Raw genomic sequence first — 52,915 nt, 5'->3', positions numbered from 1 at the left:
CCGGCCAGCGGCGTCTGCCCGGCGTTGTTGCGCAGGTCCGGGTCGGCGCCGTGATCGAGCAGCACGCCAACGGTGTCGTGGTGGCCGTAATAGCTGGCCAGCATCAGCAAGCTGTCGCCCTTGTGGTTGCGCAGGTTGGCCGGCAGGCCCTGCTGCAGCAGTTCGGTCAGGCGCGGGGTATCACCCTGGCGGGCCAGGTCGATCACCTGATTGGCGAATTCCAGGGTCTGTTCGTCCATTTCCGGGCGGTTCGCGGCACTCATCCTGAAGTCTCCTTGGCAAAGTCGGGAATGCACTGAAGGATAAGGACTGGCGCGCCTGGGCGCGCCAACACTGTGCCTATGGTGCCGGTGGAAAATTTCAATCCGTTGCTCCAGGGCAGGCGTGGCGTGATTTATGTCCATGATCTTGCGCAAATGCCGCCCTCGCACGGCGACTTTTCGGCGAAAATTGCAGCATAATCAGCGATCAGCGGTTGCACCTGGGGTGAAACCGCAAACCGCCGGGCGGGCAAAGGTGCCCACCGTCGGTGGGAGTGGCACACTGCCCTGTTGCGGGGATCGCCATCCCGAAGCCTTCGCGCCAGGACGCGGAGCGACGAATATCCAGTGCCGGCCAATGGGCGGGCACCTTGATGCCTAACCTTGCCGCCCGGCCCGGCGGCGCAGATTGAGAAGAGGATTGACCGTGCATAAAGTCGTGATCAGCGGAACCGGCCTGTATACCCCGCCGTTCAGCATCTCCAACGATGAACTGGTGGAATCCTTCAACAGCTACGTCCGCAGTCACAACGAGCAGCATGCCGACGCCATCGCCAAGGGCGAGGTCGAGGCACTGTCCGAGTCCAGTTCGGCGTTCATCGAAAAGGCCTCCGGCATCAAGAGCCGCTTCGTGGTGAACAAGGAAGGCATCCTCGATCCGCAGCGCATGGCGCCGCGCATTCCGGAACGCTCCAACGAAGACTGGGGCATCCTCTGCGAGATGGCGACTGCCGCCGCCAAACAGGCCCTGCAGCGCGCCGGCCGCACTCCCGAAGACATCGATGGCGTGATCGTCGCCTGCTCCAACCTGCAGCGCGCCTACCCCGCCGTGGCCATCGAAGTGCAGGCCGCCCTCGGTATCCAGGGCTTCGGCTATGACATGAACGTCGCCTGCTCGTCGGCTACCTTCGGCATCCAGGCCGCCGTGAACAGCGTGCAACTGGGCCAGGCCCGCGCGATTCTCATGGTCAACCCGGAAATCTGCACCGGCCACCTGAACTTCCGCGACCGCGACAGCCACTTCATCTTCGGCGACGCGGCTACCGCCGTGGTCATCGAACGTGCCGACCAGGCTACCAGCGAGCACCAGTTCGATGTGGTCAGCACCAAGCTGCTGACCCAGTTCTCCAACAACATCCGCAACAACTTCGGCTTCCTCAACCGCGCGGCGGAAGAGGGCATCGGCAGCCGCGACAAGCTGTTCGTGCAGGAAGGCCGCAAGGTGTTCAAGGACGTCTGCCCGATGGTGGCCGAGCTGATCGGCGAGCACCTGGCGCAGAACGACATCCCGGTCAGCGATGTGAAGCGCTACTGGCTGCACCAGGCCAACCTGAACATGAACCTGCTGATCACCCGCAAGCTGATAGGCCGCGACGCCGAGGCCCACGAAGCGCCGGTGATCCTCGATACCTACGCCAACACCAGCTCGGCCGGTTCGGTCATCGCCTTCCACAAGTACCAGGACGACCTGCCCGCCGGCTCCATCGGCGTACTGAGCTCCTTCGGCGCCGGCTACTCCATCGGCAGCGTGATCCTGCGCAAGCGCTGATCGTGCCCGCCGACGACAGCGAGCTGTTGTCGCGCCTGCTGGCCGGTGACCAGCAGGCCTTCCGCACTCTGGTAGCCAACTACCAGGGTGCGATGCGCGCCGTGGCCATCGCCATCGTCGGCGCCGCTCATGCCGATGAAGTGGTGCAGGACGCCTGGCTCGCCGCGGTGCGCAACCTCGATGGCTTCCAGGGTCGCTCCAGCCTCAAGACCTGGCTGCTGACCATCACTGCCAATACCGCCAAATCGCGCCTGCGCAAGGTCCGCCGCGACGTTTCGCTTGACGACCTGCCTGCGCCCCACGGCAGCCTCGACGAAACCCGCTTCGCCGCCGACGGCCACTGGAGCCCGGCGCCGCTGGCCTGGCACGAGGACTCGCCCGAAGCCTTGCTGGCCGAGGATGAACTGCGGCAGTGCCTGGAGAAGACCCTGCTCAGCCTCTCCGAACTGCAGCGCAGCGTATTGCTGCTGCGCGAACGCCAGGGACTGGAGTTGGAGGAGATCTGTAATCTGCTGGAGGTTTCGCTCTCCAATGTCCGGGTGCTGTTGCACCGTGCGCGGCTGAAGGTGTTTGCCACCGTGGAGCACTTCGAGGAGACCGGGGAATGCTGACCTGCAAGGAACTGGTGGCACGCTCCAGCGACCTGCTGGACGAACAGCTGGGCTGGCGCGAGAAGCTGGCGCTGCGCCGGCACCTCCTGCTGTGCCGCAACTGCCGGCGCTATCTGCGACAGATGCGTCTGGCCCAGGCCACCCTGCGCCTGCTGCCGGACCCGCCGCGACCCGACTCGGAACGCCTGGCCGACCACCTCGCCGAACTGCGCCGCGACAGCGCGCGGCGCTGAATCATTCGGACCTGTGCAGTCGGCGCGGGATGAACACCTCGTAGCGCTTGCCGGATACGTCCGTGCGATGACGGTCCTGCAGCCGAATCCTCAGCCCAGACTTTGCGCTCGCCACGCATCCAACCCGCCCGACAGTGCCCACGTCCGCGGGTGTCCGAACGCCTGCAGCCGCTCCGCCAGCATCGCCGCGGAAAGCTCGTGGGGACAGGCGCAATAGATCACCACGTCCTTGTCCTCCAGGCTGCCACGCAGTTCGTCCAGCGCCCCGTCCAGGCGGAAGGCGATGGAGCCGGGAATCGCCTCGTCATCGAACTGTGCACGCACATCGAGAATCAGCGGCGGCTCGCCAGCGTCCAGGCGCGCGCGCAGCTCGTCGACGCTGATGCGCGGAATCCGCGAGGTGCGCTTGAGCAGGCTGAAGCGCTGCCAGAGCTTCCAGACGATGAACAGCGCGAAGGCGCCGAGCAACGCCGCGACGCCGACGCTGGCGTACTCGGTGATCAGGTCGAGGATGCGGTCCACCGCGCTGCTGAAAATACTCCCGAGCAGCAGCGCGGAGCCCGCCCAGAGTGCCGCTCCGGCGCAGTCGTAGGCGAGGAAGCGCGGCAGCGGCGTACGCGTCATGCCGGCCATGGTGGTGGTCAGCGCGCTGGCGCCGGGGAGGAAGCGCGAGATCAGCAGCGCGCGCGGGCCGACGCGCAGATAGAAGCTCTGGCTCTGACGAATGCAGCTGTCCGGCGACAGCGAAACCTTGCACACGCTGCGCAGCATGAAGCCGCCATAGTGCCGCCCGGCGCAGAACCAGATCAGGTCGGCGATCAGGCAGGCGCAGACGGCCACTGCCAGTGCCTGGCCCAGCGGCACGCCGCTGCCTTGCAGCGCCAGGGCGCCGGCGACGATCAGCGCCGGGTAGGCCGGGATCGGCAGGCCCAACTGCTCGAGCAGGACGTTGAAGAACAGCAAGGTGAGGCCGTGCTGCTGGATCAGGGGTTGCAGTTCGTGCATGGGAAAGCCTGGGAGGGAACGGTCTTCCTGGGGAAGGCGACAGCATACCGGTAAAGCGGCCTTCAGAAATGCCTGAAGGCCTAGTGGGACATGGCTTAGGACCTTTATGCCATAAGGAAATCAAAAGTTCCTTTGTAATAAAAGTTTTATCTACGAGCAACTGATCTGAAATAACCCCTCGCCAAGATTCCCAGCAACACAAACGGGGGCCGCCAGAACGGCCTGTGCGAGTCCTTGGGGGGCGCGCAGCAGCCAGGCACTCGGCGTGTTCAACGCAAATACCATTAAGGGGAATCTTCGATGATCCGTAAGCACTTCGCCGGTTACGCCGCCACTGCCCTGGCACTGGCCGTTTCCGCCCAGGCTTTCGCAGGCACAGTCACCACCGATGGCGCCGATATCGTAATCAAGACCAAAGGCGGTCTTGAAGTCGGCACCACCGACAAGGAATTCAGCTTCAAGCTCGGTGGCCGTCTGCAAGCGGATTACAGCCGCTTCGATGGTTTCTACACCAAGAACGGCAACAACGGTGACGGCGCCTACTTCCGCCGCGCCTACCTGGAACTGGGCGGCACTGTCTACAAAGACTGGAAATACCAGATCAACTACGACATGTCCCACAACTCCGGTAACGCTGACAACGGTTACTTCGACGAAGCCTCCTTCAGCTACACCGGCTTCAGCCCGGTCACCCTGAAGTTCGGCCGCTTCGACCCGGACTTCGGTCTGGAAAAAGCCACCAGCTCCAAGTGGGTCACCGCCACCGAGCGAACCTCCGCGTACGAACTGGCTGACTGGATCAACACCCACCAGGACGGCATGGGTGCCCAGGTTGGCGGCGTCGTCGCCAATATGGCTTACCTGGACGCCGGCGTTTACGCCAAGGACGCCGACGACACCGACGGCGACAGCGTCAAGCAGTTCAACTTCCGCGGCGTGTTCGCTCCGCTGAACACCGACGGTAACGTCCTGCACGTTGGCGTGGACTACGCCTACCGTGACCTGGATGACACCGCCTTCGACTCCCGCATCCGTCCGCGTCTGGGCATGCGTGGCATCGCCACCAACGGCGGTAACGACGCTGGCGACAACGGCAACCGCGCTACCTTCGGCGGCGCCACCCTGAGCCCGGCCGGTTCCTACAAGGACGACTCCACCTGGGGTGCTGAATTCGCCTACGCCATCGGCCCGTTCTCCGCTCAGGCCGAATACCTGAAGCGCAAGCTGAAGGCTGATGCCGACGCTTACGAAGACATCAAGGCTGACGGTTACTATGGCCAGCTGGCCTACACCATCACCGGTGAATCCCGCGTGTACAAGCTCGATGGCGCCAAGTTCGACACCATCAAGCCGTCCAACAAGGAAATCGGTGCCTGGGAAGTCTTTTACCGTTACGACCACATCAAGGTTGATGACCCGAACGTGGTCGTGGCTACCGCCACCCGCGACGTGGGCGACACCAAGGCCAGCACCAACACCATCGGTGTGAACTGGTACGCCAACGAAGCCGTGAAAGTCTCCCTGGACTACGTTCACGTCAGCACCGACGGCATCCGCAATGCCAACGGCGACGACGACGGCAACGGTGTCGTGACCCGTCTGCAGTACGTGTTCTAAGAACGACCGCTCTACCGTTTGACTCCTTTGTGTAAACCCCGCCTCGGCGGGGTTTTTTTATGGGAGTTGGACAGTCAATCTGTAGGAGCGAGCTTGCTCCTGCAGGGGTTGCCTCAGCGGAAACCGGGCCCCGCTGACCGTCGGCGGAATTCGAACTCGAGCAGCTCATCGAACGGATTGCCCATTTCCAGTCGCGTCCAGCCCAGCTTGATGAGAAAAGCCAGTGCCGTCGGGTTGTCCGGCCTCACGCTGGCCCGCCACAAGGGGCTGCCCTGCAGTTCCGGCCGGCTCATCACCAGGGTCATCACCGCGCGCCCGACACCCGAGCCGCGTAACTCCGGGCGCACGGCAAGATCGGTGACGAAGTAGTACGGATGCGCCGCAGTGGGCAGGCAAACCCCCACCACCGCGATCAGTTGGCCGCCACGCAGAATGCTGTACTGGACCTTGTCCGCATCCTTCAGCACCTGTTCCAGCCAATAGCGATCCATCGGGCCCAGTTGTGCATCGAGCAGCGGATCCTTGAACCAGCTTTCGTACGGCGGGATGTCACCCAGCTGGAAAGGGCGAATCTGCATGCGGGCGCTCTCCGGTGCAGCTTTGGGAAGTTTCACACTCGCATCTGCTGGGCGATTGCGTCAATCGACCCTGAGCGCTCGCGTCATTGAGGCCGCGCGCAGCCAGCACCTACCCTGCGGGCACTCAACCCACCGGGAGTCGACCATGCTGCGCAATCACTTCGAGACCGAGCACAACCTGTTCCGCGATGCCTTCCGATCCTTCCTCAACAAGGAAGTGGTGCCTCACCAGGAGGAATGGGAGGAAGCCGGCGTGGTGGACCGCAGTGTCTGGCGCAAGGCGGGGGAGATGGGCTTCCTGCTGCCCTGGGCGGAAGAGGAGTACGGCGGAACCGCTCTGAAGGATTTCCGCTACGAACAGATCATGTGTGAGGAACTGGCCGCCATCAACGAGCCGGGTTTCATGATCCCGCTGCACTCGGCGCTGTGCGGCCCCTACATCGCCGAGTACGGCAACGCCGAGCAGAAGGCCCGCTGGCTGCCGGGGATCATCCGTGGCGAGAGTATCCTGGCGGTCGCGATGACCGAGCCGTCCGCCGGCTCCGACCTGGCCGGTATGCGCACCACGGCGGTGGACAAGGGCGACCACTTCGTCCTCAACGGTTCCAAGGTGTTCATCTCCAACGGCCTGCTGGCGGACCTGGTGATAGTCGCGGCCAAGACCGACCCGGCGAACAAGCACGCCATGGGGCTGTTCGTAGTCGAGCGTGGCATGGAAGGCTTCGAGCGAGGGCGCAACCTGAAGAAGCTGGGCATGAAGAGCCAGGACACCGCCGAGCTGTTCTTCAACAACGTGAAAGTGCCGAAGGAGAACCTGCTGGGCGACGCCAAGGGCGGCTTCTTCTACCTGATGAACATGTTGGCCCAGGAGCGCCTGACCAACGCCTGTGGCGCGGTGGCCGGCGCCGAGGCGGCGCTGAACGCGACCGTCGACTACGTGAAGGAGCGCAAGGCCTTCGACCGCCCGGTGGCGCACTTCCAGAACACCCGCTTCAAGCTCGCCGAGATGCGTACGCAGATCGACGTGGCGCAGGTCTTCACCGACCGCTGCGTGATGGACCACAACCAGAAGAAGCTCACCCCCGAAGTGGCCGCCGAGGCCAAGCTGTTCACCACCGAGCTGCTGTGCAAGGTGGTCGATGAAGGCGTGCAACTGCACGGCGGCTGGGGTTACATGTGGGAGTATCCGATCTGCAAGATGTACGCGAACGCGCGCATCCAGCGCATCTTCGCCGGTACTTCGGAGATCATGAAAGAGATCATCAGCCGCGGCATGAAGCTCTGAGGCGCGGCGCCCACGCATCGATTGAGCGAAACAGGAGTGCCCATGAACGGCCCGCTCGCCTCACTGAAGATCCTCGATTTTTCCACCCTGCTGCCGGGGCCGTTCGCCTCGCTGCTGCTGGCCGACATGGGCGCCCAGGTGCTGCGCGTGGAATCCCCCACGCGCATGGACCTGGTGCGCGTACTGCCGCCGCACGTGGACGGTACCTCCGCCAGTCACGCCTACCTCAACCGCAACAAGCGCTGTATCGCGCTGGACCTGAAACAGGCCGAGGCGGTGGAAGTGGTGAAGCAACTGGTGCAGGAGTACGACATCGTGCTGGAGCAGTTCCGCCCCGGCGTGATGGACAAGCTAGGCGTGGGCTACGAGGCGCTCAAGGCGATCAACCCGAAGCTGATCTACGTATCGATCACCGGCTACGGCCAGACCGGGCCGCTGCGCGACCGCGCCGGGCATGACATCAATTACCTGGCCCTGGCCGGCGTTGCCAGCTACACCGGCCGCCGCGAGAGCGGCCCGCTGCCGCTGGGCGTGCAACTGGCGGACATCGGCGGCGGTTCGCTGCACGGCGTGATGGGCCTGCTGGCGGCGGTCATCCACCGGCAGCAGACGGGGGAGGGGCAGCAGGTCGACGTGAGCATGACCGACTGCGCCTTCAGCCTGCATGGCATGGCTGGTGCCGGTTATCTCGCGGCGGGCGTGGAGCCGGAGATGGAAGGCCTGGCGCTCAATGGCGGCAGCTTCTACGACTATTACCGCACCCGCGATGGCCGCTGGTTCTCGGTGGGTAGCCTGGAGCCGCAATTCATGCAGCAGTTCTGTGCCGCCATCGGCCGTCCGGAGCTGGCGGCGCGGGGGTTGTCGCCCAGGCCGGAAGAGCAGCAGGCGCTCAAGCGCGAGATTGCCATCGAGTTCGAAAAACAGGATTTCGCCCAGTGGCAGGAGCGCTTCGCTGCGCTGGACGCCTGCGTCGAGCCGATGCTGTCGCTGGCCGAGGCGGTGGAGCATCCGCAATTGGCAGAGCGCGGCCTGGTAACCCGGGTGCCGAACGGCAAGGGCGGCGAGCAACGGCAGATGGCCTGCCCGATCCGTTTCTCCGCCGGCCTGCCCGAGCCACGGCATATCGGCGCTGCGCTGGGTGCGCATACGGCAGAAGTGATGGCGGAACTGGGTTACACCGACGAGCAGGTTGCGGCGCTCAAGGCAGCCAAGGCTATCGCCTGAGCGGTGTCACTCGCGGCGGGTTTCGCCGGTGAAGATCAGCGTCGCACGGCAGCGCCGGCAGTAGTAGCGGCGGCCCTGGGCAACAAGGTTGTGGCGCTGGGACGAGAAGGGGAATTCATTGCCCTCGCCGCAGTGGCATCGGTACAGGTAGCGGGTGGCACGGCGGCGCTTGATCTCGTAGGTATGGCAGCGATCGGGCGGCAGACCGTAGATGCCGCGCATGATCAGCTGCCACTCCTCACCATGCGGGCGAATGCGCGGACCGAACATCTGGTGGGCAATCAGGTGCGCCACTTCATGGGCCACGGTCTGCTGCAGGAAGTGTTCGTGGTTTTCCCGGTACAGCTGCGGGTTGAAGCGCAGCAGGTTTTCATCCAGGTGGGCGACGCCGGCCTTCTGGCCGCGTAGCCGGAAGCTGACTTCCGGGCGGGGAAAGCGCCGCTGGAAGAAGGCTTCGGCCTGCTGGTAGCAGGCTTCGACGCGAGCGTTGAGCTGTTCAGGCATACAGTGGTTCTCCGACGGGGGCAGATTATGCCGCAGTCGGAGCGCGGGTGGAGGATTTCTCGCGGCCGCTCGTCCGGGGTGCAGGTTCAGGCAAGCCGGGCGAGTTTCAGGCAAGCACGCAAAAGAAAACCGGGCCGCTGGGGCCCGGTTTTCCGTTCGTGTCGTGCAATCAGGTGTATTCCGGGCCGACGCCGCTGCCCCAGAGGATGACTGACAGGGCCATCATCGCCACCAGCACCACCAGTCCTACCGCCAGTACCGAGCTGGAGAACAGGAAACCTTCATCCTTGGGAATGTTCATGAAGGTTGGGATGCCGACATAGAGCAGGTAGACGGTGTAGCAGATCGCGGCGGTGCCGATGATCATGCCCAGCCACAGGTGCGGGTAGAGCGCCGCCAGGCCGCCGATGAACAGCGGAGTAGCGGTGTACGCGGCGAACACTATGCATTGGGTCAGCGATGGCGACGCGTCGTAGGTACGGGCCATCCAGTGGATGAAGGCGCCCATCACGGCGACGCCGGCGAGCATGGCGATGTAAGTCATGATGGTCAGCTGGATCGCACTGGCGGCCGTCAGCTTGACCGGTCCCGCATTGCCCAATACCCAGCCGACCTGTGTGGTGCCGATGTAGGCGGAAATGACCGGGATGGCAGCGAGGATCAGGACGTGCGTCAGATACATGTGGCTGATGGATTCTTCTTCGCCACGGATGTCCTGCCATTCCTGATCGGGATGGGTGAAGAGCCCCCACACATGATGGATCATGTCAGCATTCTCCTCTTCTTATAGAAGGTCGCCCCCCAGCGAGGCGCCGAATACGCGTAGCCAGCGTCATCCGGTGCCCGGCCGACCTATGCGACCTTAAGTCGCAGTATAGGAATGGCTGCAGGCCACGTCGTCCGTGGGGTTAGAGCAAATGGAAGTTTCACGGGCGGCTGTAATAGCGCTCCAGAATTTCCATGGCCTTGTTGATCGACTGCAGGCGCGTCGTACTGCCGCCCCGGTCGGGGTGGTGCTGGCTGACCAACTGGCGGTAGCGCAGCTTGATCAGCGCGTAGTCCACCGGGCCGTCTTCCAGCTCGAACAGGGCCAGCGCCGCGGCCTTTTCCTCGTTGCCCTGCATGCGCGTCCAGAAGCTTTCCAGCAATTTCTCCACGTCGCGCTCGGTGGTTTCCTTCAGGTGTTTCTCATCGAGGTAGTAGGCGCGCAGGGCATCCTGCTCGCCGAGCGCCTGCACGCCGCTCATATAAGGAGAGAGACGAATCTGCAGCGGGCCGATCTCCAGGTGCGCGGCGTTCTCGTCCCAGAGCCGGTCGCGCAGGCGATACAGCGCGTTGAACACCAGGAAATGGGTGCGGAACAGCACCAGCTTGTCGGTCAGCGGCAGGTTCGGCACGTGGGTGGAATGCCGAGCCTTCAAGTGCTGGATCAGCTGGAATTCGGAGATTCCTTCAGGCGCTTCCCGCAACAGCTGCAGGAGCTGGTCCGTCAGGTCGAGGGAAGGTTCGAGATCAGGCGTCATGCGGTCAGATTAGCAGTAGGCCGATAGAGGGGCTGGGGTACGCGTCGCTTTGCGCGTAGAAATGTCAGTCGTGGTTTTGGAGTGGATAGCGTTGGATAGCGCCTGATAGATCAAGGGCCTGGGGCTGTTTGCTGCATCAGAGCTGGATAGCTTCGGATAGCAATGGGTAGCGATATCGACACTTTTTCGACACGTTGCAAGGGCTGCAACCGGCCAGAAGCGGACGCTGAAGTTCAACGCGGCTTGCGCCTTACATATGAATATCCGTATATTCGATTTTCCGTATGTAAGGCGAAGCCATGATCACTCCACCCGAGGTCTTCAAGAGCCTGGCCGACGAGACCCGTGCTCGCGCCACCCTGCTCATCGCCAGCCAGGGCGAGCTCTGCGTGTGCGAGCTGATGTGCGCGCTGGACGATAGCCAGCCGAAGATCAGCCGCCACCTGGCACAACTGCGCAGCAGCGGCCTACTGCTGGATCGCCGCCAGGGTCAGTGGGTGTATTACCGCCTCAACCCCAAACTGCCCACCTGGGTACACGAGATGCTGCAGGTCACCCTGCGAGCCAACGCGCAATGGCTGGCCGACAACACCCTCCGCCTGCAGAACATGGACGGCCGCCCCGTCCGTGACGCCGCCTGCTGCTGATCCCTTCCGAGCGAGTTTCCAATGCTGGTCGCCGTTGCTGTCTTCGTTTTCACCCTCGTTCTGGTCATATGGCAACCAAGGGGCCTTGGCGTCGGCTGGAGTGCAGCTCTGGGTGCAATCATCGCCCTGGCCGCTGGCGCGGTTTCGCTGCACGACATCCCGACCGTCTGGGCCATCGTCTGGAACGCGACCGCTACGTTCATCGCCGTCATCATCATCAGCCTGCTGTTGGATGAGGCCGGCTTCTTCGAATGGGCCGCGCTGCACGTGGCGCGGTGGGCAAATGGCGGCGGTCGCCGCCTGTTCGCCTTCTGCGTGTTGCTCGGTGCTGCCGTTTCGGCGCTGTTCGCCAACGATGGTGCGGCGCTGATCCTCACCCCCATCGTCATGTCGATGCTGCTTGCCCTGCGGTTCTCGCCCGCGGCAACCCTGGCCTTCGTCATGGCTGCGGGTTTCATTGCCGACACAGCGAGCCTGCCGCTGGTGGTCTCCAACCTGGTGAACATTGTCTCGGCCGATTACTTCGGTCTGGGCTTTGCCGAGTACGCCTCGGTGATGGTGCCGGTGAACCTCGCCAGTGTCGCCGCCACCCTGCTGGTGCTGTTCCTGTTCTTCCGTCGCGACATCCCGAGGCAATACGCGCTCGATGCGCTGAAGGAGCCGAAAGCGGCGATCCACGACCGCGCCACTTTCATCGTCGGCTGGTGGACGCTGTTGGTGTTGCTGGTTGGCCTGTTCGCCCTGGAGCCGCTCGGCATTCCGGTCAGCGCCGTCGCTGCCGTCTGTGCGGCAATCCTGTTTGCCATCGCCGCTCGCGGACACCGCATCTCCACCCGCCGTGTACTGCGCGAAGCACCATGGCAGGTGGTGGTCTTCTCCCTCGGCATGTACCTGGTGGTGTATGGGCTGAAGAACGCCGACCTCACGGATTTCCTCACTCACCTGCTCGACCGCCTTGCTGAACAGGGCTTGTGGAGCGCCGCCATCGGCACCGGGCTGCTCTCGGCGCTGCTCTCTTCGGTGATGAATAACATGCCCAGCGTGCTGGTGGGCGCACTGTCGATCCAAGGCAGCAACGCGGAAGGCCTGGTGCGCGAGGCGATGATCTACGCCAACGTGATTGGCTGCGATCTCGGCCCGAAGATCACACCTATCGGCAGTCTCGCCACGCTGCTCTGGCTGCATGTGCTGGAGCGCAAGGGCATGCGCATCCCCTGGGGTTACTACTTCAAGGTCGGCATCGTCCTGACCCTGCCCGTTCTGCTGATCACTCTTTCGGCCCTGGCGCTGCGCCTGAGCCTCTGACATCCGCCACGTAGCGGAGGAGCCTTCCATGCGAGTCCTGTTCATGTGCACGGCCAATAGCTGCCGCAGCATCCTCTCCGAAGCGCTGTTCAACCACCTGGCGCCGGAAGGCTTCGAGGCGATCAGCTCCGGCAGCTTCCCCAAGGGCCAGGTGCTGCCGCGCAGCCTCACTACCCTGCAGCAGGCCGGCATCTCCATCGAGGGCTTGAGCAGCAAAGGCAACGACTCCTTCGAACGCAATCCGCCGGACATCGTCATCACCGTCTGCGACAAGGCCGCCGGCGAAGCCTGTCCGGTGTACTTCGGCCCGGCGCTGAAGTCCCACTGGGGGCTGGCAGACCCTTCGGATGTAGTCGGTGACGAGGGCACCATCGCCGCCGCCTTTCGCGCCACGCTGACCCGCATCGAGCAGCGCTGCCAGGCCTTCTTCGCCCTTCCTTTCGACACCCTCAGCCGCGACGAACTCAAGCGCGAGCTGGATCGCATCGGCACGCTCTGAGCAGGAGGAAACATGTCCGAGCAACTGCCCAACCTCGACCTTTCGCTGTTCGACCTGCCGCCAGCGGCAACTCGTACCAGCGAGCACAAGCCGCGCATCCTGCTACTGTACGGATCGACCCGCGAACGCTCCTTCAGCCGCCTGCTGGTGGAAGAAGCCGCGCGCCTGCTGGAGCACTTCGGCGCTGAGACGCGCATCTTCAATCCCTCCGGTCTGCCGCTACCTGACGACGTGCCGGTGGAGCATCCCAAGGTTCAGGAACTGCGTGACCTGGTGCAGTGGTCGGAAGGCCAGGTGTGGTGCTCGCCGGAGCGCCACGGCGCGCTGTCTGCGGTGTTCAAGGCGCAGATCGACTGGATTCCGCTAGCACTCGGCGCTGTTCGCCCCACCCAGGGCAAGACGCTTGCTGTGATGCAAGTCTGCGGCGGCTCGCAGTCGTTCAACGTGGTCAACCAGCTGCGCGTGCTCGGCCGCTGGATGCGCATGTTCACCATCCCCAACCAATCCTCGGTGCCCAAGGCATACCTGGAGTTCGACGACGCAGGGCGCATGAAGCCTTCGGCGTACTACGACCGTGTGGTAGACGTGATGGAAGAACTGGTGAAGTTCACCTTGCTGCTGCGTGATCGCCAGGACTTCCTTGTGGATCGTTATTCGGAGCGCAAGGACAGCGCCGAGCAGCTCTCCGCCCGCGTGAATCAGCGCTCGATCTGAGGTCGTCATGCCCATCGAAATCAGACAAGCACGCCCTGAAGACGCACCGGCAATCCAGCTCATCTATGCGCCCATAGTGGCTGGTACGGCGATCTCCTTCGAGGAAGTACCACCTTCCATCGAAGAGATGCGGCAGCGGATCGTCACCACCCTGCAAACATACCCGTACCTCGTCGCTATCCGTGACGGGCGCCTGGTTGGCTACGCCTACGCCAGCCAGCACCGGGCGCGTGCTGCATACCGATGGGCAGTGGATGTGACCGTTTACATCGCAGAGGGTGAGCGTCGTGCTGGAGTGGGCCGGAGCCTCTATGGAGAGCTGCTACCTACCCTTGCCAAACAGGGGTTCAACGCAGCCTACGCCGGTATTGCGCTGCCTAACGCTGGAAGCGTCGGTCTGCACGAGCAGCTCGGGTTCCGGCACATCGGCACCTTCCCGCAGGTCGGTTTCAAGCTGGGCCACTGGCACGACGTGGGTTACTGGCGTCTGGAGCTGGGTGCACCGATTAACGCACCCGCAGACCCTTTTCGCTATCCGGAGATATCAGGCTAAACGTCCGTTACGGGTCGGTAGATGCCTCTCGCCAGCGGCAGAAATCGGCCAATTGCAGCCATTCGCGGATGACCCGAATCGGCCAGAAGGGGACTGCAATATCAGTGTTGCATTAACCATGCGCCCTATTTACTCAGTGGGGAGCGCTAGGGCCTCTCTAACAACAGTCATGAGCGCCGTGAGATCAAATGGCTTGTCGAGAATGAGGTAGGCCGGGAAGTCTCGACTCCAGGAGCCGCCAGACATGATGATGATGGGGATGTCTGGGGAGCGCTCTGCAACCTTACGTGCTAAATCCAGACCGTCGATCTCACCAGGCATTAAGACATCAGTGAGCAAAAGGGCCAGTTGGCCAGGGTTAGCATTGATCCAATCGAGACCATTGTCGGCGTTTCCAAGAACGACTGCGGGAATTCCGTAATTTTCCATCGCCAAGCCTAGAACTCTGGCCAAGGTTGGATCATCGTCAAGAATCAGTACGAATGAGGAACAGTTCGCGGGCGGACCTCGGAGCGTTTCCATGCCAGTTCTCCTGTACGTGTACCGGTGGAAAGCGCTGCCGCGCCTAAGTTCACATTCGTAGTCTGGTCTGCCTCTCCCCACATAAAGGATAAACATGGCAACGACTGCTTTGGGTCGGTAGCTGACCACAAAAAAAGCCCGCATATCGGCGGGCTTCTTCGTTCCAGTGTCTGGGTTCTTGCACGCAGCACAACACCTTGCAGGTGTTACCCCTTTTTTCCTTTGAACCACTTGAGGGCTGCCTTCCTTGTCAGCTCTATCCCACGTGGGGACCTTGCAAGTGGGCGTCTGCCTCTTCGAACTCGGGGCTGACCTGTCCAATCTCCGGGGCAATCTGTCCTGTCGTTAGCCAAAAAGCGAACTGGGGGGCGATCTTGATTATTGCCTCTATGTCGTCTTCGTTGGCTCGTCGCCTGCCGTTTCGCAGGTGGTACCAATTGTTGCGGTCAATAGCCGTCAGCTTCTCCAGCTTAGCGGCGGACAAGTCCATATATTCCCAGATGGCAATAATTCTTTCTCTGATCATTCCATAAAGTTCTAATGATCTAGCACATAGTGCAACACATTAAGTGCTTGATTTGTTATGGTGCACCTATGGCATTGCATTTATTGCAATGCCAGATGTCCCCGAATAATTGACATCTGATAGTGCAGGAAAGGTCATGGAAACGGAAGGAAGCAAGGTTTCTCTCGAAGCGGTCAAAAACGCTCCCGTACTGATGCCGTGGCGGAAATTTGCCTCGTGGATCGGCATGGATGAGGGGGTGGTTGAGGGCTGGATTCGCGTGGGCTACATCCCGCGCATCAAGATCGGCAACCGCGTAATGGTAAATGTGGCGCTGCTGAGTCGCCGCCTGCTGGAACAGGAGGGCCTCTAATGAGCCTTCTTTCTCCGCTGAGCGCTCAGCGTGTACGAGAAAAACTCGCCGCTGCCCGTCTGTCTTTCCGCCTGATGCACAAGGCTGTGGTCAATGGCTTCGCGGACGCCGCGCGCCGATTTCACGAAGAAGGTCGGATGGAGCTTGCTTCCGCACGATTGACCGTCGAAGCCAACCGCGATGAAGACGTTCTTCCTTCTATGCGGTGTCTTTTCTCCCTCGCCGTGATTCATCCGCGTCTGCCTTGTGATCGCGAGGTGACTTCCGATGCTGTCGAAGTACGTTCGTCAACCTCACGCCCCCGACTGCGACTGCTCTGTCTGCTGGTCCCGTCGCGAACTGGCAAAGCCCGCAGCCTTCCAGTTCACACCCTGCACCGAGTGCCGCCCTACGCGGGTCTTCACGGTCGTTACCACGATGGCCAAGGTCGCTGGAGTGTGGCGCTCGATCCACTCGACGTACCGGGTGGAACCGGGTTTTACCTGCGCGAAACACATGCCCGCGCTCCGTCCGCCGAAGTATTGGCACGTTGTCTACGACAGCGGCAAGCCGACTCCCTTCGTGCCGATCCGCGAACCCTTCGAGTTGGAGGCCTGAGCCATGCACACTGACGCCGCCTTCAGCCTTACCTTGCTGTTCGCTCTCCTCACCTGTGTGGGCTTTCCGCTGATGTGCGTGGCCCACGAAATTTCGAAGTGGGCCGACCGCAACAACTGCACCCAGGCCAAGCCGGTCCAGGGCCGCCGCACCGGCTTGTCCGAACGCGCTCTCCCGTTCGGACAAACGGAGCGCCGGGCGAAGCGCACCCTTGACCGTCCCCCTCCCTGAATAGCCTCCGCTCGGGAGTGAGGGGCAGCACCACCGCCCCGCGCTCCTGAGCCCTCGGCGGCGAGAGCGGGATGACAAGGGCAGAGCCCTTTGTGTTGCCCCACTCACCGCCCGCACCACCGCAAAACCTAGGCACCACCACACCCGCTGAAAGACGGCCATCAACGCGCCCAATTTGCAGCAGCGGGTCAACTCATGCCCGAAAAAGGCAAAGGAGCTTCAGATGAACATGTTTGCAACCACTGGCGGCGTAGTCGAACTCTGGGTTACCAAGACCGACACCTACACCTCCACCAAGTCCGGCGAAATCTTCGCCAGCGTTCAGGCTATCTCCCCGATTCCGGAAACCGCTCGCGGCAACGCCAAGGGTTTCGAGATCAGCGAATACAACGTCGAGCCGACCCTGCTGGACTCCATCGTCTTCGAAGGCGCTCCGGTGCTCTGCAAGTTCGCCAGCGTCGTCCGCCCGACCCAGGACCGTTTCGGTCGCACGACCAATACCCAGGTGCTAACCGAACTGTTGGCCGTGGGCAAAGAGGCTAACGCACCGGCTCCAGCCGCTCGCCCGGCGCAACCCCAGGCACAAGCCCAGCGCCCGACTCAGCCCGCCGCTGAGAAACCCTCCGACAGCAGCAAGTCCTGAGGGGGAGGGTAGGTAGATGAAAGCGCCGCTCCGTTTCGCCTTCGGCTGGGTCCTGTACGTGGCAATTCTCTGCGCCGTATCGCCTGCCGTGCGTGCGGTGCGCGAATTCCTCGAACCCTATCCGCTGGATTCCGTGATCGCTGTGGTCGCGGCTGCGTTCGCCTTCTTCGCCCTGTGGTGGTTCGTCCTGCGCTCCTTCTGGAGTTGGTGCGACCGCCCGCGCAAGGAGGCCCGCTGATATGTCAGGCGTGGTTGCCATTCAGGTCTGCACCAGCTGGGCGTCCACGGCGGACGGCCTCATGCGCTGCCAGCAGATCGAATGGCAACAGGCCTATCTCATTCCGCCCGAGGCCGCTGGAGCAATTGAAATTCTGGTCAACGGCGGTTTCTCCCTGGAGGCCTTCAGCATCGGTGCTGCGGGCGTTCTCGGGGCATTCGTGACGGGGCTTTTAACTGGCTGGGTCGCGTCACTTCTTCGTAAAGCCAAGTAGAGAGGAAACACCCATGAAAGCACTGCAAAAACTCAACCCGGTAACCGCGCTCCGCAACCTGTGCATCGCCGGCACCGTCACCGCCGCCTCCTCGATGCCGGTATGGGCCGCCAGCGTCATCGACACCAGCGCGGTGGAACAGGCCATCACCGACGGCAAGTCGGACATGTCCAACATCGGCGGCTACATCGTCGGTGCCCTGGTCATCCTGGCTGTGGCCGGCCTGATCTACAGCATGTTGCGCAAGGCGTAAGTGCTCTGGTCGGTGTGGTTGGGGGCGTTCTTCGCCGGCGCCTTCATCACCGGGTACCGCTGCGGCGAATTCTTCTAACGCGCTGATCCAAAGCGGAAGCCCCTCCGGTTCGTCCGCAGGGGCTTTTTTGTTGCTTGGAGTTCACATGAGGCAGGCACTTCTACTGCTCGCGCTACTGGCCGGCTTCTCGTCGTCCGCCTTTGCCGAAGAGTATTACTGGTACATGGTGGATGGGGATCGATATCCCTCTCCCCAGGCGGCATGCGATGGGTACGTCGCCAAGGGCTACCCCACGACCGGGCTTCGTAACGCGGTAGCGCAGCCATACGTCCTGCCGATGGACGACAAGATTTCCTTTCGCTGCGTCTTCTACAACCAGCTCGGCGAAACATACGGCCGCCTGCCGCTGTCGCGCGGTGGAAACACCTGCTCTGGTAGCTACGACACTAACACAGGTGTTTGCACCCCAGCCGGCCCCACGGATGCTGAGTGCAAGACCCGTGACGCCTACACCAAGATCGTGCAGTTCTCCTTCGTTGATGGCCAAGCCGTAATCTCGGTGGATCCCGAGGTGAAGGAGCAGTGCGTCTACGAACCCGGCGAGCCGAAAAACTGCACCAGTACTCAGTGTGAATTCGACATGTCGCCGTCCGGCAACGATGACATGAGCGACAACCCGGATAACCCGGATCAGCAGCTGCAGGACTACCTCGACGAACTCGCCAAGAAGTTCGATTGCGTGAAGACCGTCAACGGCACGGTCGGCTGTACCAACGCTCAGCAGACCCCGCCCGACGTCGACCCCGAAGACAAATGTTTCCCCGGCTATTCATGGTCCGGCACCACGTGCGTCGCCACGCCGGGTGGCCCCGCTGAGAACAACAACAGCGGCAGCGGCTCCGGTGGTGGCAACAACGGCGGTAACACGGATGGCGGCAGCGATGGTGGAACCAACCCCGGCACGGGCGGCGGTGATGGTGGCAGCGACGGCGGCGGCAATTCCGGTGGCGGCAGTGATAACGGCACCGATGGCGGCGACGGTCCGAGCGAATCCCTGGAGCAACCCAAGCAAGGCAGCTGGGATGAGGCCCTGGCCGAGTGGGACGCCAAAGTCGAAGAGGCCAAAGAGCAGTTCCGCGACAAGATCAAAGAGAACGCCGACCAGCTCAAAGGCGTGTTCGACATCAATCTCGGCGAGGGCGGCGGCAAGCTCCCGTGCGACACCTTCACCGTGTGGAAGAAGCCCGTAACCCTCTGCTTCAGCGCCTACGAAGAAAAGCTCTCCTACCTGCGCTACGCGCTGATGTTCATGGCATCCGTGCTGGCTGCGTTCGCCATTTTGAAGGAGTGACCTCATGGAATGGCTGTCCAGCTTCTTTGACCAGATCATCCTGTTCTTCCAGTGGATCTGGGACTTCATGACCCAGGGCATCTACGACTTCATCAAGGACGGCTTTGTCGTCGCCACCAAGTGGGCGATGTACAGCGCGCTCCAGGGTTTCCTGTTCCTGCTCGATGTCAGCTACACCGTGGCCCGCGAGCTGATCGACAGCCTCGGCGTCTCCAACATGGTCCGCTCCATGTACGCCACCCTCCCTGGTCCACTCGCGGCGGCGCTGCAATTCCTCGGTGTGCCGCAAGCCCTCAACATCATGTTCTCCGCCCTGGCCACGCGCTTCTGCATGCGCTTCGTGCCGTTCATAGGGAGGTGAGTGAATCATGTCCATCAAGATTCACCACGGCCCCAACGGCTCCTACAAGACGTCCGGCGCGATTCAGGACGATGCCGTCCCCGCGCTCAAGGAAGGCCGCGTCATCATCACCAACGTGCGCGGCTTCACCTTGGAGCGGGCCTACACCGTCTTCCCAGATCTCCCCAACACCGCGCAGATCATCAACCTCGATCTCGAATCGCTGGCCGACCTCGACAAGATGCGCACGTGGTTTCAGTGGGCACCGCGGGGAGCGTTCCTGATCTTCGACGAAACCCAGCTGCTGTTCCCCAAGTCCTGGCGCGAACGTGATCTGGAGAAATTCGACTTCCCCGGCGGCCCCGAGGCAGCACACGAAGCCGACCGCCCCATGGGCTGGCTGGATGCCTGGACCCGGCACCGGCACTTCAACTGGGACATCGTCCTCACCACGCCCAACATCAGCTACATCCGTGACGACATCCGCATGACCTGCGAGATGGCCTACAAGCACTCCAACCTCGCAGTGATCGGCATTCCTGGCCGGTACAAGGAGGCCCAGCATGACGCCCAGCTCAACCGACCACCCGCTGACGGCACCATCGTCGAATACAAGCGAATCCGAAAGCAGACCTTCCGCCTCTACCAGTCCACCGCCACCGGAAAGACCCAGGACACCAAAGCAGGGAAAAGCCTGCTCCGGTCGCCTAAGTTGGTTCTTCTACTGGCACTGCTGGCCGGCACTATTGGCTTTGTCAGCTATATGGGACCTCTTAAGGTCGTGGGTGGCGGGGCTCAGCAAAACCCTGATCCTGCCCATCCTCAGCAAAGCACTCCAACTCATCCTCAAGGGGCTGCTGTACCTGCTCCAGCGCCTGCTGCTGCGCGTAGCACTCTTCCTACTGGTGCTGTTTTTGGCCAACCAAGTGTTTCGACTCTTCCACTAGACGAGCATCCCTTCGCCGGTCGGCAGATCGTCGTGGCCGGGGTGGTGAAGGGCGACAAACAGGGCGAGCAGTTCGGCAAGAAAGGCGCGCTCTACATGTTCGCCATCACCGACGGCGAAGGGCGCCGGCTGATGCTCAACTCGCAGCAGCTGAGCGAGTCCGGCTACCGCGTGCGGCCCCGCTCCGAGTGCGTCGCCGAACTCTTCTACCAGAGCTACCACGAAACCATCGTGTGCGCGGGAGCCATCCCCAGGCCGGCGCAGCCACCCGCTGCAATGCCCGTAGAACTCGTAGCCGCCCCAGCAGCGCCCACCTCGCCCGCTCAGACGACGCTCACCATCGTCCCCGATTCCGAATACCCCGCACGCCCCTGGAGGACCCAATGACCCTACACGGCCTCATCAACGCCCTTGGGCTGCTCGCGCTCGCGTATGCGCTCGGCTTTCTCACCGCTTTGCAGGTGATGCAGCCGGTGTCGGCGTTTCCGTTTTGAGTCGGCGAGCCGCGCCGCCGGCCGGGAGCGCCAGGCACGAGCGGTAGGCCGAAGGCGCGGCCGACGCCCCTGTAACACGTCGGATAACCCAGTTACTCATTGGATAGCATTGGATAGGTTTGAATCATGACTAAGGCAGCAGAACACCAGATTCGCGCAGTACTTCAGGAGGACGGGCAGTTCTTCGAGTCGCCCAAAGGGCGCATCTTTTTCAGCAGTAGGGCAGGGGAGTTCACCGATCTTTCCGGTGTGCGTCTGTTGCGTTGCGGCGTGGATACGGTCCGGCAGCTGTACAACGGCCTGATTCGTCCCGAGGTCATGGCGATCTTCGATGAGCCGGAAGACATCGTGGAGTTCGCCGGCTACCAGTGGGCCAAGGGCCGTATTGGTCGCGACTCCGGCTACCAGTACCGGCTACAGAACGCCGATATGGGCCTGATCCTGCTGATTAAGAACCACAACGTGAAGCTCGAAAACATCGGTCCGCACCTCAAGATCGAAGTGTCCCCACACGCCCTGGATGGCGCCGATCCGTCGATCCTGCAAGGCGTGCTTGATGACCTGGCCGCTGGGGTGCTCTCGGCCTGCGAAACCAATCAATGTGCAGTGCATCTTGCCCTCGACGTGCAGGGCTGGACCCCTCCGTCTGATTTGGTGGATCGCATGCATTGCCGGTCTCGGCGTGTTCGCCAAATCAGCGGCATCGAGCGTATCGAGTTCGATGGCAATGCCTCGGTATACGGCCGTGGTGAAACCTACATGTTCGGCTCGGCCAGCGGGCTGCAACTGAGCATCTACAACAAGACGCTCCAAGCCCGAGCAACTGACAAACTCGACTACTGGGAAAACGTTTGGGCCTCCCTCAACGGCGATCCTTTCGGCGATGGCGAACCCGCCTACAACCCTGCCGAAACCGTGTGGCGTATTGAGTTCCGCTTCCACCATTCGGTGGTTCAGCAGTTCTCCGAAGGTTCCACCATGACCTCGGGCGAGGTGATCGGCTGCCGCACCTACGCGGGGCTGTGCCCGCATCTGCAAGGCCTTTGGGGCTACGCCTGTGAGAACTTCCGGCTGTTGGACAGCCCGAAGGAGTTCAATCCGTTCTGGTCGCTCATCACGCTGGATACGCAAGTGCAGGTAGAGGCCGATCCGCTCATTGATCGCACCGAGTATCGCCGCTACTACAAGACGGCTCAGGGCTTCTCGGGGAAGAACTGCGAGATGTTCCTGGGCCAGTTCGCCAGCCTGATTGCACGGGAGCGCGTACCACCAAAAAAAGCCCTTGAGGTCGGGAGAACGCTTCCCTTCTGGCACGTGATCGAAGATCACTACACCGCCAAGGGCTACAGCACTCGCGACCTCGAAAGACACGTTATCGGGCTCATCAATGATCGGTACTTGAAGCGGGGGTACGCGATCTAATGGCGGTCACCAAGCTGGAGGATGGCCGCTGGTTCGTCGATGTCGAACCCATCAAGGGGAAACGCTTCCGCAAGCGGTTCAAGACCAAGGGCGAGGCCCAACGCTTCGAAGCTTCGGTACGTGCGAAGCTGGCAGTGACACCGGAGTGGAATCCCAGGCCGAAGGACACGCGCCGCCTGTCTCAGCTCATAGAGCGTTGGTATGAGCTGCACGGGCATGCGATCACCAGCGGGCGACGTCGCAGGAACATGCTGCTCTTCATCGCTGCGAAGCTGGGGAATCCCGTCGCTCAGACGTTTACCGTCTCTGACTTGGTGGCACTGCGTAAGGTGGAGTTGGAGGAAGGGGCACTCCCGCGCTCGATCAACGTGCGGTACTCGTATCTGAAGTCCATCTATACCGAGCTCCGACGACTCGGGGATATCGACTACTCCAATCCCCTGGACACATTGAAGCCTCTCAAGCCTCAGCAGGAGGTGGTTTCGTTCCTATCGAAAGCTCAGGTCGCGACTCTGGTGTCTGCACTGCGGGCCTACTCGACGTTCCCACACTTGGCGCTGATATCAGAGATCTGCTTGGCGACGGGAGCGCGATGGTCAGAGGCTCAGCGTCTGACCTGGCCAATGGTTCGTGCCGGCTGTGTGGTGTTCGCCAACACCAAATCGAAGCGTGTCCGCTCTGTCCCCATCTCCCAGGAGCTGCAAGATCGCCTTGAGGCCTACTTCGCCAAGAAAGACCGTTTCCCGTTCTGCCGGGAGGCATTCGCTCGCATGGTGAAGCGTTGCAACATCGAGCTGCCGCGTGGCCAATGCACCCACGTCCTACGCCACACCTTCGCGTCTCATTTCATGATGAACGGCGGAAACATCCTGGCGCTGAAGGAGATTCTTGGACACACGTCGCTGAACATGACAATGCGCTATGCCCATCTCTCTCCGGAGTATCTGCAAGACGCTGTACGCCTAAATCCACTGTCGGTATTCGACACTCTTAACGCTTCGGTTTGATATGCAGGATGGACGGTGTATTTAGTCAGCCGACGTGCCTGCTTCTTTGTGGTCAAGTAGATACATATTGAGGAGGGGATATAGGTTATCTCAAGGAGCTGGCGAATGAGTTCCACTCTTCAATGGCCTCTTGCGCGGCCGCCTGATGGTTCTTTACGGCATCGTTCTGCTCGTCGACAAAGTCAGATAAGCACTCCTTATATTCTTCGACTTCGTTGATGAATCTTTGACGCTCGAAGTCATCGTTAAATTCGTATGGTATCGAGGGCTCATAGCAGCTATGGCTAGGTTGTATGCTGTCAGCAGAAGCTTGGGTGGCTATTGCCAGAAGGGCTATAGTGAGGTATCGAGTCATCCGTTCCTCGCGACAGTCCCTGTCGATGCCAAGAATCAAACAGGGACATCAAAGTAGTAGTTGTTTAAGAATTCAATTGATAGATGAGTTGGCGGATGTAGCCGGCATCAACTTGTGCTTGCATGTTCTCGAAGAATTCCAAGTACTGCTTGACGCTCAGTGTTTGCAAAAGCTCATCGCCAAAATCAGTTCTTTCCATCGCCGCGACGTTCCCAAGTCCAGGGCGGACTTGTCCTGCATCTTGAAGCAGGCCTTGCTCCTTTAGTTGGTTAACTAAATCTTCAGCGGCCTCATTCAGTACCTCATCAGAAAACTCTAATTTTTGACCTGATTTCTCGAGCTCTGTTTTGTAGCGTCGGGCGATCATCTCGGGGAGATAAGTGCTGTTTGCCCCATTTGCGCCTGCTAGCAATCGCTTGACCAACTCCCACATTTCCATCCGCGTTTCTCCATTTATCGTTAGTCCTAGCATGTGCTGGCGAAGCTTGAGCATACCAAGCTTGTACTGAAGTGCCAGTGGCTCGGGGCGAGTACCTAAAATATTGGGCGAGGTTGGAGATGCTGAACGCTGTGGGTGCACGAGGCGACGGGATATTCTTATGGGGAGTTCGCACCGCTCCAAAATCGAGGGATGTGTTTAGGCAACTGCTTGATTTCGACACTTTTTCGACACGTGTCCTGAAAGCTTGAAAAAAGGCCTTTTGGATCAGTGGTTTGAGTCTCTGGTGTCCGCCGTTGGCGATTTGCGCGTAAAATGACCGGCTTTTCGTCTTGCCCTTCGGATTCCAGAGCACCATGGCCAGCACCCTTTCGGTCAACCAGAACAAACTGCAGAAACGCCTGCGCCGCCAGGTTGGCGAAGCGGTCACCGACTTCAACATGATCGAGGACGGCGACAAGGTGATGGTCTGCCTGTCCGGCGGCAAGGACAGCTACACCCTGCTGGACATCCTGCTGTACCTGCAGAAGGTGGCGCCGATCCAGTTCGAGATCGTTGCGGTGAACATGGACCAGAAGCAGCCTGGCTTCCCCGAGCACGTGCTGCCGGCGTACCTGGAGTCCGTCGGCGTGCAGTACCACATCATCGAGAAGGACACCTACTCGGTGGTGAAGGAGAAAATCCCGGAGGGCAAGACCACCTGCTCGCTGTGCTCGCGCCTGCGCCGTGGCACCCTCTATACCTACGCCGACGAGATTGGCGCGACCAAGATGGCGCTGGGGCACCACCGTGACGACATCCTGGAAACCTTCTTCCTTAATATGTTCTACGGCGGCACCCTCAAGGCCATGCCGCCCAAGCTGCTGTCCGATGATGGCCGCAACGTGGTGATCCGTCCGCTGGCGTACTGCAACGAGAAGGACATCGAGGCCTACTCGGTGCTCAAGGAGTTCCCGATCATCCCGTGCAACCTGTGCGGCTCGCAGGAAAACCTGCAGCGGCAGGTGGTCAAGGAAATGTTGCTGGACTGGGAGCGCAAGTCGCCGGGCCGCACCGAAATCATGTTCCGCGCCCTGCAGAACGTGGTGCCGTCGCAGCTGGCCGACCGCAACCTGTTCGACTTCAACAGCCTGCGCATCGACGAGACCGCCACTCCGCGCTTCCTCGACGTGATGAACCTGTAAGACCTCGCAAGGACGCCCGATGCGCGATTACCCGTGGCTGTACGAATACTGCCTGAACCGCTTCGGCTCGGTCGAAGCGCTGGAAGCCCGTCTGCCGCAGGACAGGTCCCCGGCCCAGCTGGCGGCGGTCAGTGATGATCGCTACCTGTCGCTGATCAGCCTGCGCATCTTCCGCGCGGGGCTCAAGCACAGCCTGGTGGACGCCAAGTGGCCGGCCTTCGAGGAGGTCTTCTTTGGCTTCGATCCGGAGAAGGTCGTACTGATGGGCGGTGAGCGCCTGGAAAACCTGATGCAGGACACTCGGCTGATCCGTCACCTCGGCAAGCTCAAGAGCGTGCCGCGCAACGCCCAGTTCGTCCTCGACATCGCTCGCGAATACGGCAGCTTCGGCAAACTGCTGGCCGACTGGCCGTCCAGCGATATCGTCAGCCTTTGGAAGCTGCTGGCCAAGCGGGGCAATCAGTTGGGCGGCATGTCCGCGCCGCGCTTCCTGCGCATGGCCGGGAAGGACACCTTCGTTCTCAGCGATGATGTGGTCGCGGCGCTCAAAGCCCAGGAAATCGTCGACAAGACGCCGACCAGCCTGAAGGACCTGGCGCTGGTTCAAACTGCGTTCAACACCTGGCAGGAACAAAGTGGCCGTCCGCTGTGCCATATCTCGATGATGCTGTCGTACACGGTCAATCACTGACGCGCGGCCCGGCCGCGAGGGAGGGGCGCATGGCTTCGGCCGTCGAACGCACCGGTGCTGCACTGGCTCGCGCAGAACGCATCCTGGTGATCACCGGTGCCGGGCTCTCCGCCGATTCGGGCATGCCGACCTATCGTGGCCTGGGCGGTCTTTACAACGGCCGCACGGCGGAAGGGATACCCATCGAGGTGGCGATCTCCGGCCCGATGCTGCAGAAGGACCCGGCGTTGTGCTGGAAATACCTGGCTGAACTGGGCAAGGCCTGTCTCAATGCGCAGCCCAACGCCGGCCACGATGCCATTGCGGAACTGCAACGGCTCAAGCCGGAGTGCTGGGTGCTGACGCAGAACATCGATGGCTTCCATCGTCGTGCTGGTTCGCCGTCGGAGCGGCTGATCGAGATTCATGGCGAGCTGGCGCCGCTGTACTGCCAGTCGTGCGGTCTGGAAAGCAGCGAACTGGCCGGGCATCTCGATGGCCCGCTGCCGCCGAAATGCGCGCGCTGTGCAGGCGTATTGCGCCCGCCAGTGGTGCTGTTCGAGGAGATGCTGCCGGAGGAGGCGATCGACACGCTCTATGCGCAATTGCGCAAGGGATTCGATGCTGTTCTGCTGGTGGGGACCACTGCGAGCTTCCCCTATATCATCGAGCCGGTGCTGCGCACGCGGGACGCGGGAGGCTTTACCGCCGAGGTAAATCCGGGTCTGACCGACCTCAGTTCGGTGGTCGAAGAAAGAATGGTTGGTCGAGCCTTAGACATTATGCCGCGCCTGCTAAGTCACATTCCTCGATAAAAAACTTGCATTGGCCCCATTGAGCGGGCAAATTAGCCCGCTAATAAATGGAGCTAATGAGACACGGTCGTGCCCATGCTTAAACGCTTAGCACCCCTCGTGCCCATGAGTTTCGTTCTGCTGCTGGCAGCTTGCGCCAGCCATTCGCCGGAATCGCAGCCGAACCAGGTCGCTTCAGTGCCTGCCACTCGAGCAGCGTTCCAGGTCAATCAGCACAACATAGCGCTGATGAATGAGTCGCAGGACGAGGGGGCCAAAAACGATAACGGCAGTTCGACTGCCCATGTATCCGACATTCTGGATCGCGCGTTCTCGCTGATCGGTACGCCGTACCGTTTTGGCGGGAAATCCGAGCGGACCGGCTTCGATTGCAGCGGTTTCGTGGGCTATCTGTTCCGCGAAGAAGCAGGCATCAGCCTGCCGCGCTCCACGCGTGAGATGATCAACATGGATGTCCCGCTGGTCTCGAAAGAAGACCTGCAGCCGGGCGACCTGATCTTCTTCAACAACCGTGGTCGCGGTCGGGTCAGCCATGCCGGCATCTACATCGGTGACGGACAGTTCATCCACTCCGCCAGCCGCCGTGGCGGTGGTGTGCGAGTGGACAGCCTGGACGAGAGCTACTGGCGCCTGAGCTATATGGAAGCCAAGCGCGTACTCGAGCCCGGCTTCGAGCCGAAGACAGTGACTCGCTAAACTTAAAGTTTTACTTTAAGTATTGCGCTCAAGTCACTGTTGGTACAAAGTGATGGCACTCCTTGACGGGATGCCATCACATGCTCGTTCCTCAGCGCATCATTCTCCTCGCTGCTCTCGCCTCGCTGGCCGCCTGTGCCAGTCGTACCCCGCCGTCGCCGCCCCCCGTGGTGAATGCGCCCACTGCTCCCGTCTACAACACCCAGGCTGCTGACGATGTCCTGATCCGTGCCATTGGCCTGGTCGGTACTCCCTATCGCTGGGGCGGCAACACGCCCGACGGCGGGTTCGATTGCAGTGGCCTGATTGGCTATGTCTACCGCGATGCCACCGGCCTGATGCTGCCGCGCTCCACCCGCGAGATGATTACCCTGCGCGCGCCCACAGTTGGCCGTGAGTCCCTGCAAAGCGGCGATCTGGTGTTCTTCGCCACCAGCGGTGGACGTGGCGTCAGCCATGCAGGTATCTATGTCGGGGAAGGGCGCTTCGTTCATGCGCCCAGAACGGGCGGGACCGTACGCCTGGACAGCCTTGACAGCGCCTATTGGCAGAAAGCCTTCCTGGAAGCCAAGCGTGTCCTCGCCGTGCAGAGTCTCGCCCTCCACCCCTGATCTTCAGGAGGGCCCATGACCACCCGCACGCTGAACCTGGACGACTCTCTCTACCAGTACCTTCTCGACGTTTCCCTGCGCGATTCCCCCGTCAAGGCGCGCCTGCGCGCCGAGACGGCCAACCTGCCGATGTCCCGCTGGCAGGTCGCTCCGGAACAGGGGCAGTTCCTTGCCCTGCTGGTCAGGCTGACCGGCGCCAAACGCATCCTCGAGATCGGCACGTTCACCGGCTACAGCGCCCTGTGCATGGCCGAAGCTTTGCCAGAAGGCGGCCACATCCTCTGCTGTGATCTTCCCGGTGAGTACAACGAAATCGCTCGAGGCTACTGGCGTGACGCTGGCGTCGATTCGCGCATCGAACTGCGCCTCGGCCCCGCTCTGTCCACATTGGAGGCCCTGGTGGCTGGCGATCAGCAAGGCAGTTTCGACCTGGTCTTCATCGACGCGGACAAGGCGAACTATCCCGCCTATCTGGAGCACGCCCTGACCCTGCTGCGCGAGGGCGGCCTGGTGATCTTCGACAACGTCCTGTGGAGTGGACGGGTGCTGGAGGCGAATCCTGAAAGTGTGGACACGCGGGCGATCCAGCAGCTCAATCTGGCGCTGAAGACGGATGAGCGCGTGGATTACTCGTTGGTGCCGATCGGCGATGGCATGAGCCTCTGCCGCAAGCGTTAATGGCGGACCTGTCGGTCTGACCAGAAGGTCTTTGTGTGACCCTTCGGGAAGTCTCTCTCGTTACCTCGCATCGGTTGCCTCTGCCTCCATGCGTGAGCTAGATTGGCGCCCCGATCGGTTGGCCTTATAGCGTTGCGATCAGCTTTCGCAAACGCATCCAGCTGAATTCAAACGACAACAAGAAAGGACTCGCAGTGTTAAGGACATCCGGCGATTCGAGCTGCTCTGCAACCAGGCTGTTGTGGTGGATCTTGCTCTACGGCGTCGTGGCAGCGCTCATCATGCTCAGCTGCCGCGACCTGATCGGTGCGGTCAACGTAGAAATCGGCGATTTCGCTGCCAACTCGCTGTTGATCCAAGATGCCAAGTCGTTCGATCTGCTGGTGGGAAATTATTCCCGCGTGGGCTTCAATCACCCGGGGCCAGCGATTCTTTATGTGTTGGCCGCTGGCGAGTGGCTATTCCACGATGTGCTGCACTGGGTGCCGTCGCCGTTCTCCGGGCAACTGGTAGCGATTGCGCTCTATAACGCCTTCTGGATTCTGCTGCTCCTGCTGTTGTTCCGGCGCTTCTCGCTGTCCGGTTCGCTGTCGTGCCTGGGACTGGCCACCTTCGCCGTAGTGGCGGCCTTCCAGAACCACAGCTTCTTCAGCGGTGCCTGGTTCCCTGATCTTTATTTCTTCCCATTTGCCGTCGCATTGCTGGCCCTTGCACGGCTTGCCTCGGGAGCGGGCGACTCGCTCGGGGTGTTGGGGCTTTCGACCGGCTTTCTGGTCAACGGGCACGCGTCCTTTGCAGCTTTGCTGGGAGTGATGCTCGTTGTCGTGCTGGCGGGTAATTTCCTCCTGGAAAGCGGGCCAAGACGTGTCGCGTCGCCCGGGTTCCTGAAGCTCAATCGCAGGCGGTTACTGTTCGGCAGTGCCGTGCTGTTGCTGTTCTTCGTTCCCCTGCTGATCCTTACGGTCCGCAACTTCCCGGGGCCGATTGGCGAGTACGCGTCCTTCGGTGGCACCCACAAGGCCAACAGCTTCAAGGATGCTGTCAATTTCGCGGTCTATTTCTGGGGTGGCATGCCCGCTGGGCTGCTGGCGCTGATTTTCGGCCTGGTACTCTGGCGTTACGAGGGGGCGGGCGAGTTGAGGGTGCAGTTTGTCCGGCCGGTTCTGCTGGCTTCGCTTGCCGCGACTATCGCTGTACTACTCTATGCCATGTTTGGCATCGACATTCTCATATTCCCCTACATCGGCTACTTCTATTTCGCGGTGCCGGCGCTGGTAGCCGGTGCCGGAGCTATTGTCCTGCTCTCCATCCTTCGAGGCACCGGAAGAGTTGCTGTCAGCGCAATGCTGTCCGTGCTGCTGGTATGGGGCTGTTTCGCCCACATCAAGAAGCCGCCGGGTTATGCCAGCCATTATCAGGCCGCGGAGATCGTCGAGCTGTACAGCGCCCTGGCAGCGCTCAAGCCAGGGAGTGGGCGGATGGTCCTGGACCTGGACAACTCTGGCGACTGGGGAGAGGTGTGGCTGAAGGTCCTCGGCGTGGAAGCCTATGCCAAGCGCCAGGGCAACGATCTCTTCTGCGTCAACCGGAACTGGCACATCTCGTTCACACGTGCGGCGCTCTGCCACGAGAACGAGCTCGATGCTCCGCACTTCGTGGTGCGCAACAGCAACCTCAGCGATCCGCGCGAGCCGCTGGCCCGCTTCGCCGGGATGTCTGTCTACGGCGCACAGGTGGTGGATTTATTGCCGGCCCGTTACCTGTCTGTCGCGGACAACCGCACTCTTTTTGCCGAGTCTCTGCTCGGGCGCGGGTGGTCGACAGTCGAGAACGAGTTCGCCTGGTCCGAGGGGCGCGTGGCCAACGTTTCCGTGCCAGTGCCCAAAGGATTCACTGGGAAGCTCGAGCTTGACCTGGGGGCCTTCCTGCCCAAGTCCGACTCGACTCAGAAGGCGTACTTCCAGGTTGAAGGCGGCGCCTCCACCGAGGCGGTATTCTCCGCGCGACAGAGCCGTCAGCGCGTGAGCGTTTCGCTCAACAACTGGCAGGGGGCCTCGGTTCAGCTGGCGATCGCCATCGACAATCCCAGGTCGCCGCTAAGTGTCGGGATGTCCTCGGACTCCCGTGCCCTGGGGCTGTCCATCTATGGGATCGAACTGGTTCCAGGGGCCTGAGGATTCGCGGGCAGAAAAAAGGCACGCCAGTTGGCGTGCCTTTTTTGTTTCCTGCGCCTGAATCAGGCTACGTCGACCAGGATCACTTCGCTGTCTTCCAGCGCCGTGACCTTCACCACCGTCTCGTCGGCGATGGCGGCACCGTCGCGGGCCTGCAGTTCGACACCGTTGACCTCGACCTTGCCGGTTGCCGGCACCAGGTAGGCGCGGCGACCGTTGCCCAGTTCGTACTCGGCGGTCTGGCCGGCCTTCAGGGTGGCGGCGACCAGGCGGCCTTCGGCGCGGATGCGCAGGGCGTCGGTGTCGTTCTCATAGCCGCTGGCCAGGGTCACGAAGCGCCCCGCTCGGTCGCCTTTCGGGAAGGGTTTGGCGCCCCAGGACGGCGTGCCGCCGCGTACCGAAGGGATGATCCAGATCTGGAAGATCTTGGTGACATCCTTCTCCAGGTTGTACTCGGAGTGCACGATGCCCGAGCCAGCGCTCATCACCTGCACATCGCCCGCTTCAGTACGGCCCTTGTTGCCCAGGCTGTCCTGGTGGGTGATCGCACCCTGGCGGACGTAGGTGATGATTTCCATCTCGCGGTGCGGGTGCGGCGGGAAGCCGGTGCCGGCGGCGATTTCGTCATCGTTCCAGACGCGGAGGTTGCCCCAGTCCATACGCTCGGCGTCGTAGTATTCGGCGAAGGAGAAGTGGTGCTTGGCGTTGAGCCAGCCGTGGTTGGCGCCGCCGAGTTGCTGGAAGGGTCTGCGTTCGATCATGACTTAGTCCTCGTGGGGCGCGGCTGGCCGGTGGGCCAGTCCGCGCGGTTCATGGGACTATCTTCTCTCGCACTTGATCGATAAAAAAGCGCAAATATCGGCGCATATTGATCGAATAATTAGATTTTATTCGGCTGCGCGCTTCTCACCCTGGTCGAGGAACTTGCTGAGGAACTGGCGAGTGCGCTCTTCCCGGGGATGGGCGAACAGCGCCTTGGCGTCTCCCTGTTCGACGATCACGCCTTTGTCGATGAAGATCGCCCGGTTCGCGACGTCGCGGGCAAAGCTCATCTCGTGGGTGACGATGACCATGGTGCGCTTTTCCTGGGCCAGGCCGCGGATGGTCGACAGGACCTCCCCGACCAGCTCCGGGTCCAGTGCCGAGGTGGGCTCGTCGAACAGGATCACGTCCGGCTGCATGGCCAGGGCGCGGGCGATGGCGACGCGCTGCTGCTGGCCGCCGGAGAGGCGCTTGGGGTACGAGTCTTCCTTGCCCGCCAACCCGACCTTCGCCAGCAACTGGCGCGCGCGCTCGATGGCCTGGGCGCGGGGCTCCTTCTTCACGATGATCGGGCCTTCCACCACGTTCTCCAGCGCGGTGCGGTGGGGGAACAGGTTGAAGTTCTGGAAGACGAAGCCCACGTGCTGGCGCAGCTTGCGGATCAGCCCCTGCTGGCCGCTGAGCGGCCTGGATGCGTCGATGAGTATGGCACCGACCTTGATGGTTCCGCCGTTGGGCGCCTCCAGCAGGTTCAGGCAGCGCAGCAGGGTGGTCTTGCCCGAGCCGCTGGGGCCGATGATCGCGACCACTTCGCCGGCCTCGACGGTCAGGTCGATGCCCTTGAGCACCTCCTGGCCGCGGAACTGCTTGGTCAGCTGGCGTACTTCGATCATGCGTCGTGCTCCTGGTCATGGCGGTTGACCCGGTCTTCCAGGCGGTTCTGCAGGTGCGACAGGATGCTTGCGAGGATCCAGTAGATCAGCGCCGCAGCGAGGTACATGGTGAAGACCTCGAAGGTGCGTGCGGTGATCAGCTGGGCCTGGCGGAACAGTTCCGGGACCTGGATGGTGGCGGCCAGGGCGGTGTCCTTGACCAGCGAGATGAAGCTGTTGCCCAGCGGCGGCAGGGCAGTGCGCGCGGCCTGCGGCAGGATCACCCGGCGCAGGGTCTCGGCACGAGTCATGCCGATGCTGGCGGCGGCTTCCCACTGGCCTTTGTCGATGGAGCCGATGGCGGCGCGGAGAATTTCGCAGACGTAGGCGGCCATGTTCAGCGAGAAGCCGATCAGCGCCGCCGGCAGCGGGTCGAGTTCGATGCCGGCCTGGGGCAGGCCGTAATAGATCATGAAGAGCTGGACCAGCAACGGCGTGCCGCGGAAGAACGACACGTAGATGCGCGCGATCCAGCGCACGGGGGTGAAACCGTACAGGCGCATCAGCGCCAGAACGAATCCGAGCAGCAGTCCGAAGAACATGCCGCCTACGCTGAGGACTACCGTGAAGACCGCGCCCTTCAACAGGAAGGGCGCGGAATCCAGCGCAAGCTGCAGGCTTTCTTCGATCATTGGGTGACGTCAGCCTGGAACCACTTCTCCGACAGTTTTTTCAGCGTGCCGTCGGCCCTGAACTTCTCGATGGCCTTGTTCAGCGCCGCGAGCAATTCGGGGTTGCCCTTGCGCAGGGCGATGCCGGCTTCCTGGCGGGCGAAGGGGGCGCCGGTCAGCGCCATGGCGCCCTTGGTCTTGTTGACCATGTCGAAGGCCGCCAGACGGTCCACCAGGATCACGTCGATGCGGCCACTGCGCAGGTCCTGGAACTTGGTCGGGTCGTCTTCGTAGGTCCGCACGTCAGCCTGCGGCACGTGTTCGCGCAGCCACTGTTCGTAGTTGGTGCCCAGGCCCACGCCGACTTTCACGCCCGCCAGTTTCTCCGGCGCGTCGTACTTGCCTTCGTCACCCTTGCGCACCAGCGCCTGGATGCCGGAAACGGTATAGGCGTCAGAGAAGTCGTACTTCTTCTTGCGCTCCTCGGAGATGGTTACCTGGTTGATCACCAAGTCCAGTCGCTTGGACTCCAGCGCGGCGAGGATGCCGTCCCACTTGGTTGGCTGGAGCTTGGCGGTGACGCCCAGTTCCTTGGCGATCAGGTGAGAGAAGTCCACTTCGAAGCCGGCGAGTTTGCCGTTCTCGTCCTGGAAGCTGAAGGGTGGGTAGGTGCCCTCGAGGCCGACGCGGACTTCGCCTTTCGACTTGATCTGGGCGAGCAGGTCGTCGGCGGCCTGGGCCTGGCCGAAGAGGCTGGCTCCGAGGGAGAGGGTCAGGCTGGCAAGCAGGAAATGACGTCGCAGTGCGGAGAAGGTCATGGTGGTCCCCGTTTTTGGTGTTTTAAGCAGGTTAGTCAACGCGTGGCGACTATATGGGCAGAATCGTTATGCAATAAAATAATAAAAAATTACATACCTAGTTCTGATTATTAGGTAGGTCAATTCGCCGAATGGTAGGCGAACAGCGCCGGCGAACCTCCGGTGTGCAGGAACAGGATAGGCCCGGGTTTCACGAAGCGATCACGGCGGATGCCGTCGAGCAATCCGGCCATGGCCTTGCCGGTGTACACCGGGTCCAGCAACAGGCCTTCCTGGCTTGCCAGCAGGCGCACCGCCTCTAGCGTGCCGGCATTGGGTTCGCCGTAGCGCGGTCCGAAGTATTCGTCCCACAGTTGCACCTTCGGCAGGGCCGGCGCGTCGTGGCCGAGCAGTTCCAGCGTGCGTTCAACCAGCCCTTCGACTTTCGGTCGTTGTGCTGCGTCGGTACGCGAGACGGTCACGCCGATGACATCCAGTTCCGGCAGGGAATCGGCCAGGGCGATTGCCAGGCCGGCATGGGTTCCGGCGCTGCCGGAGGCGAGCACCACGGCGGAGAATTCCTGGCCACTGCCATGAATCTGCTCCGCCAGTTCCAGCCCGGCGCGCACGTAACCCAGGGCGCCCAACGCATTGGAACCGCCAATGGGCACGAGGTAGGGCTTGCGGCCTTCGCGGCGCAGGCGCTCGCCGGTTTGCGCCAGCATCTCGTCCGCGGTATCGAGGTTGGGTACGAGTTCGACTTCGGTGCCGAACAGGTCCAGCAGCAGGCGGTTGCCGTTACTCAGGTAGTTGTGGTCATCGGTGCCGATGGGGTTTTCCAGCAACGCCACGCAGCGCAGGCCCAGCTTCGCCGCGACAGCGGCAGTCTGGCGCACATGGTTGGACTGGATAGCCCCGGCAGTAACCAGCGTGTCGGCGCCGGCCTTCAGGGCATCGGCGGTGAGAAACTCCAGCTTGCGTACCTTATTGCCGCCCAGGGCGAAGGGCGTCGTGTCATCGCGCTTCACGTACAGCTCGCGGCCCAGCTGTGCGGACAGCCGCTCCAGCTTGTCCAGTGGCGTCGGGCCGCCGGCCAGGTCGAGTCGGGAAAAGCGGGCGAGGGCTTCGCGCAGGGAGCTCATGGCGGGTTCTCGGAGTGACGGCGGGATGCGTCACGATAGAGCGCGCGCGGGGCGACCGCAATGTGGCCGGCGGCCGCGTGACGCCGACCTGCACGGGAATGTCGCGCGACGATCCGCGAACTTGCCGTGGGAATCTCCGGAGGCTGTGAATCAATGTGCGGACAGCGGCGCAGCGAACCGCTACGCTCCACGCTCAGATCCGGAAGCCATAACCGGGCGATAACGAAAACAGGAAAACCAGGGCGGGAAATCCGATGACATCAGCAGTACTTTCACGCGCTTCGCTGCAACGCTGGACGCTTCAGCTACTCGGCGCACTGGCCCTGATGCTGGGGCTGAGCAGCCCGGCGCTGGCCGACCGGGTGATTCCCTCGGGGATGATGGTGGGTTTCGTCGATAGCGCGGTGTACCCGGTGATCACCCTCAAGCGGCCGAAGCCGAGCCTGTTGCGCCAGGTGATCACCATCGGGCTGTACAAGAAGACCATCAGCTACCCGCTGTCGGTCACCATCCGCATCCGCGACGAGAACAACCGCTTCATGGTCTACGGCATGCTGCCGAAGATCACCGGCAAGTTCGTCGGCATCAAGATGGGCCTGGATAGCCGGATCAGCCAGATCTGGGTGATGACCGAAGCAGAAGCGACCGAGTACGTGACCCGTCCGGACACGCTGTTCCCGCCGACGAGTTGATGGCTTTGCTTGCGGGTTGAAGGTCTGCCCACGCCGCTCGTGCGGGCGGGCAGCCGGAAGAGGGCGACTTCGGCTATCATGTGCACCGTTTCAAACCTTTCAGAACCGGTCTACCCATGACGTCCTCTCAGCAGCCGCCCCGCGACGAAAGCGCCGACAACGCGCAGGAACAACCCAAACTCTCCCTGGCCGAGCTGGCCAAGGCCGCCCTTGCTGCGCAGCAGCAGGCGAAAACCGCCTACCAGCATCGCAAGCCTCACGACCAGGCCGAGTACCGCCCGCCGCATCCGCGCGGCTCGCGTCGCTCGATGGGCAAGCGCTGAGGCAACCTCTCGTCTGAAACACCGTCGGCCGGCGCTCTTGCGGGGGCGCTGGCTGAACTGCGGCGACCGGCATCGGTCGTATCCGCATCGGCCTTGCCATGCTGGCTGGCCATTCCCGCTCTCGCGAACCCGTCACGGATAGACACCTGCGCCCTATGCCCCGGCAGAAGGGGCGCCTCGCGTCCAAGGAGAATCCATGAAAGTCCTCGTTCCCGTCCTTTCCCTGCTGGCGCTCGCCGGCTGCATCACCATGACCGGCAATTACGAAGTCAGCGCCCGTGACGAGTCCGGCAAGGCCCTGAGCAACGGCAAGTTCCTCGCCCACGGCAGCGGCATCTATACGGTGCGCAACTCACTCTGCTCGGTCTATCCGAAGGCCATCGTCACCATCAAGGACGTGGAAACGGACCAGGAACTGGAGGGCGAAAGCCCCTACCAGTGCCGCTGAGGGCGTTCGCGAGCAAGCTCGCTCCTACAGATGCACCCCTCGTTGGAATGGCGGCTCGGGATGACTCCAGAGCCGCCATTTCGTTACTGCTGCAGGCGTTCGAGCTGCCGCTCCAGTTGGGTGAGGAAGCCAATCTCATACGCCATGCGGTCCAGCAGGGAACGCTGCAGCGTGCGGCCCTTGGCGAATTTGCTCCAGAGCGATTCCCCGCCTGGGGCGAACAACCATTCGCGGGCGACCAGCGCACCGTAGCTCATGATGAGATGGGATTCCTCCGGCCAACCCGGCGGGGTTTCGAATCGAAGGGGTTGATCGCTGCCCGGTAGGGTGTGAAAACGGGCTGATTCGGGATCGAAGGTGTTGTTGTCGGACGACATTGGCGTAACTCCACTTCGTTGAGGTCAGGAGCTGCCGCCATTGCTGTCAAACAATGGAGGCAGACCACGCGGGGTTGACAGACCGGGAAGTGGAGCCGGCAGACCTCACGGGGAGGTCTCCCCGCGCGATCTGCCATAAACCCTGCAATCAGAAATCGCAGTCGTGACAAGGCCTACGAAAAGCGTTCGCTGCTTTTCGCATGCACCTGCTGGCGCAATCGCGCCACTCCAACGGGCTGTCAAACCCGGCCACGGATTTGGCCGTGACGGGCGCAGCATAGGGGCTACCTTCCGAGCGGGCAAGAACAGGTGCTCGCGCGGGGGAGGTATCGGCTGCGTCTGACAAAAATGAAGGGCGAAGTACGTCAGCAGGACGCCCTGCCCCAATGAAAAAGGCCGGCAATCGCCGGCCTTGTGCTTACTCTGGTGTCGGTGGCGTGAGCTTCTGCATCTGCCCCTGCTGCAACGTCCACTCCACCACCTGCGCGGAAAGTTGGTCGGCCGCCTTGCCGAAGGCGCTGACCACTTCGGGTACCTGCTTGCCGTCCACCGGCTGGCGGACTTCGAAGGTGCGCGAGGCGACGATGCGCTGGCCGAGGGTGCGCACCAGGCGCGCGTCGTAGCGGATGTGGATCACCGGCTGGCCGTTCTGGTACTCGCTCTGGAAGGCGCGCAGCTCGCCGGTCAGGTCGAGGTCGGCCTGCAGGCTGGCTTCGTCGCTGCTCAGGGCGCGCACGCTGCCGTTGGCGGTGAAGGCGTCGAGCAGGCGGTCACGCAGCAGGCCCGGTGCGCGGTTGCTCCAGCGCGCGCCCTGGTAGCTGCTCAGCTGGTTGCCCTGCGGGACTACGGCGATGCGGTTGCTGTCCAGCGCCAGGCTGGCGTTGGGGGCGCTGACGCGCAGCGACCAGTTGACCGCCGCATTGCTGCGCGCGGGTTGCTGGGTGGCGGGCAGCAGGTAGAAGTCCGGGCTCTCCGCTTCCGGGAGAATCGAGCAGGCGCCCAGCAGGCTGACCAGGGCGGCGACACCGAGCAGGCGGGGAAGGGCGGTCATGGCTGGAACTCCTTGTTGCGCTCGCGGCCGAGCAGGTAGCCGGTGGGATTCTCCTGCAGGCGGCGGGTGACGCCGCGCAGGTCTTCCAGGGTGGAGCGCAGTTCGCGGATCGCCGGGCCGATCTCGCCCAGGCCATTGAGGCCGCCATTCACCGAGTCGTAGTTGCTGCCCAGCAGTTGTTCCACGCGTTCGCTGCTGGTGCGCAGGGAGGCGAGGGTCTTCTGGGTGTCGTCGAGGATGTCCTGGCCCTTGCCGCCCAGAGTCTGGTTGGCCCGTTCGAGCAGCTGGCTGGCGTTGGCCAGGGTGATGCGCGCCTGCTCGCTGGCGGCGGCCAGTTCCTTGAAGGTCTGGCGGATGTCGTCGCGCTGCTCGGCGACCACGCCGGTGGCCTGGTCGATGTGGTCCAGGGTACGGCTGATGCGGTCGACGTTCTCCTGGGAGAACATGCGGTTCACGTTGTTGATCAGGTTGTTGATGTTGGTGGCGATGTCTTCGCCGTTGGCCAGCAGCTTGGCGAAGGGCGAGGGGATGGTCTTGATCACCGGCACCTCGCCGTCCTTGCTGGCCAGCGGTGGGCTGTCCTGGGCGGCGCTGGAGAGCTGGATGATGGCCTGGCCGGTGACGCCGGTGAGGGCCAGCTTGGCGCGCGTGTCTTCGCGGATCGGCGTGCTGTCGTAGACGCGGATGCGTGCGCGGACCTTGCGCGGGTCGTTCGGGTCCAGGCGCAGGGACACCACGTCACCCACGCGGATGCCGCTGTACTGCACGGTGCCGCCCTCGGACAGGCCGGTCACCGCCTCGTTGAAGATCACGTCGTAGATCTTGTACTTCTGGTCGTTGCTCGACTGCGCCAGCCACAGGGCGAAGAGCAGCGCGCCGATCGACACGACCAGGGTGAACAGGCCGATCAGCACGTGATGGGCACGGGTTTCCATTCAGCTTTCCTCCCGCAGGTGTTCGGTGGCCTGCAGCGCAGCACGGCCGCGCGGGCCGTGGAAGTAGTCCTGCACCCAGGCGTCGTCGGTCCGGGCGACCTGGTCCAGTGGCCCCACCACCAGCACGCGTTTCTGCGACAACACAGCGACGCGGTCGCAGATGGTGTAGAGGGTGTCCAGGTCGTGGGTGACCAGGAACACGGTGAGGCCGAAGGCGTCGCGCAGGGTCAGGATGAGTTGGTCGAAAGCCGCCGCGCCGATGGGGTCGAGGCCGGCGGTGGGTTCGTCGAGGAACAGGATGTCCGGGTCCAGCGCCAGGGCGCGGGCCAGGGCGGCGCGCTTGACCATGCCGCCGGAAAGCTCGGCCGGGTATTTGCCGCCGGCATCCGGCGGCAGGCCGGCGAGGGAAATCTTCACCTTGGCCATGAACTGCGCATCGGCGCGGGACAGCCCGGCATGCTCGATCAGCGGCAGGCAGATGTTCTCGCTCACGGTCAGCGAGGAGAACAGCGCGCCGTTCTGGAACAGCACGCCGAAGCGCCTTTCCAGCTTCGAGCGTTCCAGCGGCGGCAGCGCCGGCAGGTTCTGCCCGAAGACATGCACGCTGCCTTCGCTGGGCTGGCGCAGGCCGATGATGCTGCGCAGCAGCACCGATTTGCCGGTGCCCGAGCCGCCGACCACGCCGAGGATCTCGCCTTTCATCACGTCGAGGTCCAGGTGCTCGTGCACGGCATGGGTGCCGAAGCGGTTGGCGAGGTCGCGGACGACGATGATCGGTTCGCTCACCAGCCCATCTCCATGAAGAACAGCGCGAAGACCGCATCCAGCAGGATCACCACGAAGATCGACTGGACCACGCTGGAGGTGGTGTGCTCGCCCACCGACTGCGCGCTGCCGCTGACGCGGAAGCCTTCCAGGCAGCCGATCACGGCGATGATGAAGGCGAACACCGGGGCTTTGACGATGCCGACCAGGAAGTGCTGCACGGCGATGTCGTTCTGCAGCATGTAGAGGAACATGCGCGGCGAGATATCCAGGGCCAGGGCGCAGACCACGCCGCCGCCGAAGATGCCGGAGATCATCGCCAGGAAGGTCAGCATCGGCAGGGTCAGCAGCAGGGCCAGCACCCGCGGCAACACCAGCAGTTCCACAGGGTCCAGGCCCAGGGCCTGGATGGCGTCGATTTCCTGGTTGGCCTTCATCGAGCCGATCTGCGCGGTGAAGGCACTGGCGGTGCGGCCGGCGAGCAGGATCGCGGTGAGCAGCACGCCGAATTCGCGCAGGAAGGAGAAGCCCACCAGGTCGACGGTATAGATCTGTGCGCCGAATTTCTGCAGCACCGTGGCGCCAAGGAAGGCCACCACCGCGCCGACCATGAAGGTCAGCAGGGCGACGATGGGCACGGCGTCCAGCCCGGTTTCCTCCATGTGCGCGGCCAGCGAGGTGAGCCGCCAGCGTCGCGGGCGCAGCAGGTTGCGCAGCAGCGTCTGCAGGGTCAGGCCGATGAAGCCGAGCAGGCCGACCAGGTGCTCGCGGAAGGTCAGGGTGGCGATGCCGATGCGTTCCAGCACGTCGACCAGCGCGTTGCCGGGCTCTGGCGCCTTTTCGTCCAGGCGGCACTGGGTGATGGCGCTGCCGACGGCGCGCAGCAATGCCTGGCGCTCGGCGGGGAGGTTGCGGGCGATCTGTTCCAGCTGGCTCATGCGCGCGCCGCCGATGATCTCGGCGAGCAGTGCGGCGCCGGCGGTGTCCAGCGCGCCGAGGCCGGCGAAGTCCAGCGCGGCGGGGGACTCGGCGTGACGCTGGGCGGCTACCTGGGCTTCCAGCGCGGAGAAATGCGCGAGCGTCCAGTCGCCGCTGACATGCATCAGCGGTGGGCTGGCGGAGGTGTCGAGCTGAAGCTGGCCGGGCTGGGCGGTCATCGTCATGGTTCGCATTCTAGCGGAGTTACACAGTGCCATGATTGGACAGGTGTGTCGCATTGTAGAGCGGCCGCCTGCTGCTGGGACAAGCCCGGCGACATCCTGTTCAATTGACGCCCCAGGCCGCCAGCCACTAAGCTGCGCGCCTGCTTCAGGTGCTCTCGGCGCAAGCCGCGAGTGAAACAGGGAAGCCGGTGAAATCGATGCGCAATCGACCATTCCGGCGCTGCCCCCGCAACGGTAAGCGAGCTTCGAACCGCAGACAGCCACTGTGCCACGGCATGGGAAGGCGCGGTTCATCGACAGCCTCACGGCGTCACTCGCAAGCCCGGAGACCGGCCTGCTGCATCGCATGGCATCGCGGGAGGCGCTGCCGACGTCGGCGCTGCGCGCCGCGCGTTGCCGTCCTCCGCCTGCCCCGACTGGTCAGTGCCGCGCGGGTGAGAGCGGCGGAGAATCCTTCAGGTGAAATCCCTATTCCCCAGGTCGACAGCCTCTGTGCTGGGCGACCTCTGCCGCATGGCGCTTCTGCGCGCCTGTGGTTCATCCCTGCCTGTTCCATTCCTCGTTCGCTGCCACCCGGCCGGCAGCCTGACGCCTGCGCAATTCGTTTCAGGAGCAACCACCCATGACTGAATCCCCGGAAAAGGACGAGCGCCATCGCTCGCGCATGCAGCGCAAGAAGGCAGTGATCGACGAGAAGATCGCCCAGGCCCAGGGGGAGCGCGGCGTGTTCCTGGTCAACAGCGGCAACGGCAAGGGCAAGAGCAGCTCGGCCTTCGGCATGGTCGCCCGCGCACTGGGCCACGGCATGAAGGTGGGCGTGGTGCAGTTCATCAAGGGTGCCGCGACCACGGGCGAGGAGGCGTTCTTCCGCCGCTTCCCCGAGGAAGTCAGCTTCCATGTGATGGGCGAAGGCTTTACCTGGGAAACCCAGGACCGCCAGCGCGACATCGCCAAGGCGCAGTTCGCCTGGGACGTGGCGCGCCAGCTGCTGGCCGACCCCGAAGTCGGCCTGGTGGTGCTGGACGAGGTGAACATCGCCCTCAAGCACGGCTACCTGGAGCTGGACACCGTGCTGGCCGACATCGCCGCCCGTCCGCCCATGCAGCATGTGGTCGCCACCGGCCGTGGCGCGCAGCCGGCGATGCTCGAGGCCGCCGACACCGTGACCGAGATGGGCCTGGTGAAACACGCCTTCAAGGCCGGCATCAAGGCGCAGAAAGGGGTGGAGTTCTGATGCATCCCGTTGTGGCGGAGCGCGTCGTATGACCTCGCGCCAATGCCCCGCATTGCTGATCGCCGCCCCCGCTTCCGGGCAGGGCAAGACCACCGTGACCGCCGCCCTGGCACGCCTGCACACACGCCTCGGGCGCAAGGTGCGGGTGTTCAAGTGCGGCCCGGACTTCCTCGACCCGATGATCCTCGCCCGCGCCAGTGACGCGCCGGTCTACCAGCTGGACCTGTGGATGGTTGGCGAGGAAGAGAGCCGTCGGCTGCTGTGGGAGGCCGCCGGCGAGGCCGACCTGATCCTCATCGAAGGCGTGATGGGCCTGTTCGACGGCTCGCCGTCTGCGGCCGACCTGGCGCGGCGCTTCAATGTGCCGGTGATGGCGGTGATCAACGGCCAGTCCATGGCGCAGACCTTCGGCGCCATGGCCGTTGGCATGGCGACCTACCAGAGCGACCTGCCGTTCTCCGGGGTGCTTGCCAACCGTATCGGCAGCCAGCGTCACCGCGACCTGGTGCGCGACAGCCTGCCGGAGTGGATTCGCTGGTATGGCGCGCTGCCGCGCGATACTGAAGTGGAGCTGCCCAGCCGACACCTCGGCCTGGTGCAGGCCGACGAGCTGGCTGACCTCGACGCCCGCCTGGACGCCGCCGCCGATGCCCTGGCGGCCAGCGCCAGTACCGAGCTGCCGCTGCCGGTGAGCTTTGCCGCACCCGAGCCGCGCCGCGAATCTTCCCGCCTCGATGACGTGCGTATCGGCGTGGCGCGGGACAACGCCTTTGCCTTCCTCTACCAGGCCAACCTGGACCTGCTGCGTGAGCTGGGTGCCGAGCTGGTGTTCTTCTCGCCGCTGCGTGATGACGCGTTGCCGGAAGTGGACAGCCTCTACCTGCCCGGCGGCTACCCGGAACTGCACCTGCAGGCGCTGGCCGGGAACCGCGCCATGGCCCAGGCCATCCACGCGCACCACGAGATGGGCAAGCCGATCCTCGCCGAGTGCGGCGGCATGCTCTATCTGCTCGATGCGCTGACCGATGTGGCCGGTGAACGCGCCGCACTGCTCGGCCTGCTGCCGGGCGAAGCGCGCATGCAGAAGCGCCTCGCCGCGCTGGCGCTGCAAGCGGTGACGCTGCCCGAAGGCACCCTGCGCGGGCACACCTTCCACCATTCGTTGCTGGACAGCAGCGAGGAGCCGCTGGCCCGAGGTGTCTGCCCCAACGACAAGCCGGTGGCCGAAGCGGTGTTTCGCCGCGGCCGGCTCACCGCCTCCTACATCCATTTCTACCTGCCGTCCAATCCGGACGCCGCAGCCGACCTGCTGAGACCATGACCGAGCACGCCTACAGCCTTGAGGAGCGCGCCGCGCTCTATCGCGCCATTGCCGAGCGCCGCGACATGCGTCATTTCAGCGGCGGCGAGGTGGCGCCCGAACTGCTCGCGCGCCTGCTCGAAGCGGCGCACCAGGCACCCAGCGTCGGGCTGATGCAGCCGTGGCGATTTATCCGCGTCACCTCGCGGGAGCTGCGCCAGTCGATCCATGGCCTGGTGGAAGAGGAGCGAGTGCGCACCGCCGAGGCACTGGGCGAGCGTTCCGACGAGTTCATGCGTCTCAAGGTCGAGGGCGTGCTCGACTGCGCCGAAGTGCTGGTGGCCGCGCTGATGGATGGCCGCGAAGCGCACGTCTTTGGTCGCCGTACCTTGCCGAACATGGACCTGGCCTCGTTGTCCTGTGCCATCCAGAACCTCTGGCTGGCCTCGCGCGCCGAGGGCCTGGGCATGGGCTGGGTATCGCTGTTCGACCCCGCCGCGCTGGGTGAACTGCTCGGCCTGCCAGTGGGCGCCGAGGCGGTGGCGGTGATCTGCCTTGGCCCGGTCAGCGAGTTCTACCCGGCGCCGATGCTGGCCCTGGAAGGCTGGCGCCAACCGCGCGCGCTCAGCGAGCTGCTGTACGAGAACCACTGGGGAGAACAGCCATGAGCCCGGCCCTGCTGAGCGTCCTCGGCGTGGTGCTGGATGCCCTGTTCGGCGAACCGAGACGCTGGCACCCGCTGGTGGCCTTCGGACGTCTGGCGGATCGGCTGGAGCGGCGTTTCAATCGCTCCCGCGCCGACGCCGGCAAGGACACCCCCGGCCTCGGCTGGCGCAGCCACGGCGTCACCGCCTGGGTACTGGCGGTGATCCCGCTCACCCTGATCGCGCTATTGCTCAGCCTGCTGCCCTATGTCGGCTGGGTCGTGCAGGCGCTCGCGCTGTACGCCGCGCTGGGCCTGCGCAGCCTGGGCGAACACGCCGAGCCGGTAGCGCTGGCCTTGCGCGCCGGTGACCTGAACGAAGCGCGCCTACGCGTGGGCTACATGGTCAGCCGCGAAACCGCCGAACTGGACGACACCGCCGTGGCCCGCGCCGCCACCGAGTCGGTGCTGGAGAACGGCAGTGACGCGGTGTACGCCGCCTTGTTCTGGTTTGCCGTGGCCGGTGCACCAGGCGTGGTGCTCTATCGCCTGAGCAACACTCTCGATGCCATGTGGGGCTACCGCAATGCGCGCTTCGAGCGCTTTGGCTGGGCCGCGGCGAAGATCGACGATGTGCTCAACTACATCCCGGCACGCCTGGTGGCCTTCACCTACGCGCTGCTCGGTCATACCCGGCTTGCCCTGCGTTGCTGGCGCGCACAGGCGCCGCAGTGGGACAGCCCCAACGCCGGCCCGGTGATGGCGACCGGTGCGGGCGCCCTGGGGGTATCGCTCGGTGGTTCCGCCCGCTACCACGGCGAACTCCATGAACGCCCGCAGCTGGGCGAAGGCCCGGCGCCGACCGCCGCGGACATCTGGCGCGCGCTGGCCCTGGTACGTCAGGGCGTGCTGCTGTGGCTGGTGGTCATCTTCATCCTGGGAGTGCTCTGATGCTCGAACATGGCGGCCGGTTGCGCAAAGCGGCGCAGCAATACGGCATTCCGCTCTCCGAGTGGCTCGACCTGTCCACCGGTATTTCGCCCTGGCCCTGGGCGCTGCCCAGCGTGCCGACAGCCGCCTGGATGCGCCTGCCCGAAGACAGCGACGGCCTGGAAGCCGCTGCGCGCCGCTACTACGGCGCCGAGAAGCTGCTGCCGCTGCCCGGCAGCCAGGCGGCGATCCAGTTGCTGCCGCGCCTGCGCCGGCCGGGCAAGGTCGGCGTGATCTCACCCTGTTATGCCGAGCACGCCGAGTCCTGGCGCGCCGCCGGACACATCCTGCGCGAGGTCAGCGACCAGGAGGTCCCTCATCACCTGGAGCGCTTCGACGTGCTGGTGGTGGTCAACCCGAACAACCCTACCGGTCGGCGCATCGAGGCCGGCGTGCTGCTGGAGTGGCACGCGCGCCTGCAGGAACGCGGCGGTTGGCTGGTGGTGGACGAAGCCTTCATGGACTGCACGCCCGAGCACAGCCTGGCGCCCAGCTGTGCGAGCCGTCCGGGACTGATCGTGCTGCGTTCCTTCGGCAAGTTCTTCGGCCTCGCCGGGGCCCGGCTGGGCTTCGCCTTCGCCGAACCGCGCCTGCTGGATAGCCTGGCGAAACTGCTCGGCCCCTGGGCGGTGAGCGGCCCGACGCGGTGGATCGCGCAGGCCGTGCTGGGCGAGTTCCAGGAACAGATCCAGCGCCGCCGCGACCTGCATGAGGCGAGCCGGCATCTGGCCGGGCTGCTCGGCGAACATGGGTTCGCCCCGCAGGGCGGCACGGCGCTGTTCCAGTGGGTGGTCTCCATGCGCGCCCACGCGCTGCGCGATCACCTGGCGCGCCAGGGCATCCTCGTGCGCCTGTTCGAGACGCCCGGCAGCCTGCGCTTCGGCCTGCCGCCGGACGAGAAGGGCTGGGAGCGCCTGGAGCACGGTCTGCGCACCTTCAACCAGATGGAGAGCCTGCGTTGAGCACGCTGATGGTGCAGGGCACGACCTCGGATGCCGGCAAGAGCACGCTGGTGACGGCGCTGTGCCGCTGGCTGCGCCGACAGGGCGTGGCCGTGGTGCCGTTCAAGCCGCAGAACATGGCGCTGAACAGCGCGGTGACCGCCGACGGCGGCGAGATCGGCCGCGCCCAGGCGGTTCAGGCGCAGGCCTGCCACCTGGCGCCGCACACCGACATGAACCCGGTGCTGCTCAAGCCCAACAGCGACACCGGCGCCCAGGTGATCATCCACGGCCGCGCGGTGACCAGCATGAACGCCGTGGCCTACCACGACTACAAGCGCGTGGCGATGCAGGCGGTGCTCGAATCCCACCAGCGCCTCAGCGCGCAGTACGCGGTGGTGATGGTGGAGGGCGCGGGGTCGCCGGCGGAGATCAACCTGCGCGCCAACGACATCGCCAACATGGGCTTCGCCGAGGCGGTGGATTGCCCGGTGATCCTGATTGCCGACATCGATCGTGGCGGCGTGTTCGCCCATCTGGTTGGCACCCTGGAGCTTCTTTCCGAGAGCGAACGGGCACGGGTGAAGGGCTTCGTCATCAACCGTTTCCGCGGTGACATCGCGTTGTTGCAGAACGGCCTCGACTGGCTGGAAGAGCGTACCGGCGTGCCGGTGCTTGGCGTGCTGCCCTACCTGATGGACTTCCATCTGGAAGCCGAGGACGCCATCGATACCCGCCAGACCGCCAAGACCGGCGAGCGCCTGCGCGTGGTCGTGCCGGTGCTGCCGCGCATCAGCAATCACACCGACTTCGATCCGCTGCGCCTGCACCCGCAGGTCGAACTGAGCTTCGTCGGCCCCGGCCAGCCGATCCCGCCGGCGGACCTGATCATCCTGCCCGGCTCCAAGAGCGTGCGGCCGGACCTGGCCTTCCTCCGCGCCCAGGGTTGGGAAGAGGCAATCCGCCGTCACCTGCGCTACGGCGGCAAACTGCTGGGCATCTGCGGCGGCTTGCAGATGCTCGGCCGCACCCTGGCCGACCCGTACGGGCTGGAAGGTGAGGCGGGGGAGAGCGACGGCCTCGGCCTGCTGGATTTCCGCACCGTCCTCGAACCGGAGAAACAGCTGCGCAATGTCAGCGGCCAGCTGGCGCTGGAGGACGCGCCGGTGAGTGGTTACGAGATTCATGCCGGCGTCAGCGAAGGCCCGGCGCTGGCGAACCCGGCCGTGCGCCTGAGCGATGGCCGCAGTGACGGTGCGCTGAGCGCCGACGGGCAGGTGATGGGGACTTATCTGCACGGGCTGTTCGAGTCCAGCGCATCCAGCTCGGCGCTGCTGCGCTGGGCCGGGCTGCGCGAGGTGCAGCGCATCGATTACCACGCCCTGCGCGAACGCGACATCGAGCGCCTGGCCGATCAGGTCGAGGCGCATCTGGATACGGAAAAATTGAGTCGGCTGTGCGGACTGTAGGGCGGATGACCGTTCGCGGTTATCCGCGGTTTCTGCTTGCCAGGGTTTCGGCGGATAACGCCTGCGGCGTTATGCGCCCTACGGCGGAGGTGCGCGATCCGAACGCCACCATCGCACAGCGTAGGATGGGTGGAGCGGAGCGATACCCATCAAATCCCTGCTGCGATGCGATGGGTATCGCAGGCTCCACCCATCCTACAGGGACGTCGTCATTGCGGAGAGTCCATGCTTGAACTGATCCTCGGCGGCGCCCGTTCGGGCAAGAGCCGCCTGGCCGAGCGCCTGGCGGCGGAAAGCGGCCTGCCGGTCACCTACGTCGCCACGGCCCAGGCCGGCGACGGCGAGATGTCCACGCGCATTCTCCAGCACCGCGAGCGCCGCCCCGAACACTGGGGCCTGGTGGAAGAGCCGCTGGCCCTGGCCGACGCGCTGGAGCGCCTGGCGGCGCCGCAGCAGTGCGTGCTGGTGGACTGCCTGACCCTGTGGGTCACCAATCTGCTGATCCATGAAGACGGCTGGCGCCTGCGCGGCGAGATCGACGCGCTGCTGGAAACGCTGCCGCAACTGCCCGGACGCATCATTCTGGTCAGCAACGAAACCGGGCTGGGCGTGGTGCCGATGGGCGAGCTCAGCCGCCGATATGTCGACGAGGCCGGCTGGCTGCACCAGTCCCTGGCCGAGGTCAGCGAGCGCGTGGTGTTCACCGTCGCCGGCCTGCCCATGGTGTTGAAGGGGGAAGCGTTATGAGTCTGCAATGGTGGCTGCAAGGCACCCAGCCGATCGACCGCGTGGCGCAGGACAAGGCCGCCGCGCGCCAGGACCAGTTGACCAAGCCGCGCGGCGCGCTGGGCCGGCTAGAAGAGGAAACCATCCGCCTGGCCGGGCTGCAGGGCCGTGAGCGGCCGACTCTGGAACATATCTGGATCGCCCTGTTCGCCGGGGACCACGGTGTGGTCGCCGAAGGCGTGTCGGCCTATCCGCAGGCGGTGACCGTCGAGATGCTGCGCAACTTCGTGCGCGGCGGGGCGGCGATCAGCGTGCTGGCCCGCGACCTTGACGCGCGCCTGGAGGTGATCGACCTGGGTACTGCCACACCACTGGAGCCGCTTCCGGGTGTGCTGCATGTGATGGTCGGCGCCGGTACCGCGAACTTCACCCAGGAGCCGGCGATGAACGCGGCCCAGTGCCTGATCGCACTGGAAGCCGGCCGCGAATCCGTGCGCCGCGCGCAGCAGGCCGGTGCGGAGCTGTTCATCGGTGGCGAAATGGGCATCGGCAATACCAGCTCGGCGGCGGCTCTCGCCTGCGCCTTGCTGGACGAGCCGGCGCAGGCGCTGGTCGGCCCCGGTACCGGGCTGGATTCGCAGGGCGTCGCACGCAAGGTCGAGGTGATCGACCGCGCACTGGCGCTGCACCGCGCCCACTGCGACGAGCCCTTCGAGGCCCTGTGCCGTCTCGGCGGTTTCGAGATCGCTGCGCTGGTGGGCGCCTATCTCGCCTGCGCGCAGAAGGGTATTCCGGTGCTGGTGGACGGTTTCATCTGCACCACCGCCGCGCTGTGCGCCACGCACCTGAACCCCGGCTGCCGCGACTGGCTGTTGTTCGCCCACGCTGGTGCCGAGCCGGGACACAACCGCGTGCTGGCCGCGCTCGACGCGCAGCCACTGCTCGACCTCGGCCTGCGCCTGGGCGAGGGCAGCGGCGCGGCGCTGGCAGTGCCGCTGCTGCGTCAGGCATGTCGGTTGCACAGCGGCATGGCGACCTTCGCCGAGGCTGCGGTGTCGGATCGCCCTGCGTGACACTGCGCCTGGAATTGCTGCGTCACGGTGAGACCGAACTCGGCGGTGGCTTTCGCGGCCGCCTGGACGATGCGCTGACCGAAACCGGCTGGGCGCAGATGCGCGACGCGCTGGGCGATGAGTGCCGCTGGTCGGCACTGGTCAGCTCGCCTTTGCAGCGTTGCGCGGCTTTCGCCGAGGAGCTGGCGGCGCGCCATGGCTTGCCGCTGGGCTTCGAGCCGGGCCTGCAGGAGCTGGATTTCGGTCAGTGGGAAGGCATTTCGCCAGCTAAGCTGATGGAGAGCGATGCCGCGGCGCTGGAGCGGTTCTGGAACGATCCATACGCCTTCCCGCCACCCGGTGGCGAGGCCATGGGTGACTTCGAATCCCGCGTCTTCGCGGCGCTGCAGCGTCTCTACCAAGCCCACGCCGGATCGTCCGTGCTGGTCGTCACCCACGGCGGTGTGATGCGCCTGCTCGGCGCGCTGGCCAGCGGCCTGCCGGCCAGGCGCCTGTTGGAAGTGATGGTGGCCCACGGCGAATGCATGGCGCTGGACGTGACCCGCGACGGCGACGGCTGGCGCATCCACAAGGCAAGCAATTGATGAACGACCCGCACCGGAACCGCGAGCAAGAGGCACCCGAGCCCGCCGAGCAGAGCGGGGCGGACGCGCACGCCGCCCACCTCAGCGACTGGCTGCTGCCGCTGGTGGCATTGCAGTTCCTCACCCGCCTGCCGGTGCGGCTGGGGCATATGCCGACGCCCGAACAGTTTGGCCGTGCCACCCTGTATTACCCGCTGGTGGGTCTGCTGATCGGTGCCGTGCTGTTCGCCATGGGCGAGTTGCTTAGTGGCGTGCACCTGCTGTTGCAGGCGGCGCTGATCCTGCTGGTGTGGGTGGCTTTCACTGGCGCCCTGCACCTGGACGGCCTGGCCGATTCGGCCGACGCCTGGATCGGCGGCCTGGGTGATCGCGAACGTACCCTGGCGATCATGAAGGACCCGCGCTGCGGTCCGGCGGCGGTGGTCGCGCTGGTGTTGTTGCTGCTGCTGAAGTTCGCGGCGATCACCGCGATCCTTGGCAATCACCAGCACTGGGGTTTGCTGCTGGCGCCCTGGCTGGGGCGTTGTGCGCTGCCGCTGCTGTTCTTCACCACCGACTATGCGCGCAAGGGCGGGTTGGGCCAGGCGCTGGCCGATCATCTGCCGCGCGGCGCGATGCCGTGGATGCTGGCGGCCAACGCGGCGCTGATGGTGCTGGTGGGCCTCACCGGCCTGCTGGCGCTGGTGGTCGCGCTGGTGGTGTTCGTCTGGCTGCGCAGCCGCTTCATCGCCCGCCTGGGCGGTACCACCGGGGATACCGCCGGGGCGATGCTGGAGATGATCGAGTGCGCCGTGCTGGTGGCCTTGGCGCTCTGATCTCGCCTTGCCACGAGCCTGGCCTGGACATCCTTGTAGGATGGCGTGGAGCGCAGCGATACCCAACACTGCTCAGGCACCGACCGCATGGGTATCGCAAGCTCCACCCATCCTACGTTCTCGATACCCTGCGCCGCCGGAGCAACCCTGTAGGAGCGAGCTTGCTCGCTCCTACAAAAAGCGCATGCGTCAATCGAAGGCGAAATGCTCCGTCTTCAGCCCCATGATCGACCGCACCGGCTTCGCCATCGCTGCCGCATGTCCCTTGGCGCGGGGCAGCAGGCGGGCGAAGTAGAAGTCGCTGGTGGCGATCTTGGCCTTGTAGAAGTCGCTCGACTCGCTGCCGCCCTGGCGCAGGCGCTTGCGCGCGGCAGCTTCCTGCAGTGCCCAGGAGTACGCCAGCGCGGCGTAGCCGGAGAACATCAGGTAGTCGTGGCTGGCGGTGCTCACCAGGTCGCGCTGCTTGCGGGCGGTGAGGGCGATGCGCAGGGTCAGCAGGTTCCATTGCGCGCAGAGCCTGAGCAGCGTGAGCGCACGACCGCGCATGGCCGGTTCCTGCTTGAGCAGCTCGACGGCGAACTTCGCCACCTGCCGGGTGAAGTCGCGCACGGCCTTGCCCTGGGTCATCAGCAGCACCTTGCGACCGAGCAGGTCCAGCGCCTGGATGCCGGTGGTGCCCTCGTAGAGCGTGGCGATGCGCGCGTCGCGGACGATCTGCTCCATGCCGTGTTCCTTGATGTAGCCATGGCCGCCGAACACCTGCATGCCGAGGTTGGCGCTCTCCAGGCCCAGCTCGGTCAGGCAGCCCTTGAGGATCGGCGTGAGGAAGCCGAGCTTGTCGTCCCAGCGGTCGTACTCGGCGTTGTCGTTGGTCAGCAGGCCCTGGATCATCTTGTCGGCGTACTGGGTGGCCAGGTAGATGAGCGCGCGGCCGCCCTCGGCCACGGCCTTCTGGGTCAGCAGCATGCGGCGCACGTCGCCGTGGTGCATCAGGCTGTCGGCGATCTCGCCCGGCTCCTTGGTGCCGGAGAGGGCGCGCATCGAGCGGCGCTCACGGGCATAGGCGAGCGCGCCCTGGTAGGCCAGTTCGGCAGTGGCGACGCCCTGGATGGCGGTGCCGATGCGCGCGCTGTTCATGAAGGTGAACATGCACTCCAGGCCCTTGTTCGGCTCGCCGATCAGGTAGCCGGTGGCGCCGTCGAAGTTCATCACGCAGGTCGCCGAGGCCTTGATGCCCATCTTCTTTTCCAGTGCGCCGCAGGTCACGCCGTTGCGCGGGCCGAGCGCGCCGGCTGACCCGCTGCTTTGGGATGGTAGAAATTTCGGCACGATGAACAGCGAGATGCCGCGCGTGCCCTTGGGCGCATCGGGCAGACGCGCGAGGACGATGTGCACGATGTTCTCGGTGAGGTCGTGCTCGCCGGAGGAGATGAAGATCTTGGTACCGGTGATCGCGTAGCTGCCGTCGGCGTTGGTTTCCGCGCGGGTCTTCACCTGGCCCAGGTCGGTGCCGCACTGTGGCTCGGTCAGGCACATGGTGCCGCCCCAGCGCCCCTCGGTGAGCGGGGTGAGGTAGGTGTGTTTCTGTTCCTCGGTGCCGTGCTGCATGACGGTGTTCATCGCGCCCAGCGACAGGCCCGGGTACATCGAGAACGGCCAGTTGGCGGTGCCCAGCATCTCCTGCTTGAGCGCGCCCAGGCTCATCGGCAGGCCCTGGCCGCCGTACTCCACCGGGTGCGACAGGCCCTGCCAGCCGCCGGCGACGTAGGCGTCGTAGGCTTCCTTGAAGCCCGCGGGCGTGCGTACTTCGCCGTTCTCCAGGTGGCAGCCTTCCTCGTCGCCGCTGTGATAGAGCGGGGCGATCACTTCCTCGCAGAGCTTGGCGCATTCGCCGAGGATGGCGTCGACCATGTCCGGCGTGGCTTCGCCACCGTTGACCAGGTTCTGGTAGTGGCTGGGGAAATCGAAGACTTCGTTGAGCAGGAAGCGGGTGTCGCGCAGCGGAGCTTTGTAGACGGGCATCGGGGACCTCGGACCGTGATGCGCCCCGTCGAAAGCGCGGGGCTGGCTGATCGCAGTTATACGGCCGGCTCCGCACGATGCCCTTGGCTGCGCCAACGCCACACACTGGCAGTTGGGACAATAGGCCAGATGGGGCAATCGATCAGAAGGGACAATCGGTCAGAAGGGACAATCGGTCGCGCCGGCCATTGACCGAGCAACAGTTGCGGGTATATA

63 protein-coding genes and 1 riboswitch (1 of these 64 only partly in view) are annotated in these 52,915 nt (G+C 63.8%); of the genes, 43 read left to right on the top strand and 20 right to left on the bottom strand.

The window, feature by feature from the left end; all coding sequences use genetic code 11:
• Positions 1–263, bottom strand: partial view of an ankyrin repeat domain-containing protein gene (locus tag IB255_RS03305; protein ID WP_081515843.1) — the 5' portion only. Its footprint begins 250 nt before the window's first position; 263 of the gene's 513 nt are visible here — the first part of the coding sequence; it begins with the start codon at positions 261–263; the stop codon falls past the left edge of the window.
• Between the two features lie 424 nt (positions 264–687).
• Here IB255_RS03305 and IB255_RS03300 point away from each other — a divergent pair, with 424 nt between their 5' ends.
• From IB255_RS03300 to IB255_RS03290, 3 genes are read left to right on the top strand one after another with little or no spacing between them, the layout of a single operon-like run.
• Positions 688–1,809 carry a beta-ketoacyl-ACP synthase III gene (locus IB255_RS03300; RefSeq protein ID WP_081516422.1) on the top strand — a complete coding sequence of 374 codons (1,122 nt, stop codon included), beginning with the start codon at positions 688–690 and terminating at the stop codon, positions 1,807–1,809.
• A gap of 2 nt (positions 1,810–1,811) precedes the next feature.
• Positions 1,812–2,420 (top strand): RNA polymerase sigma factor, encoded by a 609-nt coding sequence (locus IB255_RS03295; RefSeq protein WP_081515841.1) that lies wholly within the window; start codon positions 1,812–1,814, stop codon positions 2,418–2,420.
• Positions 2,414–2,653: a zf-HC2 domain-containing protein gene (locus IB255_RS03290; RefSeq protein WP_081515839.1), complete on the top strand. Its 240-nt coding sequence runs from the start codon at positions 2,414–2,416 to the stop codon at positions 2,651–2,653. Before IB255_RS03295 ends, IB255_RS03290 begins: the two co-directional genes overlap by 7 nt.
• Positions 2,654–2,743: 90 nt before the next feature.
• On the opposite strand, the gene IB255_RS03285 is transcribed toward IB255_RS03290, so the two are convergent.
• Positions 2,744–3,658, bottom strand: coding sequence for a DedA family protein/thiosulfate sulfurtransferase GlpE (locus IB255_RS03285; protein ID WP_081515837.1), 915 nt, complete (start codon positions 3,656–3,658; stop codon positions 2,744–2,746).
• A gap of 300 nt (positions 3,659–3,958) precedes the next feature.
• Between IB255_RS03285 and IB255_RS03280 the strand changes: the two genes are divergently transcribed.
• Positions 3,959–5,275, top strand: a complete 1,317-nt coding sequence (locus IB255_RS03280; RefSeq protein ID WP_081515835.1) for an OprO/OprP family phosphate-selective porin — start codon at positions 3,959–3,961, stop codon at positions 5,273–5,275.
• 113 nt (positions 5,276–5,388) lie between these two features.
• Here the strand turns inward: IB255_RS03280 and IB255_RS03275 are convergent, their stop codons facing one another.
• Positions 5,389–5,853, bottom strand: a complete 465-nt coding sequence (locus IB255_RS03275) for a GNAT family N-acetyltransferase (RefSeq protein ID WP_192209801.1) — start codon at positions 5,851–5,853, stop codon at positions 5,389–5,391.
• A 145-nt stretch (positions 5,854–5,998) separates the two neighbouring features.
• Between IB255_RS03275 and IB255_RS03270 the strand changes: the two genes are divergently transcribed.
• Entirely contained in the window at positions 5,999–7,138 is a 1,140-nt protein-coding gene (locus IB255_RS03270; protein ID WP_081515831.1) for an acyl-CoA dehydrogenase family protein, read from the top strand.
• A gap of 42 nt (positions 7,139–7,180) precedes the next feature.
• Positions 7,181–8,362 (top strand): CaiB/BaiF CoA transferase family protein, encoded by a 1,182-nt coding sequence (locus IB255_RS03265; RefSeq protein WP_081515829.1) that lies wholly within the window; start codon positions 7,181–7,183, stop codon positions 8,360–8,362.
• A gap of 6 nt (positions 8,363–8,368) precedes the next feature.
• On the opposite strand, the gene IB255_RS03260 is transcribed toward IB255_RS03265, so the two are convergent.
• From IB255_RS03260 to IB255_RS03250, 3 genes are all read right to left on the bottom strand, one after another.
• Entirely contained in the window at positions 8,369–8,866 is a 498-nt protein-coding gene (locus tag IB255_RS03260) for a SprT family zinc-dependent metalloprotease (protein WP_081515827.1), read from the bottom strand.
• A gap of 169 nt (positions 8,867–9,035) precedes the next feature.
• Positions 9,036–9,632, bottom strand: coding sequence for a Yip1 family protein (locus IB255_RS03255; protein ID WP_024764594.1), 597 nt, complete (start codon positions 9,630–9,632; stop codon positions 9,036–9,038).
• A gap of 160 nt (positions 9,633–9,792) precedes the next feature.
• Complete coding sequence (locus IB255_RS03250; RefSeq protein WP_081515825.1) at positions 9,793–10,389, bottom strand: DNA-J related domain-containing protein; 597 nt, start codon at positions 10,387–10,389, stop codon at positions 9,793–9,795.
• Positions 10,390–10,688: 299 nt separating this feature from the next.
• Between IB255_RS03250 and IB255_RS03245 the strand changes: the two genes are divergently transcribed.
• The 5 genes from IB255_RS03245 to IB255_RS03225 are packed head-to-tail and all read left to right on the top strand — an operon-like array spanning position 10,689 to position 14,107.
• Positions 10,689–11,036: a metalloregulator ArsR/SmtB family transcription factor gene (locus IB255_RS03245; RefSeq protein WP_192209800.1), complete on the top strand. Its 348-nt coding sequence runs from the start codon at positions 10,689–10,691 to the stop codon at positions 11,034–11,036.
• Between the two features lie 21 nt (positions 11,037–11,057).
• Complete coding sequence (locus IB255_RS03240; protein WP_192209799.1) at positions 11,058–12,341, top strand: arsenic transporter; 1,284 nt, start codon at positions 11,058–11,060, stop codon at positions 12,339–12,341.
• A 28-nt stretch (positions 12,342–12,369) separates the two neighbouring features.
• Positions 12,370–12,840, top strand: coding sequence for an arsenate reductase ArsC (locus tag IB255_RS03235; RefSeq protein ID WP_192209798.1), 471 nt, complete (start codon positions 12,370–12,372; stop codon positions 12,838–12,840).
• A 12-nt stretch (positions 12,841–12,852) separates the two neighbouring features.
• Positions 12,853–13,554, top strand: coding sequence for an arsenical resistance protein ArsH (gene arsH / locus IB255_RS03230; RefSeq protein ID WP_192209797.1), 702 nt, complete (start codon positions 12,853–12,855; stop codon positions 13,552–13,554).
• Positions 13,555–13,561: 7 nt separating this feature from the next.
• The gene (locus IB255_RS03225) at positions 13,562–14,107 is read left to right on the top strand and encodes an arsinothricin resistance N-acetyltransferase ArsN1 family B (protein ID WP_192209796.1); all 546 of its coding nucleotides are present in this window, start codon (positions 13,562–13,564) and stop codon (positions 14,105–14,107) included.
• Positions 14,108–14,236: 129 nt separating this feature from the next.
• On the opposite strand, the gene IB255_RS03220 is transcribed toward IB255_RS03225, so the two are convergent.
• Entirely contained in the window at positions 14,237–14,629 is a 393-nt protein-coding gene (locus IB255_RS03220; protein WP_192209795.1) for a response regulator, read from the bottom strand.
• Between the two features lie 662 nt (positions 14,630–15,291).
• Here IB255_RS03220 and IB255_RS03215 point away from each other — a divergent pair.
• Positions 15,292–15,507 carry a DNA-binding protein gene (locus tag IB255_RS03215; protein WP_192209794.1) on the top strand — a complete coding sequence of 72 codons (216 nt, stop codon included), beginning with the start codon at positions 15,292–15,294 and terminating at the stop codon, positions 15,505–15,507.
• Here IB255_RS03215 and IB255_RS03210 read toward each other — a convergent pair.
• Positions 15,504–15,740, bottom strand: coding sequence for a hypothetical protein (locus IB255_RS03210; RefSeq protein WP_192209793.1), 237 nt, complete (start codon positions 15,738–15,740; stop codon positions 15,504–15,506). The genes IB255_RS03215 and IB255_RS03210 overlap by 4 nt on opposite strands.
• Positions 15,741–15,774: 34 nt before the next feature.
• On the opposite strand from IB255_RS03210, the gene pflM reads away from it, so the two are divergent.
• The 11 genes from pflM (at position 15,775) to IB255_RS03155 (ending at position 23,282) form a co-directional block, all read left to right on the top strand.
• On the top strand, positions 15,775–16,104 hold the full coding sequence (gene pflM / locus IB255_RS03205) for a lysogeny maintenance protein PflM (protein ID WP_192209792.1): 330 nt from the start codon (positions 15,775–15,777) through the stop codon (positions 16,102–16,104).
• Between the two features lie 3 nt (positions 16,105–16,107).
• A complete protein-coding gene (locus tag IB255_RS03200) occupies positions 16,108–16,335 on the top strand; it encodes a hypothetical protein (protein ID WP_192209791.1) in 228 nt (75 codons plus the stop codon).
• A 223-nt stretch (positions 16,336–16,558) separates the two neighbouring features.
• On the top strand, positions 16,559–16,978 hold the full coding sequence (locus tag IB255_RS03195; protein WP_192209790.1) for a DNA-binding protein: 420 nt from the start codon (positions 16,559–16,561) through the stop codon (positions 16,976–16,978).
• Between the two features lie 16 nt (positions 16,979–16,994).
• Positions 16,995–17,216 (top strand): hypothetical protein, encoded by a 222-nt coding sequence (locus IB255_RS03190; protein ID WP_151188330.1) that lies wholly within the window; start codon positions 16,995–16,997, stop codon positions 17,214–17,216.
• A 1-nt stretch (position 17,217) separates the two neighbouring features.
• Positions 17,218–17,469, top strand: coding sequence for a hypothetical protein (locus tag IB255_RS03185; RefSeq protein WP_151188024.1), 252 nt, complete (start codon positions 17,218–17,220; stop codon positions 17,467–17,469).
• A gap of 13 nt (positions 17,470–17,482) precedes the next feature.
• Positions 17,483–17,722: a major capsid protein gene (locus IB255_RS03180; RefSeq protein WP_192209789.1), complete on the top strand. Its 240-nt coding sequence runs from the start codon at positions 17,483–17,485 to the stop codon at positions 17,720–17,722.
• Between the two features lie 145 nt (positions 17,723–17,867).
• Positions 17,868–19,073: a hypothetical protein gene (locus IB255_RS30755; RefSeq protein WP_225594645.1), complete on the top strand. Its 1,206-nt coding sequence runs from the start codon at positions 17,868–17,870 to the stop codon at positions 19,071–19,073.
• A gap of 4 nt (positions 19,074–19,077) precedes the next feature.
• A complete protein-coding gene (locus IB255_RS03170; protein WP_151188021.1) occupies positions 19,078–19,434 on the top strand; it encodes a DUF2523 family protein in 357 nt (118 codons plus the stop codon).
• A 7-nt stretch (positions 19,435–19,441) separates the two neighbouring features.
• A complete protein-coding gene (locus tag IB255_RS03165; protein WP_192209788.1) occupies positions 19,442–20,746 on the top strand; it encodes a zonular occludens toxin domain-containing protein in 1,305 nt (434 codons plus the stop codon).
• 233 nt (positions 20,747–20,979) lie between these two features.
• Positions 20,980–22,275 (top strand): hypothetical protein, encoded by a 1,296-nt coding sequence (locus IB255_RS03160; protein WP_192209787.1) that lies wholly within the window; start codon positions 20,980–20,982, stop codon positions 22,273–22,275.
• On the top strand, positions 22,275–23,282 hold the full coding sequence (locus IB255_RS03155) for a tyrosine-type recombinase/integrase (RefSeq protein WP_192209786.1): 1,008 nt from the start codon (positions 22,275–22,277) through the stop codon (positions 23,280–23,282). The genes IB255_RS03160 and IB255_RS03155 overlap by 1 nt, the downstream gene beginning before the upstream one ends.
• A 419-nt stretch (positions 23,283–23,701) precedes the next feature.
• Here the strand turns inward: IB255_RS03155 and IB255_RS03150 are convergent, their stop codons facing one another.
• On the bottom strand, positions 23,702–24,130 hold the full coding sequence (locus tag IB255_RS03150; protein WP_192209785.1) for a hypothetical protein: 429 nt from the start codon (positions 24,128–24,130) through the stop codon (positions 23,702–23,704).
• A 302-nt stretch (positions 24,131–24,432) separates the two neighbouring features.
• Between IB255_RS03150 and ttcA the strand changes: the two genes are divergently transcribed.
• From ttcA to IB255_RS03115, 7 genes are all read left to right on the top strand, one after another.
• Positions 24,433–25,260: a tRNA 2-thiocytidine(32) synthetase TtcA gene (ttcA, locus tag IB255_RS03145; protein WP_081520104.1), complete on the top strand. Its 828-nt coding sequence runs from the start codon at positions 24,433–24,435 to the stop codon at positions 25,258–25,260.
• Positions 25,261–25,279: 19 nt separating this feature from the next.
• Positions 25,280–25,951 (top strand): DNA-3-methyladenine glycosylase I, encoded by a 672-nt coding sequence (locus IB255_RS03140; protein ID WP_081520105.1) that lies wholly within the window; start codon positions 25,280–25,282, stop codon positions 25,949–25,951.
• 29 nt (positions 25,952–25,980) lie between these two features.
• Positions 25,981–26,745 (top strand): NAD-dependent deacylase, encoded by a 765-nt coding sequence (locus IB255_RS03135; RefSeq protein ID WP_081520106.1) that lies wholly within the window; start codon positions 25,981–25,983, stop codon positions 26,743–26,745.
• Between the two features lie 69 nt (positions 26,746–26,814).
• Positions 26,815–27,441, top strand: coding sequence for a C40 family peptidase (locus IB255_RS03130; protein WP_139791663.1), 627 nt, complete (start codon positions 26,815–26,817; stop codon positions 27,439–27,441).
• Positions 27,442–27,521: 80 nt separating this feature from the next.
• The gene (locus IB255_RS03125) at positions 27,522–28,052 is read left to right on the top strand and encodes a C40 family peptidase (RefSeq protein ID WP_081520108.1); all 531 of its coding nucleotides are present in this window, start codon (positions 27,522–27,524) and stop codon (positions 28,050–28,052) included.
• Positions 28,053–28,067: 15 nt separating this feature from the next.
• Positions 28,068–28,730 carry an O-methyltransferase gene (locus IB255_RS03120; RefSeq protein ID WP_081520109.1) on the top strand — a complete coding sequence of 221 codons (663 nt, stop codon included), beginning with the start codon at positions 28,068–28,070 and terminating at the stop codon, positions 28,728–28,730.
• A 251-nt stretch (positions 28,731–28,981) separates the two neighbouring features.
• Positions 28,982–30,904 carry a hypothetical protein gene (locus IB255_RS03115; RefSeq protein WP_139791664.1) on the top strand — a complete coding sequence of 641 codons (1,923 nt, stop codon included), beginning with the start codon at positions 28,982–28,984 and terminating at the stop codon, positions 30,902–30,904.
• A gap of 62 nt (positions 30,905–30,966) precedes the next feature.
• Here the strand turns inward: IB255_RS03115 and IB255_RS03110 are convergent, their stop codons facing one another.
• The 5 genes from IB255_RS03110 to IB255_RS03090 all read right to left on the bottom strand — a co-directional run bounded on the left by IB255_RS03110 (position 30,967) and on the right by IB255_RS03090 (position 35,148).
• A complete protein-coding gene (locus IB255_RS03110; protein ID WP_081520111.1) occupies positions 30,967–31,665 on the bottom strand; it encodes a pirin family protein in 699 nt (232 codons plus the stop codon).
• Positions 31,666–31,791: 126 nt separating this feature from the next.
• Positions 31,792–32,559, bottom strand: a complete 768-nt coding sequence (tcyN, locus tag IB255_RS03105) for an L-cystine ABC transporter ATP-binding protein TcyN (protein ID WP_081520112.1) — start codon at positions 32,557–32,559, stop codon at positions 31,792–31,794.
• Positions 32,556–33,227 carry a cystine ABC transporter permease gene (tcyL, locus tag IB255_RS03100; protein ID WP_171049556.1) on the bottom strand — a complete coding sequence of 224 codons (672 nt, stop codon included), beginning with the start codon at positions 33,225–33,227 and terminating at the stop codon, positions 32,556–32,558. The genes tcyN and tcyL overlap by 4 nt, the downstream gene beginning before the upstream one ends.
• A complete protein-coding gene (gene tcyJ, locus IB255_RS03095; protein WP_081520114.1) occupies positions 33,227–34,027 on the bottom strand; it encodes a cystine ABC transporter substrate-binding protein in 801 nt (266 codons plus the stop codon). The genes tcyL and tcyJ overlap by 1 nt, the downstream gene beginning before the upstream one ends.
• A gap of 119 nt (positions 34,028–34,146) precedes the next feature.
• Positions 34,147–35,148, bottom strand: coding sequence for a D-cysteine desulfhydrase (locus IB255_RS03090; protein WP_081520115.1), 1,002 nt, complete (start codon positions 35,146–35,148; stop codon positions 34,147–34,149).
• Positions 35,149–35,402: 254 nt separating this feature from the next.
• On the opposite strand from IB255_RS03090, the gene IB255_RS03085 reads away from it, so the two are divergent.
• From IB255_RS03085 to IB255_RS03075, 3 genes are all read left to right on the top strand, one after another.
• Positions 35,403–35,840 carry a hypothetical protein gene (locus tag IB255_RS03085; RefSeq protein ID WP_225594643.1) on the top strand — a complete coding sequence of 146 codons (438 nt, stop codon included), beginning with the start codon at positions 35,403–35,405 and terminating at the stop codon, positions 35,838–35,840.
• 116 nt (positions 35,841–35,956) lie between these two features.
• The gene (locus IB255_RS03080) at positions 35,957–36,163 is read left to right on the top strand and encodes a hypothetical protein (RefSeq protein WP_045210393.1); all 207 of its coding nucleotides are present in this window, start codon (positions 35,957–35,959) and stop codon (positions 36,161–36,163) included.
• A 196-nt stretch (positions 36,164–36,359) separates the two neighbouring features.
• Positions 36,360–36,611 carry a hypothetical protein gene (locus IB255_RS03075; protein ID WP_081520116.1) on the top strand — a complete coding sequence of 84 codons (252 nt, stop codon included), beginning with the start codon at positions 36,360–36,362 and terminating at the stop codon, positions 36,609–36,611.
• An 83-nt stretch (positions 36,612–36,694) separates the two neighbouring features.
• Here IB255_RS03075 and IB255_RS03070 read toward each other — a convergent pair whose 3' ends face one another.
• The 5 genes from IB255_RS03070 to IB255_RS03050 form a co-directional block, all read right to left on the bottom strand.
• Positions 36,695–36,988, bottom strand: coding sequence for a LasR-specific antiactivator QslA (locus IB255_RS03070; RefSeq protein ID WP_081520117.1), 294 nt, complete (start codon positions 36,986–36,988; stop codon positions 36,695–36,697).
• Positions 36,989–37,406: 418 nt separating this feature from the next.
• Positions 37,407–38,039 (bottom strand): ABC-type transport auxiliary lipoprotein family protein, encoded by a 633-nt coding sequence (locus tag IB255_RS03065; protein ID WP_081520118.1) that lies wholly within the window; start codon positions 38,037–38,039, stop codon positions 37,407–37,409.
• A complete protein-coding gene (locus IB255_RS03060) occupies positions 38,036–38,974 on the bottom strand; it encodes an MlaD family protein (RefSeq protein WP_081520119.1) in 939 nt (312 codons plus the stop codon). The genes IB255_RS03065 and IB255_RS03060 overlap by 4 nt, the downstream gene beginning before the upstream one ends.
• Positions 38,975–39,760 carry an ABC transporter ATP-binding protein gene (locus tag IB255_RS03055; protein WP_151188005.1) on the bottom strand — a complete coding sequence of 262 codons (786 nt, stop codon included), beginning with the start codon at positions 39,758–39,760 and terminating at the stop codon, positions 38,975–38,977. It abuts the gene before it with no gap.
• Positions 39,757–40,902: an ABC transporter permease gene (locus IB255_RS03050; protein ID WP_081520121.1), complete on the bottom strand. Its 1,146-nt coding sequence runs from the start codon at positions 40,900–40,902 to the stop codon at positions 39,757–39,759. Before IB255_RS03050 ends, IB255_RS03055 begins: the two co-directional genes overlap by 4 nt.
• A gap of 130 nt (positions 40,903–41,032) precedes the next feature.
• A riboswitch (cobalamin riboswitch) is annotated at positions 41,033–41,255 on the top strand.
• Positions 41,256–41,524: 269 nt separating this feature from the next.
• Between IB255_RS03050 and cobO the strand changes: the two genes are divergently transcribed.
• The 10 genes from cobO (at position 41,525) to IB255_RS03000 (ending at position 50,677) form a co-directional block, all read left to right on the top strand.
• Positions 41,525–42,136: a cob(I)yrinic acid a,c-diamide adenosyltransferase gene (gene cobO / locus IB255_RS03045; protein WP_081520122.1), complete on the top strand. Its 612-nt coding sequence runs from the start codon at positions 41,525–41,527 to the stop codon at positions 42,134–42,136.
• Between the two features lie 28 nt (positions 42,137–42,164).
• Positions 42,165–43,457 (top strand): cobyrinate a,c-diamide synthase, encoded by a 1,293-nt coding sequence (locus IB255_RS03040; RefSeq protein ID WP_081520123.1) that lies wholly within the window; start codon positions 42,165–42,167, stop codon positions 43,455–43,457.
• The gene (bluB, locus tag IB255_RS03035; protein ID WP_081520124.1) at positions 43,454–44,104 is read left to right on the top strand and encodes a 5,6-dimethylbenzimidazole synthase; all 651 of its coding nucleotides are present in this window, start codon (positions 43,454–43,456) and stop codon (positions 44,102–44,104) included. The genes IB255_RS03040 and bluB overlap by 4 nt, the downstream gene beginning before the upstream one ends.
• The gene (gene cbiB, locus IB255_RS03030; protein ID WP_081520125.1) at positions 44,101–45,030 is read left to right on the top strand and encodes an adenosylcobinamide-phosphate synthase CbiB; all 930 of its coding nucleotides are present in this window, start codon (positions 44,101–44,103) and stop codon (positions 45,028–45,030) included. Before bluB ends, cbiB begins: the two co-directional genes overlap by 4 nt.
• Positions 45,030–46,031 carry a threonine-phosphate decarboxylase CobD gene (cobD, locus tag IB255_RS03025; RefSeq protein ID WP_081520126.1) on the top strand — a complete coding sequence of 334 codons (1,002 nt, stop codon included), beginning with the start codon at positions 45,030–45,032 and terminating at the stop codon, positions 46,029–46,031. The genes cbiB and cobD overlap by 1 nt, the downstream gene beginning before the upstream one ends.
• An 8-nt stretch (positions 46,032–46,039) precedes the next feature.
• Complete coding sequence (locus IB255_RS03020; RefSeq protein WP_139791677.1) at positions 46,040–47,479, top strand: cobyric acid synthase; 1,440 nt, start codon at positions 46,040–46,042, stop codon at positions 47,477–47,479.
• A 225-nt stretch (positions 47,480–47,704) separates the two neighbouring features.
• Positions 47,705–48,226 carry a bifunctional adenosylcobinamide kinase/adenosylcobinamide-phosphate guanylyltransferase gene (gene cobU, locus IB255_RS03015; protein ID WP_081520128.1) on the top strand — a complete coding sequence of 174 codons (522 nt, stop codon included), beginning with the start codon at positions 47,705–47,707 and terminating at the stop codon, positions 48,224–48,226.
• Positions 48,223–49,278: a nicotinate-nucleotide--dimethylbenzimidazole phosphoribosyltransferase gene (gene cobT, locus IB255_RS03010; RefSeq protein WP_081520129.1), complete on the top strand. Its 1,056-nt coding sequence runs from the start codon at positions 48,223–48,225 to the stop codon at positions 49,276–49,278. Before cobU ends, cobT begins: the two co-directional genes overlap by 4 nt.
• On the top strand, positions 49,275–49,862 hold the full coding sequence (gene cobC / locus IB255_RS03005; RefSeq protein ID WP_081520130.1) for an alpha-ribazole phosphatase family protein: 588 nt from the start codon (positions 49,275–49,277) through the stop codon (positions 49,860–49,862). The genes cobT and cobC overlap by 4 nt, the downstream gene beginning before the upstream one ends.
• A gap of 92 nt (positions 49,863–49,954) precedes the next feature.
• Positions 49,955–50,677, top strand: coding sequence for an adenosylcobinamide-GDP ribazoletransferase (locus tag IB255_RS03000; RefSeq protein WP_081520347.1), 723 nt, complete (start codon positions 49,955–49,957; stop codon positions 50,675–50,677).
• Positions 50,678–50,866: 189 nt separating this feature from the next.
• Here the strand turns inward: IB255_RS03000 and IB255_RS02995 are convergent, their stop codons facing one another.
• Positions 50,867–52,699, bottom strand: coding sequence for an acyl-CoA dehydrogenase C-terminal domain-containing protein (locus IB255_RS02995; protein ID WP_081520131.1), 1,833 nt, complete (start codon positions 52,697–52,699; stop codon positions 50,867–50,869).
• Positions 52,700–52,915 lie beyond the last annotated feature (216 nt).

The organism is Pseudomonas sp. PDM22 (genome assembly GCF_014851965.1).
In the GTDB taxonomy this organism is placed as follows: domain Bacteria; phylum Pseudomonadota; class Gammaproteobacteria; order Pseudomonadales; family Pseudomonadaceae; genus Pseudomonas.
The sequence above is the reverse complement of the archived record's forward strand: the minus strand, read 5'-3'. Positions and strand labels throughout refer to the sequence as shown.

What these genes read in the sequence shown, in the direction of transcription:
- IB255_RS03290 (WP_081515839.1), top strand. Translation starts at nt 2,414, where the DNA reads ATGCTGACCTGCAAGGAACTGGTGGCACGCTCCAGCGACCTGCTGGAC.
- IB255_RS03285 (WP_081515837.1), bottom strand. Translation starts at nt 3,658, where the DNA reads ATGCACGAACTGCAACCCCTGATCCAGCAGCACGGCCTCACCTTGCTG.
- IB255_RS03280 (WP_081515835.1), top strand. Translation starts at nt 3,959, where the DNA reads ATGATCCGTAAGCACTTCGCCGGTTACGCCGCCACTGCCCTGGCACTG.
- IB255_RS03275 (WP_192209801.1), bottom strand. Translation starts at nt 5,853, where the DNA reads ATGCAGATTCGCCCTTTCCAGCTGGGTGACATCCCGCCGTACGAAAGC.
- IB255_RS03270 (WP_081515831.1), top strand. Translation starts at nt 5,999, where the DNA reads ATGCTGCGCAATCACTTCGAGACCGAGCACAACCTGTTCCGCGATGCC.
- IB255_RS03265 (WP_081515829.1), top strand. Translation starts at nt 7,181, where the DNA reads ATGAACGGCCCGCTCGCCTCACTGAAGATCCTCGATTTTTCCACCCTG.
- IB255_RS03260 (WP_081515827.1), bottom strand. Translation starts at nt 8,866, where the DNA reads ATGCCTGAACAGCTCAACGCTCGCGTCGAAGCCTGCTACCAGCAGGCC.
- IB255_RS03255 (WP_024764594.1), bottom strand. Translation starts at nt 9,632, where the DNA reads ATGATCCATCATGTGTGGGGGCTCTTCACCCATCCCGATCAGGAATGG.
- IB255_RS03250 (WP_081515825.1), bottom strand. Translation starts at nt 10,389, where the DNA reads ATGACGCCTGATCTCGAACCTTCCCTCGACCTGACGGACCAGCTCCTG.
- IB255_RS03245 (WP_192209800.1), top strand. Translation starts at nt 10,689, where the DNA reads ATGATCACTCCACCCGAGGTCTTCAAGAGCCTGGCCGACGAGACCCGT.
- IB255_RS03240 (WP_192209799.1), top strand. Translation starts at nt 11,058, where the DNA reads ATGCTGGTCGCCGTTGCTGTCTTCGTTTTCACCCTCGTTCTGGTCATA.
- IB255_RS03235 (WP_192209798.1), top strand. Translation starts at nt 12,370, where the DNA reads ATGCGAGTCCTGTTCATGTGCACGGCCAATAGCTGCCGCAGCATCCTC.
- arsH (WP_192209797.1), top strand. Translation starts at nt 12,853, where the DNA reads ATGTCCGAGCAACTGCCCAACCTCGACCTTTCGCTGTTCGACCTGCCG.
- IB255_RS03225 (WP_192209796.1), top strand. Translation starts at nt 13,562, where the DNA reads ATGCCCATCGAAATCAGACAAGCACGCCCTGAAGACGCACCGGCAATC.
- IB255_RS03220 (WP_192209795.1), bottom strand. Translation starts at nt 14,629, where the DNA reads ATGGAAACGCTCCGAGGTCCGCCCGCGAACTGTTCCTCATTCGTACTG.
- IB255_RS03215 (WP_192209794.1), top strand. Translation starts at nt 15,292, where the DNA reads ATGGAAACGGAAGGAAGCAAGGTTTCTCTCGAAGCGGTCAAAAACGCT.
- IB255_RS03210 (WP_192209793.1), bottom strand. Translation starts at nt 15,740, where the DNA reads ATGAATCACGGCGAGGGAGAAAAGACACCGCATAGAAGGAAGAACGTC.
- pflM (WP_192209792.1), top strand. Translation starts at nt 15,775, where the DNA reads ATGCTGTCGAAGTACGTTCGTCAACCTCACGCCCCCGACTGCGACTGC.
- IB255_RS03200 (WP_192209791.1), top strand. Translation starts at nt 16,108, where the DNA reads ATGCACACTGACGCCGCCTTCAGCCTTACCTTGCTGTTCGCTCTCCTC.
- IB255_RS03195 (WP_192209790.1), top strand. Translation starts at nt 16,559, where the DNA reads ATGAACATGTTTGCAACCACTGGCGGCGTAGTCGAACTCTGGGTTACC.
- IB255_RS03190 (WP_151188330.1), top strand. Translation starts at nt 16,995, where the DNA reads ATGAAAGCGCCGCTCCGTTTCGCCTTCGGCTGGGTCCTGTACGTGGCA.
- IB255_RS03185 (WP_151188024.1), top strand. Translation starts at nt 17,218, where the DNA reads ATGTCAGGCGTGGTTGCCATTCAGGTCTGCACCAGCTGGGCGTCCACG.
- IB255_RS03180 (WP_192209789.1), top strand. Translation starts at nt 17,483, where the DNA reads ATGAAAGCACTGCAAAAACTCAACCCGGTAACCGCGCTCCGCAACCTG.
- IB255_RS30755 (WP_225594645.1), top strand. Translation starts at nt 17,868, where the DNA reads ATGAGGCAGGCACTTCTACTGCTCGCGCTACTGGCCGGCTTCTCGTCG.
- IB255_RS03170 (WP_151188021.1), top strand. Translation starts at nt 19,078, where the DNA reads ATGGAATGGCTGTCCAGCTTCTTTGACCAGATCATCCTGTTCTTCCAG.
- IB255_RS03165 (WP_192209788.1), top strand. Translation starts at nt 19,442, where the DNA reads ATGTCCATCAAGATTCACCACGGCCCCAACGGCTCCTACAAGACGTCC.
- IB255_RS03160 (WP_192209787.1), top strand. Translation starts at nt 20,980, where the DNA reads ATGACTAAGGCAGCAGAACACCAGATTCGCGCAGTACTTCAGGAGGAC.
- IB255_RS03155 (WP_192209786.1), top strand. Translation starts at nt 22,275, where the DNA reads ATGGCGGTCACCAAGCTGGAGGATGGCCGCTGGTTCGTCGATGTCGAA.
- IB255_RS03150 (WP_192209785.1), bottom strand. Translation starts at nt 24,130, where the DNA reads ATGCTCAAGCTTCGCCAGCACATGCTAGGACTAACGATAAATGGAGAA.
- ttcA (WP_081520104.1), top strand. Translation starts at nt 24,433, where the DNA reads ATGGCCAGCACCCTTTCGGTCAACCAGAACAAACTGCAGAAACGCCTG.
- IB255_RS03140 (WP_081520105.1), top strand. Translation starts at nt 25,280, where the DNA reads ATGCGCGATTACCCGTGGCTGTACGAATACTGCCTGAACCGCTTCGGC.
- IB255_RS03135 (WP_081520106.1), top strand. Translation starts at nt 25,981, where the DNA reads ATGGCTTCGGCCGTCGAACGCACCGGTGCTGCACTGGCTCGCGCAGAA.
- IB255_RS03125 (WP_081520108.1), top strand. Translation starts at nt 27,522, where the DNA reads ATGCTCGTTCCTCAGCGCATCATTCTCCTCGCTGCTCTCGCCTCGCTG.
- IB255_RS03120 (WP_081520109.1), top strand. Translation starts at nt 28,068, where the DNA reads ATGACCACCCGCACGCTGAACCTGGACGACTCTCTCTACCAGTACCTT.
- IB255_RS03110 (WP_081520111.1), bottom strand. Translation starts at nt 31,665, where the DNA reads ATGATCGAACGCAGACCCTTCCAGCAACTCGGCGGCGCCAACCACGGC.
- tcyN (WP_081520112.1), bottom strand. Translation starts at nt 32,559, where the DNA reads ATGATCGAAGTACGCCAGCTGACCAAGCAGTTCCGCGGCCAGGAGGTG.
- tcyJ (WP_081520114.1), bottom strand. Translation starts at nt 34,027, where the DNA reads ATGACCTTCTCCGCACTGCGACGTCATTTCCTGCTTGCCAGCCTGACC.
- IB255_RS03090 (WP_081520115.1), bottom strand. Translation starts at nt 35,148, where the DNA reads ATGAGCTCCCTGCGCGAAGCCCTCGCCCGCTTTTCCCGACTCGACCTG.
- IB255_RS03085 (WP_225594643.1), top strand. Translation starts at nt 35,403, where the DNA reads ATGACATCAGCAGTACTTTCACGCGCTTCGCTGCAACGCTGGACGCTT.
- IB255_RS03080 (WP_045210393.1), top strand. Translation starts at nt 35,957, where the DNA reads ATGACGTCCTCTCAGCAGCCGCCCCGCGACGAAAGCGCCGACAACGCG.
- IB255_RS03075 (WP_081520116.1), top strand. Translation starts at nt 36,360, where the DNA reads ATGAAAGTCCTCGTTCCCGTCCTTTCCCTGCTGGCGCTCGCCGGCTGC.
- IB255_RS03070 (WP_081520117.1), bottom strand. Translation starts at nt 36,988, where the DNA reads ATGTCGTCCGACAACAACACCTTCGATCCCGAATCAGCCCGTTTTCAC.
- IB255_RS03065 (WP_081520118.1), bottom strand. Translation starts at nt 38,039, where the DNA reads ATGACCGCCCTTCCCCGCCTGCTCGGTGTCGCCGCCCTGGTCAGCCTG.
- IB255_RS03060 (WP_081520119.1), bottom strand. Translation starts at nt 38,974, where the DNA reads ATGGAAACCCGTGCCCATCACGTGCTGATCGGCCTGTTCACCCTGGTC.
- IB255_RS03050 (WP_081520121.1), bottom strand. Translation starts at nt 40,902, where the DNA reads ATGACGATGACCGCCCAGCCCGGCCAGCTTCAGCTCGACACCTCCGCC.
- cobO (WP_081520122.1), top strand. Translation starts at nt 41,525, where the DNA reads ATGACTGAATCCCCGGAAAAGGACGAGCGCCATCGCTCGCGCATGCAG.
- IB255_RS03040 (WP_081520123.1), top strand. Translation starts at nt 42,165, where the DNA reads ATGACCTCGCGCCAATGCCCCGCATTGCTGATCGCCGCCCCCGCTTCC.
- bluB (WP_081520124.1), top strand. Translation starts at nt 43,454, where the DNA reads ATGACCGAGCACGCCTACAGCCTTGAGGAGCGCGCCGCGCTCTATCGC.
- cbiB (WP_081520125.1), top strand. Translation starts at nt 44,101, where the DNA reads ATGAGCCCGGCCCTGCTGAGCGTCCTCGGCGTGGTGCTGGATGCCCTG.
- cobD (WP_081520126.1), top strand. Translation starts at nt 45,030, where the DNA reads ATGCTCGAACATGGCGGCCGGTTGCGCAAAGCGGCGCAGCAATACGGC.
- IB255_RS03020 (WP_139791677.1), top strand. Translation starts at nt 46,040, where the DNA reads ATGGTGCAGGGCACGACCTCGGATGCCGGCAAGAGCACGCTGGTGACG.
- cobU (WP_081520128.1), top strand. Translation starts at nt 47,705, where the DNA reads ATGCTTGAACTGATCCTCGGCGGCGCCCGTTCGGGCAAGAGCCGCCTG.
- cobT (WP_081520129.1), top strand. Translation starts at nt 48,223, where the DNA reads ATGAGTCTGCAATGGTGGCTGCAAGGCACCCAGCCGATCGACCGCGTG.
- IB255_RS02995 (WP_081520131.1), bottom strand. Translation starts at nt 52,699, where the DNA reads ATGCCCGTCTACAAAGCTCCGCTGCGCGACACCCGCTTCCTGCTCAAC.